General features: G+C 59.9%; 58 protein-coding genes, 4 tRNA genes and 2 rRNA genes (1 of these 64 cut by a window edge). 62 read left to right on the forward strand and 2 right to left on the reverse strand.

The genetic code is table 11. From position 1 onward, the window contains the following. From JYG34_RS02165 to bfr, 52 genes are all read left to right on the forward strand, one after another. Window positions 1–1319 (forward strand): 23S ribosomal RNA (locus JYG34_RS02165); it begins 1574 nt to the left of the window's first position. A 137-nt stretch (window positions 1320–1456) separates the two neighbouring features. Beyond that, window positions 1457–1572, forward strand: a 5S ribosomal RNA gene (rrf, locus tag JYG34_RS02170). Between the two features lie 157 nt (window positions 1573–1729). Further along, window positions 1730–2689, forward strand: a complete 960-nt coding sequence (birA, locus tag JYG34_RS02175) for a bifunctional biotin--[acetyl-CoA-carboxylase] ligase/biotin operon repressor BirA (RefSeq protein ID WP_213659327.1) — start codon at window positions 1730–1732, stop codon at window positions 2687–2689. Then, window positions 2679–3428: a pantothenate kinase gene (locus tag JYG34_RS02180; protein WP_213659328.1), complete on the forward strand. Its 750-nt coding sequence runs from the start codon at window positions 2679–2681 to the stop codon at window positions 3426–3428. Before birA ends, JYG34_RS02180 begins: the two co-directional genes overlap by 11 nt. Window positions 3429–3435: 7 nt before the next feature. Then, window positions 3436–3861 (forward strand): hypothetical protein, encoded by a 426-nt coding sequence (locus tag JYG34_RS02185; RefSeq protein WP_213659329.1) that lies wholly within the window; start codon window positions 3436–3438, stop codon window positions 3859–3861. 153 nt (window positions 3862–4014) lie between these two features. Continuing rightward, window positions 4015–4098: transfer RNA gene (locus JYG34_RS02190), tRNA-Tyr, on the forward strand. A 24-nt stretch (window positions 4099–4122) separates the two neighbouring features. Beyond that, window positions 4123–4196, forward strand: a tRNA-Gly gene (locus JYG34_RS02195). 28 nt (window positions 4197–4224) lie between these two features. Further along, window positions 4225–4300, forward strand: a tRNA-Thr gene (locus tag JYG34_RS02200). A 79-nt stretch (window positions 4301–4379) separates the two neighbouring features. Further along, entirely contained in the window at window positions 4380–5573 is a 1194-nt protein-coding gene (gene tuf, locus JYG34_RS02205) for an elongation factor Tu (protein WP_010951775.1), read from the forward strand. Window positions 5574–5627: 54 nt separating this feature from the next. Continuing rightward, window positions 5628–5703, forward strand: a tRNA-Trp gene (locus tag JYG34_RS02210). A gap of 44 nt (window positions 5704–5747) precedes the next feature. Further along, window positions 5748–6116 (forward strand): preprotein translocase subunit SecE, encoded by a 369-nt coding sequence (gene secE, locus JYG34_RS02215; RefSeq protein ID WP_011531879.1) that lies wholly within the window; start codon window positions 5748–5750, stop codon window positions 6114–6116. 9 nt (window positions 6117–6125) lie between these two features. Next, on the forward strand, window positions 6126–6659 hold the full coding sequence (gene nusG, locus JYG34_RS02220; protein WP_011531880.1) for a transcription termination/antitermination protein NusG: 534 nt from the start codon (window positions 6126–6128) through the stop codon (window positions 6657–6659). Between the two features lie 119 nt (window positions 6660–6778). Next, window positions 6779–7210, forward strand: a complete 432-nt coding sequence (gene rplK, locus JYG34_RS02225) for a 50S ribosomal protein L11 (protein WP_011531881.1) — start codon at window positions 6779–6781, stop codon at window positions 7208–7210. Then, window positions 7210–7905 carry a 50S ribosomal protein L1 gene (gene rplA / locus JYG34_RS02230; RefSeq protein ID WP_011531882.1) on the forward strand — a complete coding sequence of 232 codons (696 nt, stop codon included), beginning with the start codon at window positions 7210–7212 and terminating at the stop codon, window positions 7903–7905. The genes rplK and rplA overlap by 1 nt, the downstream gene beginning before the upstream one ends. A gap of 199 nt (window positions 7906–8104) precedes the next feature. Further along, a complete protein-coding gene (gene rplJ, locus JYG34_RS02235) occupies window positions 8105–8605 on the forward strand; it encodes a 50S ribosomal protein L10 (protein WP_003257082.1) in 501 nt (166 codons plus the stop codon). A gap of 78 nt (window positions 8606–8683) precedes the next feature. Continuing rightward, window positions 8684–9052 carry a 50S ribosomal protein L7/L12 gene (gene rplL / locus JYG34_RS02240; RefSeq protein ID WP_011531883.1) on the forward strand — a complete coding sequence of 123 codons (369 nt, stop codon included), beginning with the start codon at window positions 8684–8686 and terminating at the stop codon, window positions 9050–9052. 218 nt (window positions 9053–9270) lie between these two features. Further along, window positions 9271–13344, forward strand: coding sequence for a DNA-directed RNA polymerase subunit beta (rpoB, locus tag JYG34_RS02245; RefSeq protein ID WP_213659330.1), 4074 nt, complete (start codon window positions 9271–9273; stop codon window positions 13342–13344). A 64-nt stretch (window positions 13345–13408) separates the two neighbouring features. Beyond that, window positions 13409–17608 carry a DNA-directed RNA polymerase subunit beta' gene (gene rpoC, locus JYG34_RS02250; protein WP_011531885.1) on the forward strand — a complete coding sequence of 1400 codons (4200 nt, stop codon included), beginning with the start codon at window positions 13409–13411 and terminating at the stop codon, window positions 17606–17608. 211 nt (window positions 17609–17819) lie between these two features. Next, on the forward strand, window positions 17820–18191 hold the full coding sequence (gene rpsL, locus JYG34_RS02255) for a 30S ribosomal protein S12 (protein WP_003255492.1): 372 nt from the start codon (window positions 17820–17822) through the stop codon (window positions 18189–18191). A 106-nt stretch (window positions 18192–18297) separates the two neighbouring features. Continuing rightward, complete coding sequence (rpsG, locus tag JYG34_RS02260; RefSeq protein WP_003246741.1) at window positions 18298–18768, forward strand: 30S ribosomal protein S7; 471 nt, start codon at window positions 18298–18300, stop codon at window positions 18766–18768. A gap of 30 nt (window positions 18769–18798) precedes the next feature. Beyond that, a complete protein-coding gene (gene fusA / locus JYG34_RS02265; protein WP_213659331.1) occupies window positions 18799–20946 on the forward strand; it encodes an elongation factor G in 2148 nt (715 codons plus the stop codon). Between the two features lie 27 nt (window positions 20947–20973). Next, window positions 20974–22167: an elongation factor Tu gene (gene tuf / locus JYG34_RS02270; protein ID WP_010951775.1), complete on the forward strand. Its 1194-nt coding sequence runs from the start codon at window positions 20974–20976 to the stop codon at window positions 22165–22167. Between the two features lie 141 nt (window positions 22168–22308). Beyond that, window positions 22309–22620, forward strand: a complete 312-nt coding sequence (gene rpsJ / locus JYG34_RS02275; RefSeq protein WP_003103876.1) for a 30S ribosomal protein S10 — start codon at window positions 22309–22311, stop codon at window positions 22618–22620. Window positions 22621–22700: 80 nt separating this feature from the next. Beyond that, window positions 22701–23336, forward strand: coding sequence for a 50S ribosomal protein L3 (gene rplC / locus JYG34_RS02280; protein ID WP_011531887.1), 636 nt, complete (start codon window positions 22701–22703; stop codon window positions 23334–23336). Window positions 23337–23348: 12 nt separating this feature from the next. Continuing rightward, window positions 23349–23951: a 50S ribosomal protein L4 gene (rplD, locus tag JYG34_RS02285; protein ID WP_008089819.1), complete on the forward strand. Its 603-nt coding sequence runs from the start codon at window positions 23349–23351 to the stop codon at window positions 23949–23951. Continuing rightward, window positions 23948–24247: a 50S ribosomal protein L23 gene (gene rplW / locus JYG34_RS02290; protein WP_003255484.1), complete on the forward strand. Its 300-nt coding sequence runs from the start codon at window positions 23948–23950 to the stop codon at window positions 24245–24247. Before rplD ends, rplW begins: the two co-directional genes overlap by 4 nt. Before the next feature lie 14 nt (window positions 24248–24261). Then, entirely contained in the window at window positions 24262–25086 is an 825-nt protein-coding gene (rplB, locus tag JYG34_RS02295; protein WP_011531888.1) for a 50S ribosomal protein L2, read from the forward strand. Window positions 25087–25102: 16 nt separating this feature from the next. Beyond that, window positions 25103–25378 (forward strand): 30S ribosomal protein S19, encoded by a 276-nt coding sequence (gene rpsS / locus JYG34_RS02300; protein WP_003255482.1) that lies wholly within the window; start codon window positions 25103–25105, stop codon window positions 25376–25378. A gap of 11 nt (window positions 25379–25389) precedes the next feature. Continuing rightward, on the forward strand, window positions 25390–25722 hold the full coding sequence (gene rplV / locus JYG34_RS02305) for a 50S ribosomal protein L22 (RefSeq protein ID WP_003103908.1): 333 nt from the start codon (window positions 25390–25392) through the stop codon (window positions 25720–25722). Window positions 25723–25735: 13 nt separating this feature from the next. After that, window positions 25736–26422, forward strand: coding sequence for a 30S ribosomal protein S3 (gene rpsC / locus JYG34_RS02310; protein WP_003255481.1), 687 nt, complete (start codon window positions 25736–25738; stop codon window positions 26420–26422). Between the two features lie 12 nt (window positions 26423–26434). Next, window positions 26435–26848: a 50S ribosomal protein L16 gene (rplP, locus tag JYG34_RS02315; RefSeq protein WP_009397508.1), complete on the forward strand. Its 414-nt coding sequence runs from the start codon at window positions 26435–26437 to the stop codon at window positions 26846–26848. Beyond that, on the forward strand, window positions 26848–27039 hold the full coding sequence (gene rpmC, locus JYG34_RS02320; RefSeq protein ID WP_002555481.1) for a 50S ribosomal protein L29: 192 nt from the start codon (window positions 26848–26850) through the stop codon (window positions 27037–27039). Before rplP ends, rpmC begins: the two co-directional genes overlap by 1 nt. A gap of 2 nt (window positions 27040–27041) precedes the next feature. Beyond that, window positions 27042–27308, forward strand: a complete 267-nt coding sequence (rpsQ, locus tag JYG34_RS02325) for a 30S ribosomal protein S17 (protein ID WP_008089812.1) — start codon at window positions 27042–27044, stop codon at window positions 27306–27308. 23 nt (window positions 27309–27331) lie between these two features. Then, window positions 27332–27700 (forward strand): 50S ribosomal protein L14, encoded by a 369-nt coding sequence (gene rplN / locus JYG34_RS02330; protein ID WP_008089810.1) that lies wholly within the window; start codon window positions 27332–27334, stop codon window positions 27698–27700. 11 nt (window positions 27701–27711) lie between these two features. Beyond that, entirely contained in the window at window positions 27712–28026 is a 315-nt protein-coding gene (rplX, locus tag JYG34_RS02335; RefSeq protein ID WP_003255476.1) for a 50S ribosomal protein L24, read from the forward strand. 20 nt (window positions 28027–28046) lie between these two features. After that, window positions 28047–28586, forward strand: coding sequence for a 50S ribosomal protein L5 (rplE, locus tag JYG34_RS02340; RefSeq protein WP_003257095.1), 540 nt, complete (start codon window positions 28047–28049; stop codon window positions 28584–28586). Between the two features lie 13 nt (window positions 28587–28599). After that, entirely contained in the window at window positions 28600–28905 is a 306-nt protein-coding gene (rpsN, locus tag JYG34_RS02345; protein ID WP_011531890.1) for a 30S ribosomal protein S14, read from the forward strand. Between the two features lie 210 nt (window positions 28906–29115). Then, the gene (gene rpsH / locus JYG34_RS02350; RefSeq protein ID WP_011531891.1) at window positions 29116–29508 is read left to right on the forward strand and encodes a 30S ribosomal protein S8; all 393 of its coding nucleotides are present in this window, start codon (window positions 29116–29118) and stop codon (window positions 29506–29508) included. Window positions 29509–29520: 12 nt separating this feature from the next. Continuing rightward, window positions 29521–30054, forward strand: a complete 534-nt coding sequence (gene rplF, locus JYG34_RS02355) for a 50S ribosomal protein L6 (RefSeq protein ID WP_011531892.1) — start codon at window positions 29521–29523, stop codon at window positions 30052–30054. A 10-nt stretch (window positions 30055–30064) separates the two neighbouring features. Then, window positions 30065–30415, forward strand: a complete 351-nt coding sequence (gene rplR, locus JYG34_RS02360; protein WP_011531893.1) for a 50S ribosomal protein L18 — start codon at window positions 30065–30067, stop codon at window positions 30413–30415. 3 nt (window positions 30416–30418) lie between these two features. Next, window positions 30419–30919, forward strand: coding sequence for a 30S ribosomal protein S5 (gene rpsE, locus JYG34_RS02365; RefSeq protein WP_011531894.1), 501 nt, complete (start codon window positions 30419–30421; stop codon window positions 30917–30919). 2 nt (window positions 30920–30921) lie between these two features. Continuing rightward, a complete protein-coding gene (gene rpmD / locus JYG34_RS02370; protein ID WP_011531895.1) occupies window positions 30922–31098 on the forward strand; it encodes a 50S ribosomal protein L30 in 177 nt (58 codons plus the stop codon). Between the two features lie 3 nt (window positions 31099–31101). Beyond that, on the forward strand, window positions 31102–31536 hold the full coding sequence (rplO, locus tag JYG34_RS02375) for a 50S ribosomal protein L15 (protein WP_011531896.1): 435 nt from the start codon (window positions 31102–31104) through the stop codon (window positions 31534–31536). After that, window positions 31537–32868: a preprotein translocase subunit SecY gene (gene secY / locus JYG34_RS02380; protein WP_003255459.1), complete on the forward strand. Its 1332-nt coding sequence runs from the start codon at window positions 31537–31539 to the stop codon at window positions 32866–32868. 30 nt (window positions 32869–32898) lie between these two features. Beyond that, entirely contained in the window at window positions 32899–33015 is a 117-nt protein-coding gene (gene rpmJ, locus JYG34_RS02385; RefSeq protein ID WP_011531897.1) for a 50S ribosomal protein L36, read from the forward strand. 131 nt (window positions 33016–33146) lie between these two features. Beyond that, window positions 33147–33503, forward strand: a complete 357-nt coding sequence (rpsM, locus tag JYG34_RS02390) for a 30S ribosomal protein S13 (protein ID WP_003255457.1) — start codon at window positions 33147–33149, stop codon at window positions 33501–33503. A gap of 18 nt (window positions 33504–33521) precedes the next feature. Then, a complete protein-coding gene (gene rpsK, locus JYG34_RS02395) occupies window positions 33522–33911 on the forward strand; it encodes a 30S ribosomal protein S11 (protein ID WP_003255454.1) in 390 nt (129 codons plus the stop codon). Between the two features lie 15 nt (window positions 33912–33926). Next, window positions 33927–34547 (forward strand): 30S ribosomal protein S4, encoded by a 621-nt coding sequence (gene rpsD / locus JYG34_RS02400; RefSeq protein ID WP_011531898.1) that lies wholly within the window; start codon window positions 33927–33929, stop codon window positions 34545–34547. A 22-nt stretch (window positions 34548–34569) separates the two neighbouring features. After that, window positions 34570–35571: a DNA-directed RNA polymerase subunit alpha gene (locus tag JYG34_RS02405; RefSeq protein ID WP_003255452.1), complete on the forward strand. Its 1002-nt coding sequence runs from the start codon at window positions 34570–34572 to the stop codon at window positions 35569–35571. A 42-nt stretch (window positions 35572–35613) separates the two neighbouring features. Then, the gene (gene rplQ, locus JYG34_RS02410; protein WP_003255451.1) at window positions 35614–36000 is read left to right on the forward strand and encodes a 50S ribosomal protein L17; all 387 of its coding nucleotides are present in this window, start codon (window positions 35614–35616) and stop codon (window positions 35998–36000) included. Between the two features lie 172 nt (window positions 36001–36172). Next, a complete protein-coding gene (locus JYG34_RS02415; protein WP_213659332.1) occupies window positions 36173–37612 on the forward strand; it encodes a catalase in 1440 nt (479 codons plus the stop codon). A 162-nt stretch (window positions 37613–37774) separates the two neighbouring features. Continuing rightward, window positions 37775–38239, forward strand: a complete 465-nt coding sequence (gene bfr / locus JYG34_RS02420) for a bacterioferritin (protein ID WP_166891780.1) — start codon at window positions 37775–37777, stop codon at window positions 38237–38239. A 125-nt stretch (window positions 38240–38364) separates the two neighbouring features. On the opposite strand, the gene uvrA is transcribed toward bfr, so the two are convergent. Next, window positions 38365–41199 (reverse strand): excinuclease ABC subunit UvrA, encoded by a 2835-nt coding sequence (gene uvrA, locus JYG34_RS02425; RefSeq protein WP_213659333.1) that lies wholly within the window; start codon window positions 41197–41199, stop codon window positions 38365–38367. Between the two features lie 129 nt (window positions 41200–41328). On the opposite strand from uvrA, the gene JYG34_RS02430 reads away from it, so the two are divergent. After that, window positions 41329–42723: an MFS transporter gene (locus JYG34_RS02430; RefSeq protein WP_213659334.1), complete on the forward strand. Its 1395-nt coding sequence runs from the start codon at window positions 41329–41331 to the stop codon at window positions 42721–42723. Between the two features lie 9 nt (window positions 42724–42732). After that, entirely contained in the window at window positions 42733–43275 is a 543-nt protein-coding gene (locus JYG34_RS02435) for a single-stranded DNA-binding protein (protein WP_011531903.1), read from the forward strand. A 200-nt stretch (window positions 43276–43475) separates the two neighbouring features. Here JYG34_RS02435 and JYG34_RS26415 read toward each other — a convergent pair whose 3' ends face one another. Beyond that, window positions 43476–43610, reverse strand: coding sequence for a hypothetical protein (locus JYG34_RS26415; RefSeq protein ID WP_283811796.1), 135 nt, complete (start codon window positions 43608–43610; stop codon window positions 43476–43478). A 204-nt stretch (window positions 43611–43814) separates the two neighbouring features. Between JYG34_RS26415 and tssA the strand changes: the two genes are divergently transcribed. From tssA to JYG34_RS02475, 8 genes are all read left to right on the forward strand, one after another. Next, the gene (gene tssA, locus JYG34_RS02440; RefSeq protein WP_213659335.1) at window positions 43815–45371 is read left to right on the forward strand and encodes a type VI secretion system protein TssA; all 1557 of its coding nucleotides are present in this window, start codon (window positions 43815–43817) and stop codon (window positions 45369–45371) included. A 33-nt stretch (window positions 45372–45404) separates the two neighbouring features. Next, the gene (tssB, locus tag JYG34_RS02445) at window positions 45405–45905 is read left to right on the forward strand and encodes a type VI secretion system contractile sheath small subunit (RefSeq protein ID WP_213659336.1); all 501 of its coding nucleotides are present in this window, start codon (window positions 45405–45407) and stop codon (window positions 45903–45905) included. 27 nt (window positions 45906–45932) lie between these two features. After that, window positions 45933–47405: a type VI secretion system contractile sheath large subunit gene (tssC, locus tag JYG34_RS02450; RefSeq protein WP_011531906.1), complete on the forward strand. Its 1473-nt coding sequence runs from the start codon at window positions 45933–45935 to the stop codon at window positions 47403–47405. Between the two features lie 9 nt (window positions 47406–47414). After that, window positions 47415–47831, forward strand: coding sequence for a type VI secretion system baseplate subunit TssE (gene tssE / locus JYG34_RS02455; RefSeq protein WP_011531907.1), 417 nt, complete (start codon window positions 47415–47417; stop codon window positions 47829–47831). An 85-nt stretch (window positions 47832–47916) separates the two neighbouring features. Then, window positions 47917–49704, forward strand: coding sequence for a type VI secretion system baseplate subunit TssF (gene tssF, locus JYG34_RS02460; RefSeq protein WP_213659337.1), 1788 nt, complete (start codon window positions 47917–47919; stop codon window positions 49702–49704). Beyond that, entirely contained in the window at window positions 49668–50675 is a 1008-nt protein-coding gene (gene tssG / locus JYG34_RS02465; RefSeq protein WP_011531909.1) for a type VI secretion system baseplate subunit TssG, read from the forward strand. Before tssF ends, tssG begins: the two co-directional genes overlap by 37 nt. A gap of 6 nt (window positions 50676–50681) precedes the next feature. After that, a complete protein-coding gene (gene tssH / locus JYG34_RS02470; RefSeq protein WP_213659338.1) occupies window positions 50682–53306 on the forward strand; it encodes a type VI secretion system ATPase TssH in 2625 nt (874 codons plus the stop codon). Between the two features lie 10 nt (window positions 53307–53316). After that, entirely contained in the window at window positions 53317–54837 is a 1521-nt protein-coding gene (locus JYG34_RS02475) for a sigma 54-interacting transcriptional regulator (protein ID WP_213659339.1), read from the forward strand. Window positions 54838–54888: the final 51 nt, after the last annotated feature.

Genomic DNA, 54888 nt, shown 5'->3' on the forward strand with positions numbered 1-54888 from the left:
TTCAGATAACTGGGAACCGTACCCCAAACCGACACAGGTGGTTAGGTAGAGAATACCAAGGCGCTTGAGAGAACTCGGGTGAAGGAACTAGGCAAAATGGCACCGTAACTTCGGGAGAAGGTGCGCCGGTGAGGGTGAAGCACTTGCTGCGTAAGCCCACGCCGGTCGAAGATACCAGGCCGCTGCGACTGTTTATTAAAAACACAGCACTCTGCAAACACGAAAGTGGACGTATAGGGTGTGACGCCTGCCCGGTGCCGGAAGGTTAATTGATGGGGTTAGCGCAAGCGAAGCTCTTGATCGAAGCCCCGGTAAACGGCGGCCGTAACTATAACGGTCCTAAGGTAGCGAAATTCCTTGTCGGGTAAGTTCCGACCTGCACGAATGGCGTAACGATGGCGGCGCTGTCTCCACCCGAGACTCAGTGAAATTGAAATCGCTGTGAAGATGCAGTGTATCCGCGGCTAGACGGAAAGACCCCGTGAACCTTTACTATAGCTTTGCACTGGACTTTGAGCTTGCTTGTGTAGGATAGGTGGGAGGCTTTGAAGTGGGGACGCCAGTTCTCATGGAGCCATCCTTGAAATACCACCCTGGCAACCTTGAGGTTCTAACTCAGGTCCGTTATCCGGATCGAGGACAGTGTATGGTGGGTAGTTTGACTGGGGCGGTCTCCTCCCAAAGAGTAACGGAGGAGTACGAAGGTGCGCTCAGACCGGTCGGAAATCGGTCGTAGAGTATAAAGGCAAAAGCGCGCTTGACTGCGAGACAAACACGTCGAGCAGGTACGAAAGTAGGTCTTAGTGATCCGGTGGTTCTGTATGGAAGGGCCATCGCTCAACGGATAAAAGGTACTCCGGGGATAACAGGCTGATACCGCCCAAGAGTTCATATCGACGGCGGTGTTTGGCACCTCGATGTCGGCTCATCACATCCTGGGGCTGAAGCCGGTCCCAAGGGTATGGCTGTTCGCCATTTAAAGTGGTACGCGAGCTGGGTTTAGAACGTCGTGAGACAGTTCGGTCCCTATCTGCCGTGGACGTTTGAGATTTGAGAGGGGCTGCTCCTAGTACGAGAGGACCGGAGTGGACGAACCTCTGGTGTTCCGGTTGTCACGCCAGTGGCATTGCCGGGTAGCTATGTTCGGAAGAGATAACCGCTGAAAGCATCTAAGCGGGAAACTTGCCTCAAGATGAGATCTCACTGGGATCTTGAATCCCCTGAAGGGCCGTCGAAGACTACGACGTTGATAGGTTGGGTGTGTAAGCGCTGTGAGGCGTTGAGCTAACCAATACTAATTGCCCGTGAGGCTTGACCATATAACACCCAAGCAATCTGCACACGAAGCAGATTGTGGTGGTGAAGACGATACGAACCGAAAGTTCGCAACGAATCACAAAGATCACATATCCGAATTCGCTGGAGTATCCATCTGGATCTTCTGGCAACAGAATTTCTTGACGACCATAGAGCATTGGAACCACCTGATCCCATCCCGAACTCAGCAGTGAAACGATGCATCGCCGATGGTAGTGTGGGGTTTCCCCATGTGAGAGTAGGTCATCGTCAAGATTCATTTCGCAAAACCCCTATCTGCGCAGGCAGGTAGGGGTTTTGTCTTTGCGCCTCCGAAACAGCTTCCCCTTGTAGGAGCCCGATGGGCCCCTTTTCCTATGCAAGCCTACTACCCATAGCTATCATGCCAGCCTTATTCAAAATCGAGACTGGCATGCTGAAGTTGTTGAATCTCCTCAAGGATGGCCGGTTCCATTCTGGCGAGGCTCTGGGGGCTGCCCTCGGAGTGAGTCGTAGTGCCGTGTGGAAGCAGCTGCAGCACCTCGAGAGCGATCTGAACCTGACCGTTCACAAGGTTCGTGGGCGTGGCTATCAACTGGCTTCTCCGCTGAACTTGCTGGAAGAGCAGGCAATTGCCGACTTTTCGCAAGGGGAGCAGTGGCCGCTGTTCATACATCAGGATATCGACTCGACCAATGCAGAAGGGCTGCGGCTTGCCGCTGCCGGGCAAAGCGCCCCGTTCATGGTGCTGGCCGAGCGTCAGCGTGCCGGGCGCGGCCGTCGTGGTCGGCAGTGGGTCAGTCCATTCGCAGAGAACCTCTATTACAGCGTGGTGCTGCGCGTTGAAGGTGGTATGCGCCAACTGGAAGGGTTGAGTCTGGTCGTAGGGTTGGCCGTCATGCGCACACTGCAGGCCTTTGGGCTTCAGGATGTGGGGCTCAAGTGGCCCAATGATGTGTTGGCAGATGGCAGGAAAATCACTGGAATTCTGCTCGAGCTGGTGGGTGATCCTGCGGATGTCTGTCATGTCGTGCTGGGGATCGGTATCAATGTGAACATGCAGAGCAATGACCTGGTCGATCAGGCCTGGGCCTCGATGCGCACGCAGACGGGTAAAGTGATTGATCGTAATCATCTGGTCGCTTTGCTCACTCAGCAGCTGCAGCACGAGCTGGCTCGTCATCGTCGGTATGGTTTTGCTGCATTCCAGGAAGAGTGGGAGCAGGCGCACTTATGGCAGGGGCGGAAAGTTTCGCTCGTGGCGGGTAGTACCCGGATCGACGGGGTGGTGCTCGGAGTGGACGGTCAGGGCGGATTGCGCCTTGATGTCGATGGTGTGGAAAAGAGCTACAGCGGTGGTGAGCTCAGCCTGAGGTTGCGTGATGATTCTTGAGCTCGACTGTGGAAACAGCTTCATAAAGTGGCGTGTCATCCATGCTGCGGATGCCGCTATTGCCGGAGGCGGCGTCGTCGACTCCGATCAGGCGCTACTGGCAGCTGTTGCTGCGTTGCCGGCGTTGCGTCTTGCCGGTTGCCGAATGGTCAGTGTCCGCAGTGAGGAGGAGACATCTTCCTTGCGCGGATTGCTCCAGGGGGCTTTCGCAGTAGAGGTGTGCGTGGCGCAGCCGGCAAAGGAAATGGCCGGCGTCCGTAACGGCTATGAGGATTACCAGCGTCTGGGGATGGACCGTTGGCTTGGTGCTTTGGGGGCCTATCATCTGGCGAAAGGTGCTTGCCTGGTCATCGACTTCGGAACTGCGGCCAAGGCCGACTTCGTTGCTGCTGATGGTGAGCACTTGGGAGGATACATCTGCCCTGGCATGCCATTGATGCGCAGCCAGTTGCGTACTCACACCCGCCGTATTCGCTATGACGATGCTTCCGCCGAGCGCGCGCTGAACAGCCTTGAGCCAGGCCGCTCGACGGTCGAGGCGGTAGAGCGTGGTTGTGTGTTGATGCTCCAGGGCTTTGCCCGTACACAGATGGAGCAAGCAGGTGCGCTTCTGGGGGAGGGCTTCACTGTCTTCCTGACGGGAGGTGATGCGCCTTTGGTGCGCGAGGCTGTGCCCGAGGCGCGAATTGTCCCGGACCTGGTATTTGTCGGCTTGGCCATCGCCTGCCCGTTGAGTTGAGGTGACTATGCGCTGGTTGTTTCTGCTGTTGGTCGTGTTGAACGTCTTTTATTACGTCTGGCATCAGCAGGAAGCTCCTTTGAAGGCCAAGGAGGTCGCCCCACTGTCTTTGTACAAGGGTTCCCAGCAGGAGATACGCCTGCTGCGTGAGACCGGTGCCGCGGCGCCGGCCCGACGTCGCGATGAGTGCCTGGTCGTGGGGGGGGTGTCGGCCCGTGAGCAACTGGATATGCTGCGCCAACGTTTGTTGAGCCTGGATATTTCCGCGCAGCCGCTTGCTGGCCAGCTGCCGGGTGCCGAAGGTTTCTGGCTCAAAGTAGCGCCGGAGAGCGAGCGTTTGCTGGACCAGGCTGTACTGGCGACTCTTTCCAAGGATTTCAAAGACTTAAAACACAAAATTATTTTGTGCGAGGGTATTGCAACTGCTGAATAGCTTGATAGAATGGCGCCCGCTTCACAGGGAACACCACTGAGGTGGTAGAGCTGGAAGCGGTGTCAAAGTAGCTAAGCTTCAGATTTGATTGAAAAAATTTGAAAAAAAAGCTTGACACTGAGGCGGCAGACAAATAGAATGCCGGCCACATCTGGAGGGATTCCCGAGCGGTCAAAGGGGACGGACTGTAAATCCGTTGCGAGAGCTTCGAAGGTTCGAATCCTTCTCCCTCCACCAGTTTTAGCGAGAGCCGCAAGCTCCGCGGGTATAGTTTAGTGGTAGAACCTCAGCCTTCCAAGCTGATGATGCGGGTTCGATTCCCGCTACCCGCTCCAAGTTTGCAGTTATTGCGCAAGGTGTTTCGCTCTTGTAGCTCAGTTGGTAGAGCACACCCTTGGTAAGGGTGAGGTCAGCGGTTCAAGTCCGCTCAAGAGCTCCATATAAACAAGGCAGATATGAAAATATCTGCCTTTGTTTTATCAGCGGTATACCTATTTCTTCTGCGGAGGATTGTATCGATGGCTAAGGAAAAGTTTGATCGTTCCCTACCACACGTCAACGTCGGCACCATCGGCCACGTCGACCACGGTAAGACCACTCTGACTGCAGCGCTGACTCGCGTCTGCTCCGAAGTTTTCGGTTCGGCCGTCGTTGAGTTCGACAAGATCGACTCGGCTCCAGAAGAAAAAGCGCGCGGTATCACCATCAACACCGCTCACGTCGAGTACAACTCGAATATTCGTCACTACGCTCACGTTGACTGCCCAGGTCACGCTGACTACGTGAAGAACATGATCACCGGTGCTGCCCAGATGGACGGCGCGATCCTGGTTTGCTCGGCCGCCGATGGTCCGATGCCACAAACCCGTGAGCACATCCTGCTGTCCCGTCAGGTTGGTGTTCCGTACATCGTGGTCTTCCTGAACAAGGCTGACCTGGTAGACGACGCTGAGCTGCTGGAACTGGTCGAGATGGAAGTTCGCGACCTGCTGTCCACCTACGACTTCCCAGGCGACGACACTCCGATCATCATCGGTTCGGCTCGTATGGCCCTGGAAGGCAAAGACGACAACGAAATGGGCACTACCGCTGTCAAGAAGCTGGTAGAAACTCTGGATGCCTACATTCCTGAGCCAGTTCGTGCCATCGACCAGCCGTTCCTGATGCCGATCGAAGACGTATTCTCGATCTCGGGTCGTGGTACCGTTGTTACCGGCCGTATCGAGCGTGGTATCGTCCGCGTTCAAGATCCGCTGGAAATCGTTGGTCTGCGTGACACCACCACCACCACCTGCACCGGCGTTGAGATGTTCCGCAAGCTGCTGGACGAAGGTCGTGCTGGCGAGAACTGCGGCGTCCTGCTGCGTGGTACCAAGCGTGACGACGTTGAGCGTGGCCAGGTTCTGGTCAAGCCAGGTTCGGTCAAGCCGCACACCAAGTTCACCGCAGAAGTCTACGTCCTGTCGAAGGAAGAAGGCGGCCGTCACACTCCGTTCTTCAAAGGCTACCGTCCTCAGTTCTACTTCCGTACCACTGACGTGACCGGTAACTGCGAACTGCCGGAAGGCGTTGAGATGGTAATGCCAGGTGACAACATTCAGATGACTGTCACCCTGATCAAGACCATCGCAATGGAAGACGGTCTGCGCTTCGCCATCCGTGAAGGCGGTCGTACCGTCGGCGCCGGCGTCGTAGCAAAAATTATTGAATAAGTAGTTGATTTAAATGATCAGGCCGGTATAATGGCCGGCCTGATACAGCGTTATAGGTCAGTAGCTCAATTGGCAGAGCGACGGTCTCCAAAACCGTAGGTTGGGGGTTCGATTCCCTCCTGACCTGCCATTCACCTCGGTGTGATTGGCTTTCTTCTCACAGGATCCTCCTCGATGACTCCCAAAACTGAAGCCCAAGAATCGCGTTTTGATCTGTTCAAGTGGCTCGCTGTTGTTGCATTGGTAGTCGTAGGCGTTGTGGGTAATCAGTATTACTCCGCCTCTCCGATCCTGTATCGCGTACTCGTCCTGCTCGCCCTGGCTGCAGTCGCTGGCTTCGTTGCCTTGCAGACCGCCAAAGGCAAGTCGTTCTTTGCGCTGGCGAAGGAAGCTCGTACCGAGATCCGTAAAGTCGTGTGGCCAACTCGCCAAGAAACCACTCAGACCACGCTGATTGTCGTGGCTGTAGTCCTGGTTATGGCGCTGCTGCTGTGGGGGCTCGATTCCCTGCTCGGCTGGTTGGTCTCCTTGATCGTTGGCTAAGGGTGTCTCGTGGCTAAGCGTTGGTATGTTGTTCATGCTTACTCGGGTTACGAGAAGCATGTCATGCGCTCCCTGATCGAGCGTGTCAAGCTGGCTGGCATGGAAGACGAGTTCGGCGAGATCCTGGTCCCGACCGAAGAAGTCGTCGAAATGCGCAATGGCCAGAAGCGCAAGAGCGAGCGTAAATTCTTCCCTGGCTATGTATTGGTCCAGATGGAAATGAACGAAGGGACTTGGCACCTTGTCAAGGATACCCCTCGGGTCATGGGTTTCATTGGTGGTACCGCAGACAAGCCTGCGCCTATCACCGATAAAGAAGCTGAGGCCATCCTGCGTCGCGTAGCCGACGGCAGTGACAAGCCGAAGCCGAAGACGCTGTTCGAGCCGGGTGAAGTGGTTCGCGTCATTGACGGTCCCTTCGCTGACTTCAACGGTAGCGTCGAAGAAGTTAACTACGAAAAGAGCCGCCTGCAGGTCGCAGTGCTCATTTTCGGTCGCTCTACTCCGGTGGAGCTCGAGTTCAGCCAGGTCGAGAAGGTCTAGCGGAACGCAGCATCCCATACCCCGCAGCCCTATGTGCTGCGGGGTTTTGTCGTCACTGGGATAAAACGCAAGTCATCCGGGGAGCCATCTGGCGTTCGTACCCGATTTTGGAGTAGCTCATGGCTAAGAAGATTCAGGCTTACATCAAGCTGCAAGTAAAGGCCGGCCAGGCCAACCCAAGCCCACCCGTTGGTCCAGCACTGGGTCAACACGGTGTGAACATCATGGAATTCTGCAAGGCCTTCAACGCCCGTACTCAGGGTCAAGAGCCAGGTCTGCCGACTCCAGTGATCATCACTGTCTACAGTGACCGTAGCTTCACCTTCGAAACCAAGAGCACCCCTGCCTCGGTTCTGCTGAAGAAAGCTGCTGGTCTGACCAGCGGTTCGGCTCGCCCGAACACCGTCAAGGTCGGTACCGTTACCCGTGCTCAGCTGGAAGATATCGCCAAGGCTAAGCAGGCTGACCTGACCGCCGCTGACCTGGACGCAGCTGTACGCACCATCGCTGGCTCTGCCCGCAGCATGGGCCTGAACGTGGAGGGTGTGTAATGGCTAAGCTGACCAAGCGTCAAAAGGCAATCGCCGAGAAAATCGAAGCAGGCAAGGCCTACAACTTCGAAGAAGCTGCAACCCTGCTGGCTTCGCTGCCGACTGCCAAGTTCGTAGAATCCTACGACATCGCCGTTAACCTCGGTGTTGACCCGCGTAAATCCGACCAGGTCGTTCGTAGCGCTACCGTGCTGCCACACGGCACTGGCAAGACCGTACGTGTTGCCGTCTTCACCCAGGGTCCAGCTGCTGAGGCCGCTCTGGCTGCCGGCGCTGACCGTGTAGGTATGGACGATCTGGCTGCCGAAATGAAAGGCGGCGACCTGAACTATGACGTCGTCATCGCATCGCCTGATGCCATGCGCGTTGTAGGTCAGCTGGGTCAGGTTCTGGGTCCTCGCGGCCTGATGCCTAACCCGAAAGTCGGTACCGTTACTCCAGACGTAGCCACTGCCGTGAAGAACGCCAAGGCTGGTCAGGTTCGCTACCGTACCGACAAGAACGGTATCATCCACACCTCCGTTGGCAAGGTTGGCTTCGAAGCCGGCAAGCTGAAGGAAAACGTTGAAGCCCTGATCGCTGATCTGAAGCGTATCAAGCCAGCTTCCTCGAAAGGTATCTACGTCAAGCGCGTTACCCTGAGCACCACCATGGGCCCAGGTCTGATCATCGATCAGAGCTCGCTGAACGTGTAATGCTCGGCCGGTGCGACCTGGTCGCACCGGCTGCTGAAAATTGGGGTCCCTGCCTGGCGGGGGCTATCCAAGACCGTAGGCGGCGCAAGCCTTAAACCTCAAGCCTACGCAGATGGTGCTCCCGATTCGTTCGCGAATCAGACACCAAAACGACATCCGGCTCCGGCCAGATGAAACGGTAGAAACCAGGAGTAAACCCGTGGCAATTAAACTCGAAGACAAGAAGGCCATCGTCGCTGAAGTCAACGAGGCTGCCAAAGTCGCTCTGTCCGCTGTCGTGGCCGATGCCCGTGGTGTGACTGTAGGCGCAATGACCGGACTCCGTAAAGAGGCCCGCGAAGCTGGCGTTTACGTACGTGTCGTACGTAACACCCTGCTCAAGCGCGCTGTTGAAGGCACCGAATTCTCGATCCTCAACGACGCGTTCAAAGGCCCGACCCTGATTGCTTTCTCCAACGAACACCCGGGCGCTGCTGCTCGTCTGTTCAAAGAGTTCGCCAAGGGTCAGGACAAGTTCGAGATCAAGGCAGCTGCGTTTGACGGCAAGTTCCTTGCCGCTAACCAGATCGACGTGCTGGCAACCCTGCCAACTCGCGACGAGGCTATCGCACAGCTGATGAGCGTAATCCAAGGTGCAACCAGCAAGCTGGCTCGCACTCTGGCAGCTCTGCGCGACCAGAAAGAAGCTGCTGCTGCCTAAGGCACGCGCAACCCTTTCAAAATCATATGTTTAATTTGATGGCTGCGTAGGCTGTCACCCCAATACAGGATTTAAGTCATGTCTCTGACTAACGAGCAAATCATCGAAGCAATCGGCCAGAAAACCGTTCTGGAAATTGTTGAGCTGATCAAAGCGATGGAAGAAACCTTCGGCGTTACCGCTGCTGCCGCTGTTGCCGCTGGCCCAGCTGTTGCCGCTGCTGCTGCTGAAGAGCAAACCGAGTTCAACGTCGTTCTGACCGAAGCTGGCGACAAGAAGGTCAACGTGATCAAGGCAGTTCGTGAACTGACCGGTCTGGGCCTGAAAGAAGCCAAAGAGAAAGTCGACGGCGCTCCTCAGGTTATCGCTGAAGGCGTTTCGAAAGAAGCCGCTGAAGACGCGAAGAAGAAGCTGGAAGAAGCAGGCGCTAAAGTCGAGCTGAAGTAATTTCGACTTTGCGACTCCAGTCCGAGCGTTAAGCGAAGGGCTGATGGCTGGTGGCTTATGCCACCGGCCTTTTTCCGTTATTGGTGGCCGATCAGGTCGGCCCCGATAACGAGCGGCAACCACCAAGACGGTGGCGCAAACCAAGGGGTTTGCACGATTTTCTGGCTGCTCCCGCCGGGAGATGCCAAACAAGCAGGTGACCAAGCTGGGGAATGCTGATGGCTTACTCATACACTGAGAAAAAACGTATCCGCAAGGACTTTAGCAAGTTGCCGGACGTCATGGATGTGCCTTACCTCCTGGCCATCCAGCTGGATTCGTATCGCGAATTCCTGCAGGCGGGAGCATCCAAGGATCAGTTCCGCGACGTCGGTCTGCATGCGGCCTTCAAATCGGTATTCCCGATCATCAGCTACTCCGGCAATGCTGCCCTGGAGTACGTCGGCTATCGCCTGGGCGAGCCGGCCTTCGATGTGAAGGAATGTGTCCTGCGCGGTGTGACCTTCGCGGTCCCGCTGCGGGTGAAGGTGCGCCTGATCATCTTCGACAAGGAATCGTCGAACAAAGCGATCAAGGACATCAAAGAGCAAGAAGTCTACATGGGTGAAATCCCCCTGATGACTGAAAACGGTACCTTCGTTATCAACGGTACCGAGCGTGTAATCGTATCTCAGCTGCACCGTTCGCCGGGTGTGTTCTTCGACCACGACCGTGGCAAGACCCACAGCTCCGGCAAGCTGCTGTACTCCGCGCGCATCATCCCTTACCGCGGTTCCTGGCTGGACTTCGAGTTCGACCCGAAGGACTGCGTGTTCGTGCGTATCGACCGTCGCCGCAAGCTGCCGGCCTCGGTACTGCTGCGTGCCCTGGGTTACAGCACCGAAGAAGTACTCAACACCTTCTACACCACCAACGTGTTCCACCTGTCCGGCGAGAAACTCAGCCTGGAACTGGTACCACAGCGCCTGCGTGGTGAAGTCGCGGTCATGGACATCCATGACGGCAGCGGCAAGGTCATCGTCGAGCAGGGCCGCCGTATCACCGCGCGCCACATCAACCAGCTGGAAAAGGCTGGCGTGAAAGAGCTGGACGTTCCGCTGGAGTACGTACTGGGCCGCACCACCGCCAAGGCGATCGTGCACCCGGCTACCGGCGAGATCCTGGCCGAATGCAACACTGAGCTGACCACCGATCTGCTGGTCAAGATCGCCAAGGCCCAGGTTGTTCGCATCGAGACGCTGTACACCAACGACATCGATTGCGGTCCGTTCATTTCGGACACCCTGAAGATCGACACCACCAGCAACCAACTGGAAGCGCTGGTCGAGATCTATCGCATGATGCGTCCTGGCGAGCCGCCAACCAAGGACGCCGCCGAAACCCTGTTCAACAACCTGTTCTTCAGTGCCGAACGTTACGACCTGTCTGCCGTCGGCCGCATGAAGTTCAACCGTCGTATCGGTCGTACCGAGATCGAAGGTTCGGGCGTGCTGAGCAAGGAAGACATCGTCGAGGTCCTCAAGACCCTGGTCGATATCCGTAACGGCAAAGGCATCGTCGACGACATCGACCACCTCGGTAACCGTCGCGTCCGTTGTGTCGGCGAGATGGCCGAGAACCAGTTCCGCGTTGGCCTGGTGCGTGTAGAGCGCGCGGTCAAAGAGCGCCTGTCGATGGCCGAAAGCGAAGGCCTGATGCCTCAGGACCTGATCAACGCCAAGCCGGTAGCGGCGGCGGTGAAAGAGTTCTTCGGCTCCAGCCAGCTCTCGCAGTTCATGGACCAGAACAACCCGCTCTCCGAGATCACCCACAAGCGCCGTGTCTCTGCACTCGGCCCTGGCGGTCTGACCCGTGAGCGCGCAGGCTTCGAAGTCCGTGACGTACACCCGACCCACTACGGCCGCGTGTGCCCGATCGAAACGCCGGAAGGTCCGAACATCGGTCTGATCAACTCCCTGGCTGCTTATGCCCGCACCAACCAGTACGGCTTCCTGGAAAGCCCGTACCGCGTGGTGAAAGAGGGTGTGGTCAGCGACGACATCGTGTTCCTGTCGGCGATCGAAGAAGCGGATCACGTCATTGCACAGGCTTCGGCCGCAATGAACGAGAAGAAGCAACTGATCGACGAGCTGGTAGCCGTTCGTCACCTGAACGAATTCACCGTCAAGGCGCCGGAAGACGTCACCCTGATGGACGTTTCGCCGAAGCAGGTAGTTTCGGTCGCAGCGTCGCTGATTCCGTTCCTCGAGCACGACGACGCCAACCGTGCGTTGATGGGTTCGAACATGCAGCGTCAGGCTGTACCAACCCTGCGCGCTGACAAGCCGCTGGTGGGTACCGGCATGGAGCGCAACGTTGCCCGTGACTCCGGTGTCTGCGTGGTTGCTCGCCGCGGTGGCGTGATCGACTCGGTCGACGCCAGCCGTATCGTCGTTCGCGTGGCTGACGACGAAGTCGAGACTGGTGAAGCCGGTGTGGATATCTACAACCTCACCAAGTACACCCGTTCGAACCAGAACACCTGCATCAACCAGCGTCCGCTGGTGAGCAAAGGTGATGTGGTCGCGCGTGGCGACATCATGGCTGACGGTCCGTCCACCGACATGGGTGAGCTGGCACTGGGCCAGAACATGCGCATCGCGTTCATGGCGTGGAACGGCTTCAACTTCGAAGACTCCATCTGCCTGTCCGAGCGTGTGGTCCAGGAAGACCGTTTCACCACGATCCACATCCAGGAACTGACCTGTGTGGCCCGTGACACCAAGCTTGGCCCAGAAGAAATCACCGCGGACATCCCGAACGTGGGTGAGGCTGCGCTGAACAAGCTGGACGAAGCCGGTATCGTCTACGTGGGTGCCGAAGTCGGCGCTGGCGACATCCTGGTCGGTAAGGTCACTCCGAAAGGCGAGACCCAGCTGACTCCGGAAGAAAAACTGCTGCGCGCGATCTTCGGTGAGAAGGCCAGCGACGTCAAAGACACCTCCCTGCGCGTACCGACCGGTACCAAGGGCACTGTCATCGACGTACAGGTCTTCACCCGTGATGGCGTGGAGCGCGACAGCCGCGCCCTGGCCATCGAGAAGATGCAGCTGGACGAGATCCGCAAGGACCTCAACGAAGAGTTCCGCATCGTCGAAGGCGCAACCTTCGAGCGTCTGCGTTCCGCCCTGAACGGCCAGGTGGTCGACGGTGGCGCGGGCCTGAAGAAAGGCACCGTGATCACTGACGACGTGCTGAACGGTCTGGAGCACGGCCAGTGGTTCAAACTGCGCATGGCCGAAGATGCACTGAACGAGCAGCTGGAAAAGGCTCAGCAGTACATCGTCGATCGCCGTCGCCTGCTGGACGACAAGTTCGAAGACAAGAAGCGCAAGCTGCAGCAGGGCGATGACCTGGCACCGGGCGTACTGAAGATCGTCAAGGTCTACCTGGCAATCCGCCGTCGCATCCAGCCGGGTGACAAGATGGCCGGTCGTCACGGTAACAAGGGTGTCGTCTCGGTGATCATGCCGGTCGAAGACATGCCGCACGACGCCAACGGTACTCCGGTCGACGTCGTACTGAACCCGCTGGGCGTACCTTCGCGTATGAACGTTGGTCAGATCCTCGAAACCCACCTGGGCCTCGCGGCCAAGGGCCTGGGCGAGAAGATCGACCGCATGATCGAAGAGCAGCGCAAGGCCGCTGAACTGCGTACCTTCCTCACCGAGATCTACAACGAGATCGGTGGTCGTCAGGAGAACCTGGAAGAGTTCACCGACGAAGAGATCATGGCCCTGGCAAACAACCTGAAGAAAGGCGTGCCTATGGCCACTCCAGTCTTCGACGGTGCCAAGGAGCGTGAGATCAAGGCCATGCTGAAGCTGGCAGACCTGCCGGAAAGCGGCCAGATGCAGCTGTTCGACGGCCGTACCGGCAACAAGTTCGAGCGTTCTGTGACCGTTGGTTACATGTACATGCTCAAGCTGAACCACTTGGTGGACGACAAGATGCACGCGCGTTCCACTGGTTCCTACAGCCTGGTTACTCAGCAGCCGCTGGGTGGTAAGGCGCAGTTCGGTGGTCAGCGTTTCGGGGAGATGGAAGTGTGGGCGCTGGAAGCATACGGCGCGGCATACACCCTGCAAGAAATGCTCACAGTGAAGTCGGACGACGTGAACGGCCGTACCAAGATGTACAAGAACATCGTGGATGGCGATCACCGTATGGAGCCGGGCATGCCCGAGTCCTTCAACGTGTTGATCAAAGAGATCCGTTCGCTCGGTATCGATATCGATCTGGAAACCGAATAACACGTGACGCGAAGGGGAGTGGGGCAGGTAATGCCCGCTCCCTGCTCCGCCAGGAGGAAAGGCCTTGAAAGACCTACTGAATTTGCTGAAAAACCAGGGTCAAGTCGAAGAGTTCGACGCCATCCGCATCGGTCTGGCGTCGCCTGAAATGATCCGTTCGTGGTCGTTCGGTGAAGTCAAAAAGCCGGAAACCATCAACTACCGTACGTTCAAGCCTGAGCGTGACGGCCTGTTCTGCGCCAAGATCTTTGGCCCAGTCAAGGACTACGAGTGCCTGTGCGGTAAGTACAAGCGCCTGAAGCACCGTGGTGTGATCTGTGAGAAGTGCGGCGTTGAAGTCGCCCTGGCCAAGGTTCGTCGTGAGCGCATGGCCCACATCGAGCTGGCCTCGCCGGTTGCCCACATCTGGTTCCTGAAGTCGCTGCCGTCCCGTATCGGCCTGCTGATGGACATGACCCTGCGTGACATCGAGCGCGTGCTCTACTTCGAGAGCTACGTCGTTATCGACCCGGGCATGACCACCCTGGAAAAGGGCCAGCTGCTGAACGACGAGCAGTACTTCGAAGCACTGGAAGAGTTCGGTGACGACTTCGACGCCCGCATGGGTGCCGAGGCTGTCCGCGAGCTGCTGCACGCTATCGACCTGGAGCACGAGATCGGCCGCCTGCGCGAAGAAATTCCGCAGACCAACTCCGAAACCAAGATCAAGAAGCTGTCCAAGCGCCTGAAGCTGATGGAAGCTTTCCAGGGTTCGGGCAACCTGCCTGAGTGGATGGTCCTGACCGTCCTGCCAGTACTGCCGCCGGACCTGCGTCCGCTGGTACCGCTGGATGGTGGCCGCTTCGCGACCTCCGACCTGAACGACCTGTATCGTCGGGTGATCAACCGTAACAACCGTCTGAAGCGCCTGCTCGATCTGTCGGCGCCGGACATCATCGTGCGCAACGAAAAGCGCATGCTGCAGGAAGCGGTCGACGCCCTGCTCGACAACGGCCGTCGCGGTCGCGCCATCACTGGCTCGAACAAGCGTCCGCTGAAGTCCCTGGCCGACATGATCAAAGGTAAGCAAGGTCGCTTCCGTCAGAACTTGCTCGGTAAGCGCGTGGACTACTCCGGCCGTTCGGTAATTACCGTTGGTCCGACCCTGCGTCTGCACCAGTGCGGTCTGCCAAAGAAAATGGCCCTCGAGCTGTTCAAGCCGTTCATTTTCGGCAAGCTGGAAATGCGTGGTCTGGCGACCACCATCAAGGCTGCCAAGAAGATGGTCGAGCGTGAGCTGCCAGAGGTGTGGGACGTTCTCGCCGAAGTGATTCGCGAACACCCCGTACTGCTCAACCGTGCACCTACCCTGCACCGTCTGGGTATCCAGGCATTCGAGCCGGTTCTGATCGAAGGCAAGGCCATCCAGCTGCACCCGCTGGTCTGCGCCGCGTACAACGCCGACTTCGACGGTGACCAGATGGCCGTTCACGTGCCGCTGACGCTGGAAGCCCAGCTGGAAGCGCGCGCGCTGATGATGTCGACCAACAACATCCTGTCGCCAGCCAACGGTGAGCCAATCATCGTTCCGTCGCAGGACGTTGTACTGGGTCTGTACTACATGACCCGTGAAGCCATCAACGCCAAGGGCGAAGGTCGCGTGTTCGCCGACCTGCAGGAAGTCGACCGCGTATTCCGCGCCGGCGAAGCTGCCCTGCACGCGAAAATCAAGGTCCGTATCAACGAGACCGTGAAAGACCGTGACGGCAGCATCACCAAGAACACCCGCATCGTCGACACCACTGTCGGCCGCGCGCTGCTGTTCCAGGTTGTACCGGCAGGCCTGCCGTACGATGTGGTCAACCAGCCGATGAAGAAAAAGGCGATCTCCAAGCTGATCAACCAGTGCTACCGCGTGGTTGGTCTGAAAGAGACCGTGATCTTCGCCGACCAGTTGATGTACACCGGTTTCGCCTACTCGACCATTTCCGGCGTTTCGATCGGTGTTAACGACTTCGTTATCCCGGACGAGAAAGCCCGCATCATCGGTACCGCTACCGACGAAGTGAAGGAAATCGAGAGCCAGTACGCCTCCGGCCTGGTAACCCAGGGCGAGAAGTACAACAAGGTCATCGACTTGTGGTCCAAGGCGAACGACGAAGTATCGAAGGCGATGATGGCCAACCTCTCGAAAGAGAAGGTCATCGACCGCAATGGCGACGAAGTCGAGCAAGAGTCCTTCAACTCGATGTACATGATGGCCGACTCCGGTGCTCGTGGTTCCGCGGCTCAGATCCGTCAGCTGGCCGGTATGCGTGGCCTGATGGCCAAGCCGGACGGCTCGATCATCGAGACGCCGATCACCGCGAACTTCCGTGAAGGTCTGAGCGTACTGCAGTACTTCATCTCGACCCACGGTGCTCGTAAGGGTCTGGCGGATACCGCATTGAAGACCGCGAACTCCGGTTACCTGACTCGCCGTCTGGTGGACGTTGCCCAGGATCTGGTCGTGACCGAGATCGACTGCGGCACCGAACAGGGCCTGCTGATGACCCCGCACATCGAAGGCGGCGACGTTGTCGAGCCACTGGGTGAGCGTGTACTGGGTCGTGTCATCGCCCGTGACGTGTTCAAGCCAGGCACCGAGGACGTCATCGTTCCGGCCGGTACCCTGGTCGACGAGCAGTGGGTCGAGTTCATCGAGCTGAACAGCATCGACGAAGTGATCGTGCGTTCGCCGATCAACTGCGAAACCCGCTACGGCATCTGCGCCAAGTGCTACGGTCGCGACCTGGCTCGCGGTCACCAGGTGAACATCGGTGAAGCTGTCGGCGTTATCGCTGCACAGTCGATCGGTGAGCCGGGTACCCAGCTGACCATGCGTACGTTCCACATCGGTGGTGCTGCAAGCCGTACCTCGGCTGCCGACAGCGTCCAGGTGAAGAACGGCGGTATGGTGCGCCTGCACAACCTGAAGCAGGTCGTGCGCGCCGATGGCAACCTGGTTGCCGTATCGCGTTCCGGCGAGCTGGCCATTGCCGACGAATTCGGCCGTGAGCGTGAGCGCTACAAGCTGCCTTACGGTGCGGTGATTTCGGTCAAGGAAGGTGAGAAGGTCGAAGCTGGCGCCATCGTCGCCAAGTGGGACCCGCACACCCACCCGATCGTTACCGAACTGAAAGGTACCGTGACCTTCGTGGGCATGGAAGAAAACATCACCATCAAGCGCCAGACCGACGAACTGACCGGTCTGACCAACATTGAGGTGATGGACGTCAAGGATCGCCCTGCCGCAGGCAAGGAAATCCGTCCGGCGATCAAGATGGTCGACGCCAATGGCAAGGACCTGTACCTGCCGGGTACCGACGTACCGGCCCAGTACTTCCTGCCGGCCAACGCCCTCGTCGGTGTGGCTGACGGTGCCCAGATCGGCGTCGGTGACGTTATCGCGCGTATCCCGCAAGAAACGTCGAAGACCCGTGACATCACCGGTGGTCTGCCACGCGTTGCCGACCTGTTCGAAGCGCGTCGCCCGAAAGAAGCCTCGATCCTGGCTGAAGTCAGCGGCACCATCGCGTTCGGTAAGGAGACCAAGGGCAAGCGTCGTCTGGTCATTACCCCAACCGACGGTAGCGATCCGTACGAAGAGCTGATTCCGAAGTGGCGCCACCTGAACGTCTTCGAAGGCGAACAGGTAAACCGCGGCGAAGTTATCTCCGACGGCCCGAGCGATCCGCACGACATCCTGCGCCTGCTGGGTGTGAGCGCGCTGGCGAAGTACATCGTCAACGAGATCCAGGACGTTTACCGCCTGCAAGGCGTTAAGATCAACGACAAGCACATCGAGACCATCCTGCGTCAGATGCTGCGCAAGGTCGAGATCGCCGAGTCGGGTGACTCCAGCTTCATCAAGGGCGACCAGATGGAACTGACTCAGGTGCTGGTCGAGAACGAGCGTCTCGCCGCCGAAGACAAGTTCATCTCCAAGTACACCCGTGTGCTGCTGGGTATCACCAAGGCCTCGCTGTCCACCGAATCGTTCATCTCGGCGGCTTCCTTCCAGGAAACCACCCGCGTACTGACCGAGGCGGCGGTAACCGGCAAGCGCGATTACCTGCGCGGCCTGAAAGAGAACGTGGTCGTGGGTCGTCTGATCCCGGCCGGTACTGGTCTGGCCTACCACAGCGAGCGCAAGCGTCGCCGTGATGCCGACAAGCCGCTGCGTGTGAGCGCCAGTGAGGTGGAAGCCGCACTGACCGAAGCGCTGAACTCCAGCGGTAACTAAGTGCAGGGCAGGGCCCCGGCACCCCTCGCAAGAGCATCGGCGGCATGAATTGTTGCCGATGATCGGGCGGGGAGGGCCGGGGCCTCGTCTTGACTGGGTGCAAGATCCTCTTTAGACTTTTGTACCCTTAAATTTGGTGAGGCTCCGTCTCGCCAATTTTTGGCTTTCTTGCAAGACAATAGAGTCGCAAGACAATCAGTGGAGCTAGTAGATGGCAACTATCAACCAGCTGGTACGTCAGCCGCGTAAGCGTTCGGTCGAGAAGTCCGACGTTCCTGCGCTGCAGAACTGCCCGCAGCGTCGTGGCGTGTGCACCCGCGTGTACACCACCACGCCGAAAAAACCTAACTCGGCACTGCGTAAAGTATGCCGTGTGCGTCTGACCAACGGTTTCGAGGTTTCCTCGTACATCGGTGGTGAAGGCCACAACCTGCAAGAGCACAGCGTCGTTCTGATCCGTGGCGGCCGTGTAAAAGACTTGCCAGGTGTTCGTTACCACACCGTTCGCGGCTCTCTGGATACTTCGGGCGTCAAAGGCCGTAACCAGGGTCGTTCGAAGTACGGTACCAAGCGTCCGAAGTAATCGGTCGTTTGCAGACATCCATTTTTTTGAGTCGATAAGAGTAAGGTCGGGCGTAGGTCGAATGACCTGGTCCCGGGCTAACCTGAAGACCGTTTGAGGGCTTATCATGCCAAGACGTCGTGTAGCAGCAAAACGTGAGATCCTTGACGATCCGAAGTACGGATCCCAGATCCTCGCCAAGTTCATGAACCACGTGATGGAAAGCGGCAAGAAGGCCGTAGCCGAGCGCATCGTTTACGGTGCCCTGGATACCGTCAAAGCACGCAAGAACAGCGACCCCCTGGAAATCTTCGAGAAAGCTCTCGACGCCATCGCTCCGCTGGTCGAAGTAAAGTCCCGCCGTGTCGGCGGTGCCACTTACCAGGTCCCGGTTGAAGTTCGCCCATCCCGTCGTAACGCTCTGGCAATGCGCTGGCTCGTAGACTACGCCCGCAAGCGCGGCGAGAAGTCGATGGCTCTGCGCCTGGCTGGCGAGCTGCTGGATGCTGCTGAAGGCAAGGGTGCTGCAGTCAAGAAGCGTGAAGACGTTCACCGTATGGCTGAAGCCAACAAAGCGTTCTCGCACTACCGCTTCTAATTCAAGCATCAATCATTTTGCGAGGGCTTTATGGCTCGTACTACAGCAATTAACCGCTACCGTAACATCGGTATCTGCGCGCACGTTGACGCGGGCAAGACTACCACTACCGAGCGGATCCTGTTCTACACAGGTCTGAGCCACAAGATGGGCGAGGTGCACGACGGCGCCGCGACCACCGACTGGATGGTGCAGGAGCAGGAGCGCGGTATCACCATTACCTCCGCTGCCGTTACCACCTTCTGGAAAGGTTCCCGTGGTCAGTACGACAACTACCGCGTAAACGTCATCGATACCCCCGGCCACGTTGACTTCACCATTGAAGTAGAGCGTTCGCTGCGCGTACTCGACGGCGCGGTCGTTGTGTTCTGCGGTACCTCCGGCGTTGAGCCGCAGTCTGAAACCGTATGGCGTCAGGCCAACAAGTACGGCGTTCCACGTGTTGTCTACGTGAACAAGATGGACCGTGCCGGTGCCAACTTCCTGCGCGTTGTCGGTCAGATCAAGAATCGCCTGGGTCACACCCCGGTCCCGGTTCAGCTGGCTATCGGTGCAGAAGATGACTTCCAGGGTCAGGTTGACCTGATCAAGATGAAGGCCATCTACTGGAACGAAGACGACAAGGGCACCACCTACCGCGAGGAAGAAATTCCTGCCGAGCTGGTAGACCTGGCCAACGAATGGCGCAACAACATGGTCGAGGCTGCTGCCGAAGCCAGCGAAGAGCTGATGAACAAGTACCTTGAAGAAGGTGACCTGTCCGTCGAAGACATCAAGGCTGGTCTGCGCGCCCGTACCCTGGCGAGCGAGATCGTTCCTGCTGTCTGCGGTTCCTCGTTCAAGAACAAGGGCGTTCCCCTGGTTCTCGACGCCGTCATCGACTTCCTGCCAGCTCCGACCGAGATCCCGGCGATCAAGGGTATCCACCCTGACCTGATCGACGTGCCGAAGGACGAAGTCAAGCCTGAGCAGTTCGACGAGCGTCACGCTGACGACGACGAGCCGTTCTCGGCCCTGGCCTTCAAGATTGCCACCGACCCGTTCGTTGGTACTCTGACCTTTGTTCGCGTTTACTCGGGCTTCCTGACCTCCGGTGACTCCGTCATCAACTCGGTCAAGGGCAAGAAAGAGCGCGTTGGTCGTATGGTGCAGATGCACGCCAACCAGCGTGAAGAGATCAAAGAAGTACGCGCTGGCGACATCGCTGCTCTGATCGGCATGAAGGACGTCACCACCGGTGACACCCTGTGCAACGCCGACAAGCCGATCATCCTCGAGCGTATGGACTTCCCGGAGCCTGTGATTTCGCTCTCCGTAGAGCCGAAAACCAAGCAGGACCAGGAAAAGATGGGTATCGCACTGGGCAAGCTGGCCCAGGAAGACCCGTCGTTCCGCGTCAAGACCGACGAAGAAACCGGCCAGACCATCATCTCCGGTATGGGTGAGCTGCACCTGGACATCCTCGTTGACCGCATGAAGCGTGAATTCAACGTCGAAGCCAACATCGGTAAGCCTCAGGTTTCGTACCGCGAGAAGATCACCAAGTCCGGCGTCGAGATCGAAGGCAAGTTCGTTCGTCAGTCGGGTGGTCGTGGTCAGTTCGGTCACTGCTGGATCCGCTTCTCGGAGCCAGATCAGGACGACAAGGGCAACATCACCGAAGGTCTGGTGTTCAGTAACGCAGTCGTTGGCGGTGTGATTCCGAAGGAATACATCCCTGCCATCCAGAAAGGCATCGAAGAGCAGATGAAGAACGGCGTTGTTGCCGGCTATCCGCTTATCGGCCTGAAGGCTGAAGTATTCGACGGTTCGTACCACGACGTCGACTCCAACGAAATGGCGTTCAAGATCGCTGCTTCGATGGCAACCAAGCAACTGGCCCAGAAGGGCGGTGGCGTGGTCCTCGAGCCGATCATGAAGGTCGAAGTTGTAACCCCGGAAGACTACCTGGGTGACGTGATGGGTGACCTGAACCGTCGTCGTGGTCTGGTACAAGGTATGGATGAGTCGGTCTCCGGCCGCGTCGTCCGCGCTGAAGTTCCGCTCGGAGAAATGTTCGGTTACGCAACCGACGTTCGTTCCATGTCTCAGGGTCGCGCAAGCTACTCCATGGAATTCTCCAAATACGCCGAAGCTCCGTCGAACATCGTCGAAGCACTCGTTAAAAAACAAGGCTAATCCCCTTTAGGCAAGAGGTTCACTGTCGTGGCTAAAGAAAAATTTGATCGTTCCCTTCCCCACGTTAACGTCGGCACCATCGGCCACGTTGACCACGGTAAGACCACTCTGACCGCAGCTCTGACTCGCGTCTGCTCCGAAGTTTTCGGTTCGGCCGTCGTTGAGTTCGACAAGATCGACTCGGCTCCAGAAGAAAAAGCGCGCGGTATCACCATCAACACCGCTCACGTCGAGTACAACTCGAACATTCGTCACTACGCTCACGTTGACTGCCCAGGTCACGCTGACTACGTGAAGAACATGATCACCGGTGCTGCCCAGATGGACGGCGCGATCCTGGTTTGCTCGGCCGCCGATGGTCCGATGCCACAAACCCGTGAGCACATCCTGCTGTCCCGTCAGGTTGGCGTTCCGTACATCGTGGTCTTCCTGAACAAGGCTGACCTGGTAGACGACGCTGAGCTGCTGGAACTGGTCGAGATGGAAGTTCGCGACCTGCTGTCCACCTACGACTTCCCAGGCGACGACACTCCGATCATCATCGGTTCGGCTCGTATGGCCCTGGAAGGCAAAGACGACAACGAAATGGGCACTACCGCTGTCAAGAAGCTGGTAGAAACTCTGGATGCCTACATCCCTGAGCCAGTTCGTGCCATCGACCAGCCGTTCCTGATGCCGATCGAAGACGTATTCTCGATCTCGGGTCGTGGTACCGTTGTTACCGGCCGTATCGAGCGTGGTATCGTCCGCGTTCAGGATCCGCTGGAAATCGTTGGTCTGCGTGACACCACCACCACCACCTGCACCGGCGTTGAGATGTTCCGCAAGCTGCTGGACGAAGGTCGTGCTGGCGAGAACTGCGGCGTCCTGCTGCGTGGTACCAAGCGTGACGACGTTGAGCGTGGCCAGGTTCTGGTCAAGCCAGGTTCGGTCAAGCCGCACACCAAGTTCACCGCAGAAGTCTACGTCCTGTCGAAGGAAGAAGGCGGCCGTCACACTCCGTTCTTCAAAGGCTACCGTCCTCAGTTCTACTTCCGTACCACTGACGTGACCGGTAACTGCGAACTGCCGGAAGGCGTTGAGATGGTAATGCCAGGTGACAACATTCAGATGACTGTCACCCTGATCAAGACCATCGCAATGGAAGACGGTCTGCGCTTCGCCATCCGTGAAGGCGGTCGTACCGTCGGCGCCGGCGTCGTAGCCAAAATCATCGAGTAATCACTCGATCGGTTGAAAAAACCCCCGCTCAGCGGGGGTTTTTTTTATTGGGTTGACACTAAATTGGGGCGTCTATAGAATCACGCCTCCTTTTAACGGGCGTAGTGCGCCCGATGGGAACAGCCTGGAGTCTGAAATCCAATGCAAAATCAGCAAATCCGTATCAGGTTGAAGGCTTTCGACCATCGCCTGATCGACCAATCCACCCAGGAAATCGTGGAAACCGCGAAACGTACTGGTGCACAAGTGCGTGGTCCAATTCCACTGCCAACCCGCAAAGAGCGTTTCACCGTTCTGATCTCCCCGCACGTCAACAAAGACGCGCGTGATCAGTACGAGATTCGCACTCATAAGCGTGTTCTGGACATCGTCCAGCCAACGGATAAAACCGTTGATGCGCTGATGAAGCTTGATCTCGCGGCAGGCGTGGAAGTGCAGATCAGCCTCGGCTAAGACTCCGGTCTGGTCGTGTAACGCTCTGAAATGGGCGGCCATAGCGGGTGAAAGCCCCGTACACTCATGAGGTTTACAACATGACTATTGGTGTAGTCGGTCGAAAAGCGGGCATGACCCGTATTTTCACCGAAGAAGGTGTCTCCATTCCGGTCACGGTCATCGAGATCGAGCCGAATCGCGTCACCCAGTTCAAAACTGAAGAAACCGATGGCTACCGTGCAGTGCAAGTCACTGTCGGCGAGCGTCGTGCTTCGCGTGTGACTGCCGCTCAGGCAGGCCACTTCGCCAAGGCTAACGTTGCCGCTGGTCGCGGTGTCTGGGAGTTCCGTCTTGAAGAAGGCGATTTCCAGGCTGGCGATCTGATCAAAGCTGAACTCTTCACTGCAGGCCAGCTGGTAGACGTAACCGGTCAGTCCAAAGGTAAAGGCTTCGCCGGTACCATCAAGCGTTGGAACTTCCGTGGTCAGGATAACACCCACGGTAACTCCGTATCGCACCGTGTCCCTGGCTCCATCGGCCAGTGCCAGACTCCTGGTCGTGTATTCAAGGGCAAGAAAATGTCCGGTCACATGGGCGCCGAGCGCGTGACTGTTCAGTCCCTGGAAGTAGTACGCGTAGACGCTGAGCGCAACCTGCTGCTGATCAAGGGTGCCGTCCCAGGCGCTACTGGCGGCGACGTGGTCGTGCGTCCGGCTGTCAAGGCTCGCGGTTAAGGGGAAACTGACATGCAACTTAATGTAAATGACGCTCAGGCGATCGAAGTTTCCGAACTGACCTTCGGTGGCGAATTCAACGAGACGCTGGTACACCAAGCAGTCGTGGCCTACATGGCCGGCGGCCGTCAGGGCACCAAGCAGCAGAAGACCCGTTCTGACGTAGCCGGTGGCGGTAAGCGCCCATGGCGTCAGAAAGGTACTGGCCGCGCTCGTGCCGGTACTACCCGTGGTCCGATCTGGCGTGGCGGTGGTGTAACCTTCGCAGCTCGTCCTCAAGATCACTCGCAGAAGCTCAACAAGAAGATGTACCGCGCAGCCCTGCGCTCCATCCTCGCCGAGCTGGTGCGTAGCGACCGTCTGGTCGTGGTTCAGGACTTCGCTGTTGAAGCGCCGAAAACCAAAGATCTGCTGAACAAGCTGAACGGCATGGGTCTGAACGACGTTCTGATCGTTTCCGACGCTGTTGATCAGAACCTGTACCTGGCTGCTCGCAACCTGCCGCACGTCGATGTACGTGACGTTCAAGGTTCCGACCCGGTCAGTCTGATCGCATACGAGAAAGTGTTGATCACTGTCTCGGCCGTGAAGAAATTCGAGGAGCTGCTGGGATGAACCAGGAACGCGTATTCAAAGTCCTCCTTGGCCCGCACGTTTCCGAGAAGGCTACCGTTCTGGCTGAGAAAAAAGGCCAGTTCGTATTCAAGGTTGCTACCGATGCAACCAAGCTGGAAATCAAGAAAGCTGTCGAAGGCCTGTTCAACGTAAAAGTTGAAAACGTGTCGACTGTTAACGTTCTGGGTAAAACCAAGCGTACCGCACGTGGTCTGGGCAAGCGTAATGACTGGAAGAAGGCGATCGTCTCCCTTCAGCCAGGCCAAGATCTCGATTTCAGCAGCAGTGCTGAGTAAGGAAGGGGTGCATCATGGCAATCGTTAAATGCAAACCGACTTCCCCTGGCCGCCGTTTTGTGGTCAAGGTGGTCAACAAGGAGCTGCACAAAGGCGCTCCTCACGCACCGCTGATCGAGAAAAAATCGAAGTCTGGTGGTCGTAACAACAATGGCCGCATCACCACTCGTCACGTTGGTGGTGGTCATAAGCAGCATTACCGTCTGGTCGACTTCCGTCGCAACGACAAAGATGGCATTCCAGCCACTGTCGAGCGTATCGAATACGACCCGAACCGTACTGCTCACATCGCCCTGCTGTGCTACGCAGACGGTGAGCGTCGCTACATCATCGCCCCTAAAGGCGTGAGCGCTGGCGACCAGCTGATCGCAGGTGCACTGGCCCCAATCAAGGCCGGTAACTCCCTGCAGCTGCGCAACATCCCAGTAGGTAGCACCGTTCACGGCATCGAACTGAAGCCGGGTAAAGGTGCTCAGATCGCTCGTTCCGCTGGTGCTTCCGCTCAGCTGATCGCGCGTGAAGGCGTCTACGTGACTCTGCGTCTTCGCTCTGGCGAAATGCGTAAAGTACTGGCTGAGTGCCGTGCGACCCTGGGCGAAGTCTCGAACTCCGAGCACAGCCTGCGTTCGCTGGGTAAAGCGGGTGCCAAACGCTGGCGCGGCGTTCGCCCAACCGTTCGTGGCGTTGCCATGAACCCGGTTGACCACCCGCATGGTGGTGGTGAAGGTCGTACCTCCGGTGGTCGTCATCCGGTATCGCCATGGGGCTTCCCAACCAAGGGTGCTAAAACCCGCGGTAATAAGCGTACCGACAACATGATCGTCCGTCGTCGCAAGTAACTAGAGGGATACGACAGTGCCACGTTCTCTGAAAAAAGGTCCTTTTATCGATCTTCACCTGCTGAAGAAGGTCGAAGTGGCGGTGGAGAAGAACGATCGCAAGCCAGTTAAAACCTGGTCGCGCCGTTCGATGATCCTGCCACAAATGGTCGGTCTGACCATCGCGGTACACAACGGTCGCCAACACGTCCCAGTTCTCGTGAACGAAGACATGGTCGGCCACAAACTGGGCGAGTTCGCCGGTACCCGCACCTACCGCGGGCACGTGGCTGACAAGAAAGCCAAGCGTTAAGGGGTAAGGAAATGGAAGTAGCCGCTAAGTTGTCGGGCGCTCGCATCTCCGCCCAGAAAGCCCGCTTGGTCGCCGACCAGATCCGCGGGAAGAAGGTGGGCGAAGCGCTCAACCTGTTGGCCTTCAGCAGCAAAAAAGCCGCTGAAATCATGAAGAAAGTCCTCGAGTCGGCCGTTGCCAACGCCGAACACAACGAAGGCGCTGACGTTGATGACCTGAAGGTCTCCACCGTCTTCGTCAACGAAGGGCGTTCGCTGAAGCGCATCATGCCACGTGCCAAAGGCCGTGCTGATCGCATCGTCAAGCGGTCTTGCCATATCACTGTCAAGGTTGCGGACAAGTAACGGAGTCGATCAGATGGGTCAGAAAGTACATCCCACTGGCATTCGCCTGGGAATCGTCAAGGAGCACACCTCCGTCTGGTATGCAGACGGCGCTACTTACGCAGATTACCTGTTGAAGGATCTGAAAACGCGTGAGTACCTCCAAGACAAACTAAAAAGCGCGTCCGTAAGCCGTATCGATATTCATCGTCCGGCTCAAACTGCACGCATCACCATCCACACCGCTCGTCCCGGTATCGTTATCGGCAAGAAAGGTGAAGATGTTGAGAAACTGCGTCAGGACCTGACCAAGCAGATGGGTGTGCCTGTGCACATCAACATCGAAGAGATCCGCAAGCCGGAACTCGACGCCATGCTGGTTGCTCAGAGCGTTGCCCAGCAGCTGGAGCGCCGCGTTATGTTCCGTCGCGCCATGAAGCGCGCCGTACAGAACGCCATGCGTATTGGTGCCAAAGGCATCAAGATCCAAGTGAGCGGTCGTCTCGGCGGTGCCGAGATCGCACGTACCGAGTGGTATCGCGAAGGTCGTGTGCCTCTGCACACCCTGCGTGCCGATATCGACTACAACACCTACGAAGCTCACACCACCTACGGTGTGATCGGTGTGAAGGTTTGGATCTTCAAAGGCGAAGTGATTGGTGGTCGCCAGGAAGAGCTGAAGCCTCAAGCACCAGCGCCTCGTAAAAAAGCTGCTAAGTAAGGGGTACGCCAAATGTTGCAACCAAAGCGTACAAAATTCCGCAAGCAGATGACTGGCCACAACCGTGGTCTGGCACTGCGCGGTAGCAAGGTCAGCTTCGGCGAATTCGCTCTGAAAGCTGTCGCTCGCGGTCGTCTCACCGCTCGCCAGATCGAGTCGGCACGTCGTGCCCTGACCCGTCACGTAAAACGTGGCGGCAAGATCTGGATCCGTGTGTTCCCGGACAAGCCGGTTACCAAGAAGCCTCTCGAAGTGCGGATGGGTAAAGGTAAGGGTTCCGTGGAATACTGGGTTGCCCAGATCCAGCCAGGCAAAGTCCTGTACGAGATCGAGGGTGTTTCTGAAGAGCTGGCGCGCGAAGCTTTCGCCCTGGCTGCTGCAAAGCTGCCTCTCGCCACCTCCTTTGTTAAGCGGACGGTGATGTGATGAAAGCGAATGAACTTCGTGAAAAATCGGCACAGCAACTGAATGAGCAACTGCTCGGCTTGCTGCGCGACCAGTTCAATCTGCGCATGCAGAAAGCAACTGGCCAGTTGGGGCAGTCGCACCTGCTCTCGCAAGTTAAGCGTGACATCGCTCGCGTGAAAACTGTGCTCAACCAGCAGGCAGGTAAGTGATCATGGCTGAAGCTGAAAAAACCGTCCGTACGCTGACTGGCCGTGTCGTCAGCGACAAAATGGACAAGACCATCACCGTTCTGATCGAGCGTCGCGTCAAGCACCCGATCTACGGTAAATACGTTAAGCGTTCGACTAAGCTGCACGCGCACGACGAATCCAACCAGTGCAAGATCGGCGACAAGGTTTCCATCCGTGAAACCCGTCCGCTGGCCAAGACCAAGTCCTGGGCACTGGTTGAAGTCCTCGAACGCGCTGTTGAAGTCTAAGGGCTAGGGGTCGGAGAAATTTTATGATTCAGACTCAATCCATGCTCGATGTGGCCGATAACAGCGGCGCTCGTCGCGTCATGTGCATCAAGGTGCTCGGCGGTTCCCACCGCCGTTACGCCGGCATCGGTGACATCATCAAGGTTACCGTCAAGGAAGCAATTCCGCGCGGTAAGGTCAAAAAAGGCCAAGTGATGACTGCTGTTGTCGTCCGTACCCGTCACGGTGTACGTCGCGCTGACGGTTCCATCATTCGTTTCGACGGCAACGCTGCTGTTCTGCTGAACACCAAGCAAGAGCCGATCGGCACTCGCATCTTCGGGCCAGTGACCCGTGAACTTCGTACCGAGAAGTTCATGAAGATCGTCTCGCTCGCCCCTGAAGTGCTCTAAGGAGATCCGACATGCAAAAGATTCGTCGTGACGACGAGATCATCGTGATCGCCGGCAAAGACAAAGGTAAGCGCGGTAAGGTGCTGAAGGTTCTGGCTGATGACCGTCTGGTCATCGGTGGTGTGAACCTGGTCAAGCGTCATACCAAGCCTAACCCGATGGCGGGCGTCCAGGGCGGTATCGTCGAGAAAGAAGCGCCTCTGCACGCTTCCAACGTTGCCATCTTCAACGGTGAAACCAACAAGGCTGACCGCGTTGGTTTCAAAGTAGAAGACGGTAAGAAAATTCGTGTCTTCAAGTCGACCCAAAAAGCGGTTGATGCTTGAACACTGCTAGGTAGAAGACCATGGCACGACTGAAAGAGATTTACCGGAACGAAATCGCTCCTAAGCTTAAGGAAGAACTTAAGCTGTCGAACGTGATGGAAGTTCCGCGCGTTACCAAGATCACCCTGAACATGGGTCTGGGCGAAGCGATCGGCGACAAAAAAGTCATCGAGCACGCTGTTGCTGACCTGGAAAAGATCACCGGTCAAAAGCCGGTCGTGACTTTCGCTCGTAAATCCATCGCGGGCTTCAAAGTCCGTGAAGGCTGGCCGATCGGCGTCAAGGTGACCCTGCGTCGCGACAAGATGTACGAATTCCTGGACCGCCTGCTGGCGATCTCCCTGCCTCGGGTTCGCGACTTCCGCGGCCTGAATGCCAAGTCCTTCGATGGCCGTGGCAACTACAGCATGGGCGTGAAAGAGCAGATCATCTTCCCGGAAATCGACTACGACAAGATCGATGCTCTGCGCGGTTTGGACATCACCCTGACCACCACTGCTCGTTCGGACGACGAAGGCCGCGCTCTGCTGCGTGCATTCAAGTTCCCGTTCCGCAACTGATTGGAGTAGGAAAATGGCCAAGAAGAGCATGAAGAACCGCGAGCTGAAGCGTCAGCTCACGGTAGCCAAGTTCGCTAAGAAGCGTGCTGAGCTGAAAGCGACCATCGTCAACCTGAACGCCTCTCCAGAAGAGCGTTTCGCTGCCGTTGTCGCCCTGCAGAAGCAACCTCGTGACGCCAGCGCCTCGCGCCTGCGTAACCGTTGCCGCCTGACCGGTCGTCCGCACGGCGTGTACCGCAAGTTCGGCCTCGGCCGTAACAAGCTGCGCGAAGCCGCCATGCGTGGTGACGTGCCAGGTCTGGTCAAGGCCAGCTGGTAACACCAGTTGGCGTGACCACCGGCGGAAGGGGAGTGATCTTCCGACCGCCGGTGACCTCGCAATGAAACAAGCCCCTATATGGGGCTTGTTTCGTTTCTGCCTTGTGTCTAGAATGACCGGCTCACCCGAGCCTGGGTTTTTTGCCCTGCGCGCTCGGGTGGTTGTGATAGCCGCAAGGCTAATAATTCTTGTATCAGGAGCATCTAGCCCATGAGTATGCAGGACCCGTTAGCGGACATGCTAACTCGCATCCGTAATGCCCAGATGGCTGAAAAGTCTGTCGTAAGCATGCCTTCCTCCACCCTGAAGGTCGCGGTTGCCAAAGTACTGAAAGACGAAGGTTACATCGCCGGCTACGAAGTCACTGGCGAAGCCAAGCCTTCTCTGTCGATCGAACTGAAGTACTTCGAAGGCCGTCCGGTCATCGAGGAACTGAAGCGTTCCAGCCGTCCTGGTCTGCGCCAGTACAAGGCCGTCTCCGAGCTGCCGAAAGTACGTGGCGGCCTGGGCGTGTCTATCGTCTCCACCAACAAAGGTGTGATGACTGACCGCGCTGCGCGCGCTGCCGGTGTCGGCGGCGAAGTTCTGTGCACAGTGTTCTAAGGGGAGATAGGCATGTCTCGCGTCGCTAAGAACCCCGTTAAGCTGCCAGCAGGCGTCGAAGTCAAATTCGCCGGTCAGCAGCTTTCGGTGAAGGGTGCCAAGGGCACTCTCGAACTGAACGTTCACTCGTCTGTTGAAGTTACCGAAGAAGCTGGTGAGCTGCGTTTCTCCGCTCGCAACGGTGACCAGCAAGCTCGCGCCATGGCCGGTACCACCCGCGCCCTGGTGAACAACATGGTCCAGGGCGTAAGCCAAGGCTTCGAGCGCAAGCTCCAGCTGGTCGGTGTTGGTTACAAGGCACAGGCCAAAGGCACCGTCCTGAACCTGGCTCTGGGCTTCTCGCATCCAGTGGATTACGAACTGCCAGCCGGTATCACCGCTGAAACCCCAAGCCAGACCGACATCCTGATCAAGGGTATCGACAAGCAGCTGGTAGGTCAGGTGGCCGCTGAAGTCCGCGGTTTCCGTCCGCCAGAGCCTTACAAGGGCAAGGGTGTGCGTTACGCGGACGAAGTAGTCCGTCGTAAAGAAGCCAAGAAGAAGTAGGGCCTAGCAAATGACCGACAAAAAAGTTACTCGACTGCGTCGCGCTCGCAAAGCACGCCTGAAAATGCACGAGCTCGAAGCCGTGCGTCTGTGCGTGTTCCGCTCCTCGCAGCACATCTACGCCCAGGTCATTTCGGCCGACGGCAGCAAGGTTCTGGCAAGCGCCTCGACCTTGGACAAAGAACTGCGTGATGGCGCCACCGGCAACATCGACGCGGCCACTAAGGTTGGCAAGCTGGTAGCTGAGCGTGCGAAAGCCGCCGGTGTATCTCAAGTTGCCTTTGACCGTTCCGGCTTCAAGTACCATGGCCGCGTCAAAGCGCTGGCTGATGCTGCTCGTGAAGGCGGGCTGGAGTTCTAAGTTATGGCAAATAACGATCAAAAGCGCGACGAAGGCTACATCGAGAAGCTGGTTCAAGTTAACCGCGTAGCCAAAACCGTAAAAGGCGGCCGTATCTTCACCTTCACCGCGCTGACCGTGGTAGGTGATGGCAAGGGCCGTGTTGGCTTCGGCCGTGGCAAATCGCGCGAAGTACCAGCCGCGATCCAGAAAGCCATGGAAGCTGCCCGTCGCAACATGATTCAGGTAGACCTGAAAGGCACCACCCTGCAGTACGCCACCAAGGCCGCCCACGGCGCCTCGAAGGTCTACATGCAGCCTGCCTCGGAAGGTACCGGTATCATCGCCGGTGGCGCAATGCGTGCCGTCCTGGAAGTTGCTGGTGTTCAGAACGTCCTGGCCAAGTGCTACGGTTCGACCAACCCGGTGAACGTGGTTCACGCCACCTTCAAGGGTCTGAAAGCCATGCAATCCCCTGAGTCCATTGCTGCCAAGCGCGGCAAGACTGTCGAGGAGATCTTCTGATCATGGCAACCGTAAAAGTAACGCTGATCAAGAGCGTCTCGGGCCGTATCCCTAACCACAAGCTGTGCGTTAAGGGTCTGGGTCTGCGTCGCATCGGTCACACTGTAGAAGTCCAGGATACTCCCGAGAACCGCGGGATGATCAACAAGGCCTACTACATGCTGAAGGTCGAGGGCTAATCAATGAAACTCAATGATCTGAGTCCAGCGCCGGGTTCCCGTCGCGAGAAGCACCGTCCGGGCCGTGGTATCGGTAGCGGTCTGGGTAAGACTGGTGGCCGTGGCCACAAAGGTCAGACCTCCCGTTCCGGTGGTTCCATTGCTCCAGGCTTCGAAGGCGGTCAACAGCCGCTGCACCGTCGCCTGCCGAAGTTCGGCTTCGTCTCTCTCAAAGCCATGGATCGCGCTGAAGTGCGTCTGTCCGAGCTGGCCAAGGTGGAAGGCGATCTGATCACCGTTCAGTCCCTCAAGGACGCCAACGTGATCGGCCAGCACGTACAGCGCGTGAAAATCATGCTGTCGGGCGAAGTCACTCGCGCAGTCACCCTCAAGGGTATCGCCGTCACCAAAGGTGCACGTGCGGCTATCGAAGCAGCTGGCGGCAAGTTCGAGGAATAAATGGCTAAGCAAGGTGCTCTCTCTTCGCTCGGTAAGGGCGGGATGTCGGAACTCTGGGCTCGTCTGCGTTTTCTGTTCATGGCGATCATCGTCTATCGAATCGGCGCGCACATCCCGGTGCCAGGCATTAACCCGGACCGTCTCGCGGATCTGTTCCGGCAGAATGAGGGGACCATTCTTAGCTTGTTCAACATGTTTTCCGGCGGCGCGCTGGAGCGCATGAGCATTTTTGCACTGGGGATCATGCCGTACATCTCGGCGTCGATCATCATGCAGCTCATGACCGCTGTCAGCCCGCAGCTGGAGCAGTTGAAGAAGGAAGGTGAAGCTGGCCGTCGCAAGATCAGCCAGTACACCCGCTACGGCACCGTTATCCTGGCGCTGGTTCAAGCCATTGGCATGTCCATTGGCCTGGCCAACCAGGGCGTGGCGTTTTCTGCAGGCCTCGGCTTCCATGTCGTCGCCGTCTCCACCTTCGTGGCGGGCGCGATGTTCATGATGTGGCTGGGCGAGCAGATCACCGAGCGCGGTGTGGGCAACGGTATCTCGATGTTGATCTTCGCAGGTATCGTTGCCGGTCTTCCGAGAGCAATCGGGCAGTCTTTCGAGTCTGCGCGTACAGGCGATATCAACATCTTCGCCCTGGTCGCAATCGGTTTGCTGGCAGTAGCGATTATCGGTTTCGTGGTGTTCATCGAGCGTGGTCAGCGTCGTATCGCCGTTCACTACGCCAAGCGTCAGCAGGGCCGCAAGGTCTTCGCTGCGCAGACCAGCCACCTGCCGTTGAAGGTGAACATGGCGGGCGTAATCCCGGCCATTTTCGCGAGCAGCATTCTGCTGTTCCCGGCTTCGCTGGGTGCCTGGTTCGGTCAGTCCGAGGGTATGGGCTGGCTGCAGGACATCTCGCAGTCGATCGCTCCTGGTCAGCCGTTGAACATTCTGCTGTTTAGTGCAGGGATCATTTTCTTCTGCTTCTTCTACACAGCGTTGATGTTCAACCCGAAAGACGTAGCGGAAAACCTGAAGAAGTCCGGTGCCTTTATTCCGGGTATCCGTCCTGGTGAGCAGTCGGCACGCTACATTGATGGCGTCCTGACCCGTTTGACCATGTTCGGTGCTCTTTACATGATGGCCGTCTGCCTTCTGCCCCAGTTCCTGGTGGTGGCAGCAAACGTGCCGTTCTACCTTGGCGGGACCTCGTTGCTGATTGTGGTAGTGGTTGTGATGGACTTCATGTCCCAAGTACAATCGCACCTCGTTTCGCACCAGTACGAATCCCTGATGAAGAAAGCCAACCTGAAAGGCTACGGCGGCAGCGGTCTGCTGCGCTGATTTAGCCCCTTAAGGTTCGAGGAGTCGGTAATGAAAGTTCGTGCATCGGTGAAAAAGCTGTGCCGTAACTGCAAGATCATTCGTCGCGAAGGTATCGTGCGCGTGATCTGCAGCGCGGAACCGCGTCACAAGCAGCGCCAAGGCTGAGTGTGATCTGCGCTTCAAACCCAGCAGCTAGTGTGCTGCTGGGTTGATTATTCGTTTCTACAGCGATATTATCTCGCGCCCTATTTCTTGGCTTCCGGGGCGTAGGTAGCTGTCAATTGGAGTCCCACTGAATGGCCCGTATTGCAGGCGTCAACATTCCAGATAACAAGCATACTGTTATCTCGCTGACCTACATCTATGGTGTCGGTCGCACAACTGCACAGAAGATCTGTGCAGACGCTGGTGTCAACCCAGCCGCTAAGATCAAGGATCTGAGCGACGAGCAAATCGAAACCCTGCGTGGCGAAGTCGCGAAGTTCACCACCGAAGGTGACCTGCGTCGTGACATCAACATGAAGATCAAGCGCTTGATGGACCTGGGTTGCTACCGCGGCCTGCGTCATCGTAAAGGTCTGCCGGTTCGCGGTCAGCGCACCAAGACCAACGCACGCACCCGTAAGGGCCCGCGTAAGCCGATCCGCAAGTAATCGCCCAGGAATATAGACATGGCAAAACCTGCTGCTCGTCCTCGTAAGAAAGTCAAAAAGACAGTGGTTGATGGCATCGCCCACATCCATGCGTCTTTCAACAACACCATCGTGACCATCACCGACCGTCAGGGCAACGCACTGTCCTGGGCTACTTCCGGTGGTTCGGGTTTCCGTGGTTCGCGCAAATCCACCCCGTTCGCAGCTCAGATCGCTGCTGAGCGTGCTGGTCAAGCTGCGCTGGAATATGGTCTGAAGAACCTCGACGTCAACGTCAAGGGTCCAGGTCCAGGTCGTGAATCCGCCGTTCGTGCACTGAACAGCTGCGGCTACAAGATCGCCAGCATCACCGACGTGACGCCAATCCCGCATAACGGGTGCCGTCCGCCGAAGAAGCGTCGCGTGTAATCAGGAGACAGATAAATGGCACGTTACATTGGTCCAAAATGCAAACTGTCTCGCCGTGAAGGCACTGACCTGTTCCTGAAGAGCGGCGTTCGCGCTCTGGAATCGAAGTGCAACATCGAAGCAGCCCCAGGTATCCACGGCCAGCGCCGTGGCCGTCAGTCCGACTACGGTACCCAGCTGCGCGAGAAACAAAAAGTCCGTCGTATCTACGGCGTGCTGGAGCGTCAATTCCGCGGTTACTACCAAGCGGCTGCCTCGAAGAAAGGCGCCACCGGTGAGAACCTGCTGCAGATGCTCGAGTGCCGTCTGGATAACGTCGTCTACCGTATGGGCTTCGGCTCGACTCGTTCCGAGTCCCGTCAGCTGGTTTCGCACAAAGCGATCAGCGTCAACGGTAAGACTGTGAACATTCCATCCTACCAAGTTCGTCCGGGTGACGTGGTCTCGGTTCGCGAGAAGTCGCTGAACCAGCTGCGCATTGTTCAAGCCCTTGAACTGTGCGCCCAGCGTGGCCGCGTTGAGTGGGTAGACGTGGATGCTGCTAAAAAGTCGGGCGTTTTCAAGAACGTTCCTGCTCGCAGCGACCTGTCCGCCGACATCAACGAAAACCTGATTGTCGAGCTCTACTCCAAGTAAGGGCTAGAAAATAGGTGCATCCATGCAGATTTCGGTAAATGAGTTTCTGACACCCCGCCACATCGATGTGCAGGTTGTCAGTCCAACCCGCGCCAAGATCACGCTCGAGCCTCTCGAGCGTGGCTTCGGCCATACCCTGGGCAACGCGCTGCGCCGCATCCTGTTGTCCTCCATGCCTGGCTGTGCAGTAGTCGAGGCCGAGATCGACGGCGTACTCCATGAGTACTCCGCGATCGAAGGTGTACAGGAAGACGTCATTGAAATCCTGTTGAACCTGAAAGGCCTGGCTATCAAGCTGCACGGTCGTGACGAAGTTACGCTGACCTTGTCGAAAAAGGGTTCGGGGGTGGTTACCGCTGCCGATATTCAGCTGGATCACGATGTCGAGATCGTCAACCCCGATCACGTAATCGCGAACCTGGCGTCCAACGGCGCCCTGAACATGAAGCTCACTGTAGCTCGTGGTCGCGGTTACGAGCCGGCCGACTCCCGTCAGACCGACGAAGACGAAAGCCGCAGCATTGGTCGCCTTCAGCTGGACGCTTCGTTCAGCCCGGTGCGTCGTATCGCCTATGTGGTCGAGAACGCCCGTGTTGAGCAGCGTACCAACCTGGACAAGCTGGTCATCGATCTGGAAACCAACGGTACCCTGGATCCTGAAGAGGCCATCCGTCGTGCCGCGACCATCCTGCAGCAGCAGCTGGCCGCGTTCGTCGACCTCAAAGGTGACAGCGAGCCGGTTGTGGTCGAGCAGGAAGACGAGATCGATCCGATCCTGCTGCGCCCGGTTGACGACCTGGAACTGACCGTACGTTCGGCCAACTGCCTCAAGGCGGAGAACATCTACTACATCGGCGACCTGATTCAGCGTACCGAAGTAGAGCTGTTGAAGACTCCTAACCTGGGCAAGAAGTCCCTGACTGAAATCAAGGACGTCCTGGCCTCCCGTGGTCTGTCTCTCGGCATGCGCCTCGACAACTGGCCGCCTGCAAGTCTTAAGAAGGACGACAAGGCGACTGCCTGATCGTCGTAATCACCGAACGTAGTGTTTGGTAAGGAATGAATCATGCGTCATCGTAAAAGTGGACGTCACCTGAGCCGTACCAGCTCTCACCGCAAGGCTATGTTCCAGAACATGGCAGTGTCGCTGATCGAGCACGAGCTGATCAAAACCACCCTGCCGAAAGCCAAGGAACTGCGCCGCGTTGCCGAGCCGCTGATCACCCTGGCCAAGGAAGACAGCGTAGCCAACCGTCGTCTGGCCTTCGACCGTACCCGTTCGAAGTCCGCCGTTGGCAAACTGTTCAACGATCTGGGCAAGCGCTACGCCACCCGTCAAGGCGGCTACCTGCGCATCCTGAAGTGCGGTTTCCGCGCTGGCGACAACGCGCCTATGGCGTACGTCGAGCTGGTTGATCGTCCAGTCGGTGGTGCTGTAGAAGCTGCCGAGTAAGACGTTCTGTCTGCTACAAGAAACCGGGCCTAGTGCCCGGTTTTTTGTGTCTGTATGAATTGTAGTTTTCTATCGAAACTACAGAATCAATGAATTAGTTAATGGAATCATGCTCGCGGATACTCCTCTACATACCGCCTAGCCGGCGATTAGAGACCGATAAGGAGAGCCCATGAGCAAGATTCTGACCACCGCCAGCGGTGCACCTGTAGCCGACAACCAGAATTCCCGTTCCGCAGGCCCCCGCGGCCCTTTGCTGCTCGACGATTTCCACCTCATCGAGAAGCTCGCCCACTTCAACCGCGAGAACATCCCCGAGCGCCGCGTGCACGCCAAGGGCTCGGGCGCCTATGGCACCTTCACCGTTACCCGCGATATCACCGATCTGACCTGCGCCAAACTGTTCAATGCGGTGGGTAAGCGCACCGAGACGTTCCTGCGCTTCTCCACCGTGGGTGGTGAGCGGGGTTCGGCCGACACCGAGCGCGATCCTCGTGGCTTTGCGGTCAAGTTCTACACCGAGGAAGGCAACTGGGATATCGTCGGCAACAACACGCCGGTGTTCTTCATCCGTGATCCGCTGAAATTTCCGGACTTCATCCACACCCAGAAGCGTCACCCCCAAACCAACCTGAAGAATGCCCAAATGATGTGGGACTTCTGGTCGCATTCGCCTGAAGCGCTGCACCAGGTCACCATCCTGTTCTCCGATCGTGGAATTCCGGACGGCTACCGCCACATGCACGGTTTTGGCAGCCACACCTACAGCTTGGTCAACGACAAGGGCGTACGCACTTGGGTGAAGTGGCACTTCAAGACCCAGCAGGGCATCAAGAACCTGGCGCCGGCGGATGCTGCGCGCCTGGCGGGCACTGATCCTGACTACGCACAGCGCGACTTGTTCGAGGCCATCGAGCGTGGTGATTTCCCACGTTGGAGCGTGTGTATCCAGGTGATGAGCGAAGATGAGGCCGCGAGCCGTCAGGAGAACCCGTTCGATGTGACCAAGACCTGGTCGCAGAAGGACTATCCGCTGATTGAAGTGGGCGTTTTGGAGCTCAATCGCAACCCACTCAACTACTTCGCCGAAGTGGAGCAGGCAGCCTTCGGTCCGAGCAACATGGTCCCGGGTGTCGGCCTGTCGCCTGACCGTATGCTGCAAGGCCGCGTGTTCGCCTACGCCGACGCCCACCGCTACCGGGTGGGTACCAACCACCAGCAGCTGCCGGTCAATGCGCCGCGTAGCCCGGTGCACAGCTACCAGCGTGATGGTGCCATGGCCACGGGCAGCTACGGTGGTGCGCCGAACTATGAGCCGAACAGTTATGGCGATGCGCCCAAGCAGTCACCACGTCACGCCGAGCCGGCATTGGCGTTGAGCGGTGCGGCCGATCGCTACGATCACCGCGAAGACAGTGATTACTACAGCCATGCCGGCGCGTTGTTCCGCCTGATGAGCGATGAGCAGCGGTCGCTGTTGATCAGTAACATTGCCGGGACAATGGCAGGTGTCAGCGAAGACGTTGTTCAGCGTCAGTTGCAGCACTTCTTCAAGGCCGACCCGGCATATGGAGAAGGTATCGCCAAGGTCTTGGGCGTGAATCTCGCCTAAGTCGAAGTGATAAGAAGAACCGCCCTCATTAGGGCGGTTTTTCAATGAAAATCACTACCGTTCAACCGTTTTTTTGCATCTTATTGCGCATTTCTCAGTGACCGCGAGCAGAAGCTGGTTCAAACTATGTTCATTGACGCATTCACAGGGAGAAGCAGGGCGATGCAAGGTCACCCGGACGTAATCAATTACCTCGTCACATTGCTCAAAGGCGAGCTGGCCGCGCGCGACCAGTACTTCATTCACTCGCGGATGTACGAAGACTGGGGCCTGGGCAAGCTCTACGAGCGTATCAACCACGAGATGGAGGAAGAGACCCAGCACGCCGATGCGCTGATGCGCCGTATCCTGATGCTCGAAGGCACGCCCGACATGCGCGCAGACGACCTGGAAGTGGGCAGCACCGTGCCGGAGATGATCGAGGCCGACTTGAAGCTCGAGTACAAGGTTCGTGCCGCGCTGTGCAAGGGTATCGAGCTGTGCGAACTGCACAAGGACTATATCAGCCGCGACATCCTGCGCGCGCAACTGGCGGATACCGAAGAAGATCACACCTACTGGCTGGAGAAGCAGCAAGGGTTGATCAAGGCCATTGGCCTGGAGAACTATCTGCAGTCGCAGATGTGATCGGTCGGCCCTGTTCGCCGGCAAGCCGGCTTCTACGAGATCTCAGTTGCACCCCTCGCTTGTAGAGCAGGGCAAATAAAAAAGCCCCTGGCATTCAACGATGCCAGGGGCTTTTTCACATCAGGTCAGGCCCGATCTCGCTCAAGCAGCGGCTTGAGGTAATGCCCGGTATACGACTGCTTCTGCTCGGCCAGCTCTTCCGGTGTACCGCAGGCGATGATCTGGCCGCCCTTGGAGCCACCCTCAGGCCCCAGGTCCACCAGCCAGTCGGCGGTCTTGATCACATCCAGGTTGTGCTCGATCACTACCACGGTGTTGCCGTGGTCGCGCAGGCGGTGGAGCACATCGAGCAGTTGCTGGATGTCAGCGAAGTGCAGGCCAGTAGTGGGCTCGTCGAGGATGTACAAGGTCTTGCCGGTATCGCGCTTGGACAGCTCGCGCGACAGCTTGACCCGCTGCGCCTCGCCGCCGGACAGCGTCGTCGCCGACTGCCCCAGCTTGATGTAGGAAAGCCCGACGTCCATCAGTGTCTGCAGCTTGCGCGCCAGTGCCGGGACCGCGTCGAAGAACTCGCGGGCATCCTCGATGGTCATTTCCAGCACCTCGTGGATGTTCTTGCCCTTGTACTTGATCTCCAGGGTTTCGCGGTTGTAGCGCTTGCTCTTGCACACGTCGCAGGGCACGTAGATGTCCGGCAGGAAGTGCATCTCCACCTTGATCAGGCCGTCGCCCTGGCAGGCCTCACAGCGGCCGCCCTTGACGTTGAACGAGAAGCGCCCTGGCCCGTAGCCGCGTGAGCGGGCCTCCGGCACGCCGGAGAACAGCTCGCGGATTGGCGTGAAGATGCCGGTGTAGGTGGCTGGATTGGAGCGTGGGGTGCGGCCGATCGGGCTCTGGTCGATATCGACCACCTTGTCCAGGTGCTGCAGGCCGTCGACGCTGGCGTGCGGCGCCGCCTCCAGGCTGCTCGCGCCATTGAGGGCGGTGGCGGCCAGGGGGAACAGGGTGTTGTTGATCAGCGTCGACTTGCCCGAGCCGGACACGCCGGTCACGCAGGTCAGCAGGCCGATCGGCACTTCCAGGTCGACGTTCTGCAAGTTGTTGCCGCGCGCGCCCTTGAGCTTGAGCGAGAGCTTCTTGTTGCGCGGGGTGCGCTTGGCGGGCACGACGATCTTCTTGCGCCCGGACAGGTATTTGCCGGTCAGCGAATCAGGGTGCGCCATGACTTCTTCCGGCGAACCCTCGGCGACGATCTGCCCGCCGTGCACGCCGGCGCCCGGGCCGATGTCCACCACGTAGTCGGCCAGGCGGATGGCGTCCTCGTCATGCTCCACCACGATCACCGTGTTGCCCAGGTCGCGCAGGTGGTTGAGGGTGGCCAGCAGGCGGTCGTTGTCACGCTGGTGCAGGCCGATGGACGGCTCGTCGAGAATGTACATCACGCCCACCAGGCCGGCGCCGATCTGGCTGGCCAGGCGGATGCGCTGGGCTTCGCCGCCGGACAAGGTGTCGGCGCTGCGGTCGAGCGTCAGGTAGTCGAGGCCGACGTTGACCAGGAACTGCAGGCGCTCGCAGATCTCCTTGAGGATCTTCGCGGCAATCTCACCGCGGCGGCCGGTCAGGGTCAGGTCACCGAAGTACGCGCTTGCTTCGCCGATCGGCAGGTTGGTGACCGCCGGCAGGGTTTTCTCGCCCACCCACACATGCCGCGCTTCACGGCGCAGGCGTGTGCCGCGGCAGTCGGGGCAGGGCTGGGTGCCGAGGAACTTGGCCAGCTCCTCGCGCACGGTGGCCGACTCGGTCTCGCGGTAGCGGCGCTCGAGGTTGGGCACGATACCCTCGAACGGGTGCGAGCGCTTGACGATGTCGCCGCGGTCGTTGAGGTACTTGAAGTCGACGCTCTGCTTGCCGCTGCCGTGCAGGATCACTTTCTGGTGGTCGGCCGAGAGCTCACCGAAGGGTTCTTCAAGGCTGAAGCCGTAATGCGCGGCCAGTGAGCCGAGCATCTGGAAGTAATAGACGTTGCGCCGGTCCCAGCCCCGTATCGCGCCCTCGGCGAGGGTGAGCTCGGCGTTGACCAGGCGCTTGGTGTCGAAGAACTGCTTGACCCCCAGGCCATCGCAGGTCGGGCAGGCGCCGGCCGGGTTGTTGAAGGAGAACAGCTTGGGTTCCAGCTCGCTGATGGCATGGCCACAGATCGGGCAGGCGAAGCGGGCGGAGAAGATCGTCTCCTCGCCTTCCTCGTCATCCATCGGCGCCACCAGGGCGATGCCGTCGGCCAGCTTGAGCGCGGTCTCGAACGATTCGGCCAGGCGCTGCTGCAGGTCGGCGCGGACCTTGAAGCGGTCCACCACCACATCGATGCTGTGCTTCTTCTGCTTATCCAGCTTGGGCAGTTCATCGAGCTCGTAGAGCTTGCCGTTGACCCGGGCGCGCACGAAGCCCTGGGCGCGCAGCTCGTCGAACACCGCCAGGTGCTCGCCCTTGCGCTCGCGGATCACCGGAGCCAGCAGCATCAGCTTGCTGCCTTCGGGTTTTTCCAGCACCAGGTCGACCATCTGGCTGATCGTTTGCGCTTCCAGCGGGATGTCGTGGTCCGGGCAACGTGGCGTGCCGACCCGGGCATAGAGCAGGCGCAGGTAGTCGTAGATCTCGGTGATGGTGCCGACGGTCGAACGCGGGTTGTGCGAGGTCGACTTCTGCTCGATGGAGATGGCCGGCGACAGGCCTTCGATGGTGTCGACGTCGGGCTTTTCCATCATCGACAGGAACTGTCGGGCGTACGCCGACAGCGATTCCACGTAACGGCGTTGGCCTTCGGCGTACAGGGTGTCGAATGCCAGGGACGACTTGCCGGAACCGGACAGGCCGGTGATCACGATCAGCTTGTCCCGCGGTAGCGTGAGGTCGATGTTCTTCAGGTTGTGGGTGCGTGCCCCACGGATCAGGATCTTGTCCACTGCGGCCTCGCTCGGCGGGCATAAACACAGGAGTATACGGCGCGCTGCCAGTACGCGGCAAAGCGTCACGTATATGCCGTCAACGCGTCGGACTGATAGAATCGCCGCCGGTTCACACGAGGTTATTCCATGCACGACACCCACAACGAACGCATGAGTGGCAGCGAAACCCGCGCCGCTAGCGGCCTGGCCCTGGTCTTTGCCTTTCGTATGCTGGGCATGTTCATGGTACTGCCGGTGCTGGCCACCTACGGCATGGACCTGGCTGGCGCCACCCCCGCGCTGATCGGCCTGGCCATCGGCGCCTATGGCCTGACCCAAGCGGTGCTGCAGATTCCGTTCGGGGTGATTTCCGACCGCATCGGCCGTCGCCCGGTGATCTACCTGGGGCTGGTGATCTTCGCCCTGGGCAGCGTGCTGGCGGCCCAGGCCGATTCGATCTGGGGCGTGATCGCCGGGCGTATCCTGCAAGGCGCAGGCGCTATTTCAGCGGCGGTGATGGCGCTGCTTTCCGACCTCACCCGCGAGCAGCACCGGACCAAGGCGATGGCGATGATCGGCATGAGCATCGGCCTGTCGTTCGCCGTGGCGATGGTGATCGGGCCGTTGTTGACTCGCGCCTTTGGCTTGTCAGGATTGTTTCTCGCCACCGCAGGACTTGCCCTGGTCGGTATCGCCCTGATCGCTTTTGTCGTGCCTAACACCCACAGCACCTTGCAGCATCGCGAATCCGGCGTGGCCCGCCAGGCCCTCGGCCCGACCCTGCGTCATCCGGACCTCCTGCGCCTGGATGTGGGCATCTTCATCCTCCACGCCATCCTCATGGCCAGCTTCGTGGCGCTGCCGCTGGCGTTCGTCGAGCGCGGCGGGCTGCCCAAGGAGCAGCACTGGTGGGTGTACCTGACCGCGCTGCTCGTCTCATTTTTTGCAATGGTCCCGTTCATCATCTACGGCGAGAAGAAGCGCAAGATGAAACGCGTGCTGCTTGGCGCGGTCAGTGTGTTGCTGCTGGTGGAGGTGTTCTTCTGGCAGTGGGCTGACAACTTGCGCGGACTGGTGATCGGCACCGTGGTATTCTTTACTGCCTTCAACCTGCTGGAGGCATCTCTGCCTTCGCTGGTCAGCAAGGTGTCGCCCGCTGGCGGCAAGGGGACTGCGATGGGGGTGTACTCCACCAGCCAGTTCCTGGGTGCCGCGCTGGGAGGAATCATCGGTGGCTGGTTGTTCCAGCACGGTGGCCTGAGCATGGTGTTTCTCGGTTGCGCGGGCCTGTGTGCCCTGTGGCTGCTCACTGCGTTGCGCATGAACGAGCCGCCCTACGTGACCAGCCTGCGCATGCCGCTGACGCCGGAGGCGGTCCGGGAAGCCGGGCTGACCGAGCGCTTGATGGCCGTGCCGGGTGTGACCGACGCCGTGGTGGTGGCAGAAGAAGCCGCCATCTATATCAAACTGGATACGAAAATTTTGGACCGTACGACCCTCGAGTGTCTGGTGAACCCAGCCTCTTCGGCGTGCGAAGCCTAGGAGAACGTTATGGCCCGTGGGGTTAACAAAGTCATTCTGGTCGGTACCTGCGGTCAGGATCCCGAAGTCCGCTACCTGCCCAACGGTAACGCCGTGACCAACCTGAGCCTGGCCACCAGCGAGCAGTGGACCGACAAGCAGTCCGGGCAGAAGGTCGAGCGTACTGAATGGCACCGCGTGTCGCTGTTCGGCAAGGTCGCCGAGATCGCCGGCGAGTACCTGCGCAAGGGTTCGCAGGTGTACATCGAAGGCAAGCTGCAGACCCGCGAGTGGGAAAAGGACGGCATCAAGCGCTACACCACCGAGATCATCGTCGACATGCAGGGCACCATGCAGCTGCTCGGCGGTCGTCCGCAGAACCAGCAGCAAGGTGGCGACCCGTACAACCAGGGTGGCGGCAATTACAACCAGGGCGGGCAGCAGCAGTACAACCAGGCGCCGCGTCAGCAGGCACCGCGCCCGCAGCAGGCTCCTCAGCGTCCGGCGCCACAGCAGCCGGCCCCGCAGCCGGCCGCCGACTTCGACAGCTTCGACGACGATATTCCGTTCTAAGCCTGAAGTGTGACCGTTGGTTGCGAGCCCCCGGGACGAAAGTTTTGGGGGCTTTTTGTTGCCGAGTACGGTTGCGCGGTACTCAGTTCGAAACTACGGCACACTTGAGAATAACTTGATGGCACTATGCCATAGTTGAGGCGTTTCGTCGGTTTTAACAATGCGCTTTCGTTCTGGTCGTAACTTTTCCGACACGGTTTTCAAAAAAAACGCAGCACGAAAACACTGCGCTTTTTTTTAACGGCTGTTAAATTTTTCAAAGAGTTATCCGCGATACCTGATTGAGTTTCGTCAATAACTTTTGCAGTTGCCTCAGGGATAATATTAGCCGGCATCAGGGAAACCCTGAGGTGGTGTTTTCGTTTCGCTTTTGCCTATCCTTTTGAGTGGTTGCAATGTGGCTTTGATGGCATTAGGCTATTCATCCGCTTGACCACCTGTTCACTGGATTGTGAACTGAATCGATAGAACTTCCCGACAGCAAAGTTCTGGAACTCAGGTTCCGGAATCGATGTGCGAGTTCTAAATGCGAGAAATGGATGTCTTACTCTTCTAAATTGGCTGCGCGCTATCTGGAACTCGGCAAGAATGCCGTCTCGCCGGGCTCTTTCGGTGGTGACGACGTGCGCTTCTCCACCGAGTTCGAAGCCCTCGAAGGCGAGCTGACCCGGGCGCAGTCGATCCATGCCAGCGGCCAGGTGGACTGGCTGAAGATCCTCGAGAACAGTGAAGCGCTGCTACGCGACCAGTCCAAGGATCTGCGCGTGGCCTCCTGGCTGACCTGGGCCTTGTTCCAGCGCGAATCCTACGCCGGCTTGCTGGCGGGCATCAGCCTGCTGCGCGAGCTGTGCGAGCACCATTGGGACGACGTCCACCCCGCCAAGCCTCGTACCCGTTCCGCCGCCATCGGTTGGCTGGTGCCGCGCCTCGAGCAGGCGCTGGGCGCCGACATCGCGATCAAGGAGCAGCTGCCGCTGTTCCAGCAGATGGTCGAGCAACTGGGTGGCCTGGAGGCGGCGTTGTCCGCTCGTCTGGGCGACGATGCGCCGCTGTTGCTACCTATCTGCCGTGCACTCAAGGGCCAGGTCCAGCGTTCGGCCGACAACGAGCCGCAGCCTGGCGCTGTCGGCGCCATCGTCGCCCAGGTCAAGCAGGCGGCTACCCAACTGTTCACTCCGGGCGAGCCGGTGGAGAACGAGAAGGATGCGAATAAAGCCCTGCGTGCCCAGCAAGAGCAGGGCCGGCAGTTATGCGTGTGGTGGCAGCGGCAGAAAGCCACCGACCTGCGCGCCCTGCGCCTGAACCGCACGCTGCTGTGGCTGCCCATCGAGGCGATGCCCGAGCGCAACGCCGAAAACGTCACCGCACTGCGCGGCCTGCCCGCCGACAAGCTCAAGAGCTACCGGGAGCGCTTCGAACAGGGAAATTACGCCGACCTGCTGGTGGAACTGGAGAACAGTGTGGCCAAGGCGCCGTTCTGGTTCGATGGCCAGCGCCTGGTGTGGGAGTGCTGCCAGGCCCTGAACGTCGAGGCCGGCATGCGCGAGGTGGAGATGAACTTCGCTTCGCTGTTGCAGCGTCTGCCCAGCGTGATCGAGCTGAAGTTCCACGACGGCACCCCGTTTGCCGACCCCGAGACCCGCGCCTGGATTGCCGCCCAGGTCACCCCCCACCTGCAGGCCGAGGTGGCCCAGCCGGTCACCGAGCCTGGCGTGCGCCAGGCACCCTGGGAGGAAGCCCTGGAGGCGGTGCAGCCGATCCTGCGCAAGGATGGCCTGAAGAGCGCGGTACAGCACCTCAAGCAGCAGATGCAAGGCGCCCACGGCGGGCGCGAGCGCTTTTTCTGGCAGTTGAGCCAGGCACGCCTCTGCTATACGGCCAAGAAATACGAACTGGCCAAGACCCAGCTGGAAGCCCTGGACGAGCAGTTGCGTCAGTCTGGCGTGGATGCCTGGGAGCCCGATCTGTCGCTGCAGGTGCTGCACCTGCTGCATACCTGTTGCGAGCTGCTGCCGCAGAACCATGTGGTGCGCGAACGCAAGGACGAGATCTACCGCCGACTGTGCCATCTCGATCTCGAAGTCGTACTCGAATAGGCCCAAGGGCCATAACCCTCAAGGAGAAAACCAATGGCCAAAGAAGGCTCGGTAGCCCCCAAGGAACGCATCAACGTCACGTTCAAACCCGCCACCGGTGGGGCTCAGGAAGAGATCGAACTGCCGTTGAAACTACTGGCGATCGGTGACTACACCCTGCGTGCCGACGATCGCAAGATCGAAGACCGCAAGCCGATCAGCATCGACAAGATGAACTTCGACGAGGTGCTGGCCAAGCAGGAACTGAGCATGACCCTGGCCGTGCCCAACCGTCTGCAGGAAGGCGCCGAAGGCGACGAGCTGGCGGTCAGCCTGCGCGTCAACACCATGAAGGACTTCAACCCGGCCAGCCTGGTCGAGCAAGTGCCGGAGCTGAAGAAGCTGATGGAACTGCGTGAAGCCCTGGTCGCCCTGAAAGGCCCGCTGGGCAACGCCCCGGCGTTCCGCAAGGCCATCGAAGGCGTGCTGGCCGACGGTGAGTCCCGCGAGCGCGTGCTCGGTGAGCTGGGCCTGAACGCCACGCCTGACGCCTGATCCCCTTAGTCAAGGAAGCTAATTGCCATGAGCACCGCCGCACAACAACAGAGCGCCGAGAACAGCGAATTCAGCATTCTCGACAGCATCATCGCCGAAACCCGCCTGACTCCGGACGATGAAGCCTACGACATCGCCAAGCGTGGCGTGTCGGCCTTCATCGAAGAACTGCTCAAGCCGCAGAACGACGGTGAGCCGGTCAAGAAGGCGCTGGTCGACCGCATGATCGCCGAGATCGATGCCAAGCTCAGCCGCCAGATGGACGAGATCCTCCACCACCCGGACTTCCAGGCCATGGAATCGGCCTGGCGCGGGCTGCAGCTGCTGGTCGACCGCACCAACTTCCGTGAAAACATCAAGATCGAGATCCTCAACGTCTCCAAGCAGGATCTGCTGGACGACTTCGAAGACTCGCCGGAAGTGATGCAGGCCGGTCTGTACAAGCACATCTACACCGCCGAGTACGGTCAGTTCGGTGGCCAGCCGGTGGGCGCGGTCATCGCCAACTACTACCTGTCGCCGAGCTCGCCGGACGTCAAGCTGATGCAGTACGTCTCCAGCGTGTCCTGCATGTCCCACGCGCCGTTCATCGCCGCCGCTGGCCCGAAATTCTTCGGCCTGGAGAGCTTCACCGGCCTGCCGGACCTGAAGGACCTGAAGGATCACTTCGAAGGCCCGCAGTTCACCAAGTGGCAGAGCTTCCGTGAGTCCGAGGACGCGCGCTACATCGGCCTGACCGTGCCGCGCTTCCTGCTGCGCAACCCGTACGACCCGGAAGAGAACCCGGTCAAGTCGTTCGTCTACAAGGAAACCGTGGCCAACAGCCACGAGCACTACCTGTGGGGCAACACTGCGTACGCCTTCGGTACCAAGCTCACCGACAGCTTCGCCAAGTTCCGCTGGTGCCCGAACATCATCGGCCCGCAGAGCGGTGGCGCGGTGGAAGACCTGCCGCTGCACCACTTCGAGAGCATGGGCGAGATCGAGACCAAGATCCCGACCGAAGTGCTGGTGTCCGACCGTCGCGAGTACGAGCTGGCCGAAGAGGGCTTCATTGCCCTGACCATGCGCAAGGGCAGCGACAACGCGGCGTTCTTCTCGGCCAACTCGGCGCAGAAACCGAAGTTCTTCGGTATCAGCGCGGAAGGCAAGACTGCCGAGCTGAACTACAAGCTGGGCACCCAGCTGCCGTACATGATGATCGTCAACCGCCTGGCCCACTACATCAAGGTCCTGCAGCGCGAGCAGCTGGGCTCCTGGAAGGAACGTACCGACCTGGAGCTGGAACTGAACAAGTGGATCCGCCAGTACGTGGCCGACCAGGAGAACCCGAGCGCCGAAGTGCGTGGCCGTCGTCCGCTGCGCGCCGCCCAGGTGATCGTCAGCGACGTGGAAGGTGAGCCGGGCTGGTACCGCGTCAGCCTGAACGTGCGTCCGCACTTCAAGTACATGGGCGCCGACTTCACCCTGTCGCTGGTCGGCAAGCTGGACAAGGAGTAAGCGTCGATGATGAATGGCTACGGAAGCCTGTTCGAACGCCTGAGCGGCGAGTCCGACCAGCGTGCCAACTGGCGGCGTGAAGACGCCGCCATGGCTTCCGTGGCCGCTCATCTGGCGAAGATGCTCAGCACCCGGGCCGGCAGCGTGCAGACGCTCGCCGACTACGGGCTGCCGGACCTCAACGACATGCGTTTGAGCCTGCACGATGCGCTCAGCCAGGCCCGTCGGGCCATCGAGCATTTCATCGAGGCCTACGAGCCGCGCCTGTCCGATGTCCGGGTGATTTCCCGACCGCGTGATCACGATCAGCTCAAGCTGGCTTTCAGTATCGAAGGCCAGCTTGAGGTGGACGGCATCAAGCGCTCTGTCAGTTTTGCCGCGCGCCTGGATGGCAGCGGGCAAGTCAGTGTCAGTCAAGGAGACTAACGATGTCGCGCCTCCCATAGCCCTGGATTTCACGAACCCTGCGCCACTGGCGGTACTCGAGATCTGAATTCAGGCGGAACGACGGATGTCCTTCAATTACTACTACCAAAGCGAGCTGACGGCACTGCGCCAGCTGGGGCGGCGCTTTGCCGAGCGCAGCCCGGCGCTGGCGCCGTTTCTCGGCCAGGCCGGGCGCGACCCGGACGTCGAGCGCCTGCTCGAGGGCTTCGCCTTCCTCACCGGCCGCCTGCGGCAGAAGCTCGACGACGAGCTGCCTGAGCTCACCCACTCGCTGATGCACCTGCTGTGGCCGAACTACATGCGCCCGCTGCCGGCGTTCAGCATCTTGCAGTTCGACCCCCTGCGCCAGGCCGGCCCGGCCCTGCGAGTCGAGCGCGACACGCCGGTGGAAGGCAAGCCGATCGATGGTGTCAGCTGCCGCTTTCGCACCTGCTACCCGACCGAGGTGCTGCCGCTGCGCCTGAGCGCCTTGAACTACTCGCTCAACGGCCAGGGCGCGCTGCTGAGCCTGCGCCTGGAGATGAACTGCGATGGCAACCTGGGCGATGTGAAATTCAGCAAGCTGCGCCTGCACCTGGCAGGTGAGCGCTACATCAGCCAGATGCTCTACCTGAGCCTGCTGCGCAGCCTGGCCGGTATCGAGCTGATGCCGCTGGACAGCCACGGCAAGCCAATGCTCAACACGAAAGGCGAGCCGCTGCTGCTGCGCGCGCCGGCGGCCAAGGTGCACCCGGTGGGCTTCGCCGAGGAAGAGGCGCTGATCCCTTACCCGCTTAATACCTTCCGTGGCTACCGATTCCTGCAGGAGTACTTCGCCTTCCAGGACAAGTTCCTGTTCGTCGACGTGACCGGGCTGGAGGTGCTGCAGAGCCTGCCGGAGGAAACCCTCAAGCAGGTGCATGGCGTCGAGCTGCGCTTCGACATCCGCCGTGGCGAGGCCCAGCGCCTGCGCCCGACCCTGGACAACGTCAAGCTGTACTGCACGCCCATCGCCAACCTGTTCAAGCACGACGCCCTGCCCATCCGCCTGGATGGCAAGCAGGACGAGTACCTGCTGCTGCCGGCCGAGCTCGACCTGGAGCATTGCGGGGTGTTCTCGGTCGATAGCGTGACCGGCTGGAGCCCCGGTGGCCTGGGCTACCAGAACTACGTGCCGTTCGAGTCGTTCGAGCACGATGCCAGCTTCGACGTGCCGCAGAACCGCCCGCACTACAGCATCCGCCAGCGCTCCTCGCTGCTGCACGACGGCCTGGATACCTACCTGAGCTTCGGCGTGCACCAGGCCGAGTCCCACGAGACGCTGTCGATCGAGCTGACCTGCACCAACCAGAACCTGCCGCGCCGGCTCAAGCTGGGCGACATCTGCATGCTCAGCGAAGAGACCCCCGAGTTCCTCACCTTCCGCAACATCACGCCGGTCACCGCCAGCTACGCGCCGCCGCTGAACCGCGACTTCCTGTGGAAGCTGATCAGCAACATGTCGCTGAACTACCTGTCGCTGGCCGACGTCGACGCGCTCAAGGTGATCCTCGAGACCTACGACCTGCCGCGCTACTACGACCAGCACGCCGAGAAAGTCAGCCGGCGCCTGCTCGGCGGGCTCAAGTCGATCCGCCACCAGCACGTCGACCGCCTGCACCGTGGCCTGCCGCTGCGCGGCCTGCGCACCGAGCTGACCATCGACCCGGAAGGCTACATCGGCGAGGGCGACCTGTTCGTCTTCGCCTCGGTGCTCAATGAATTCTTCGCGCTCTACGCCAGCCTCAACTCGTACCACGAGTTGCGGGTGAAAAGCACACAAGGGGAGGTGTACCAATGGACACCACGCATGGGCCTGCAACCGCTGCTGTAAGCCGGCTGAGCCGGAGCATCCGCGAGTACTCGCTGTTCCAGGCGGTGCTGCTGGTGATGGAGCAGTTGCGCGAGGCCTACCCGTACCTGGAGGACGAGGAACTCTACGACCTGGTGGAGTTCCAGGCCAACCCCAGCCTGGGTTTCCCCGGCAGCGACGTCGACCGTATCGAGTTCTTCCACGAGCACGGCCAACTGCGTGCGCGCATGCGTTTCAACCTGATCGGCCTGGTCGGCTCCAGCTCGCCGCTGCCGGCGTTCTATGGCGAGCAGGCGCTGGGCGACAACGAGGACGGCAACCCGACGCGGACGTTCCTCGACCTGTTCCACCACCGCCTGCAGCGCCTGCTGCTGCCGATCTGGCGCAAGTACCGCTACCGCGCCAGCTTCGAGAGCGGTGCGCTGGACGGGTTCTCGTCGCACCTGTTCGCCCTGATCGGGCTGGGGGGCGAGGAGATCCGCCGGGCCAAGGAGCTGAACTGGAAACGCCTGCTGCCATACCTCGGCGTGCTCAGCCTGCGCGCCCACTCGGCGGCGCTGATCGAGGCGGTGCTGCGTTACTACTTCAAGCACGCCGACCTGGTGATCGAGCAGTGCCTGGAGCGGCGCGTGGACATCCTCGAAGAGCAGTGCAACCGCCTGGGCCTGGCCAACAGCCTGCTGGGCGAAGACGCCGTGCTGGGCGAGCGCGTGCGCGACCGCAGCGGCAAGTTCCGCATCCATATCACCCAGCTGGACTGGCAGCGCTTCCACGAGTTCCTGCCGATCGGTTTCGGTTACCAGCCGCTGTGCGCGCTGACGCGCTTCACCCTGCGCGACCCGCTGGACTACGACATCCGCCTGGAGCTGCGCCGCGAAGAGATCCGCGAGCTGCGCATCGGCGAACAGAACGTCTGCCACCTGGGCTGGACCAGTTGGCTGGGTCGCGAGCGCGCCGATGGCGTGGTGACCCTGGGAAGCAAAATTCATTAAGGACCAATGGCCATGATCAACGTAGACCTGCAACAACTCGTCCAGGCCCTGGACGCCGACAGCCGCCGCGACCTGGAGCGCTCCGCCGAGCGCTGCGTGGCCCGTGGCGGCAGCAAGATCCTGGTGGAGGACCTGCTGCTGGGGCTGCTCGAACGCAGCGACAGCCTGCTGCAGCGCGCGCTGCAGGATGCCGCGGTCGACGTCGGCGAGTTCAGCGCCGCACTGCAGCCGAATGTCGAGCACAGCGCCACCCGCAACCCGGTGTTCGCGCCGGAGCTGGTGCAGTGGCTGCAGGATGCGTTGTTGGTTTCCAACCTCGAGCTGGGCCAGAGCCAGGTCGACCAGGCCGCGTTGATCCTTGGTCTGCTGCGCAACCCGCTGCGCTATGCCGGCAGCCGCTACCACAAGCTGTTGTCGGGCCTGGATATCGAGCGCCTCAAGGGCTATGCACTGTCGCAACAGCCAGCCGCGCCGAAGGCCGCTGGCGCCCCCCAGGGCGAGTCGATGCTGCAGCGCTTCACCCACAACCTCACCCAGCAGGCCCGTGACGGCAAGCTCGACCCGGTGCTGTGCCGCGACGCGTCGATCCGCCAGATGATCGACATTCTCGCCCGCCGCCGCAAGAACAACCCGATCGTGGTCGGCGAGGCCGGCGTGGGCAAGACCGCCGTGGTCGAGGGCCTGGCCGCGCGCATCGTCGCCGGTGAAGTGCCGCCGGCGCTGCAAGGTGTCGACCTGCTGGCGCTGGACATGGGCCTGCTGCAGGCCGGGGCCAGCGTCAAGGGCGAGTTCGAACGTCGCCTGAAAGGCGTGATCGACGAGGTCAAGGCCGCGCCGCGCCCGGTGATCCTGTTCATTGACGAAGCCCACACGCTGATCGGCGCGGGCGGCAATGCCGGTGGTTCCGACGCCGCCAACCTGCTCAAGCCGGCGCTGGCGCGTGGCGAGTTGCGCACCATCGCCGCCACCACCTGGGCCGAGTACAAGAAGTACTTCGAGAAGGACCCGGCCCTGGCCCGTCGCTTCCAGCCGGTACAACTGCACGAGCCGACCGTGGGCGAGGCAGTGACCATCCTGCGCGGCCTGGCCCAGCTGTACGAGAAGAGCCATGGCATCTACCTGCGCGATGACGCCGTGGTCGCCGCGGCCGAGCTGTCGGCGCGCTACCTGACTGGCCGCCAGTTGCCCGACAAGGCCGTCGATGTGCTCGACACCGCCTGCGCCCGTGTGCGCATCAGCCTGGCTGCGGCACCGGACAGCCTCGAGCGCCTGCGTGCCGAGCTGGCCGAGGGCGAGCGCCAGCGCAACGCCTTGCGCCGCGATGCCGAGGCGGGGCTTGAGATCGACCAGGAAGCCTTCGAGCGTCTGGAGCAGCGTCTGGCCGAAGCCCATGACCAGGAGATCGAACTGGACGCCCGCTGGGCCCGTCAGCGTGAGCTGGCCGAGCAGGTGTTGGAGCTGCGTCAGCAGGTCGCCAACGCCCCCGTCGAAGCGCCAGCGCCAAGCGAAGGCGAGGAGGGCGAGGAAGCCGTTGTCGGTGAAAGCCGCGAACAGCTCCAGCAGCGCCTGGCCGAGACGCATCAAGCCCTGCTCGACGCCCAGGCCGAGGAACGCCTGGTCAGCGCCGAGGTGTGCCCGCGCCTGGTGGCCGAAGTGATCAGCGCCTGGACCGGTGTGCCCCTGAGCCAGCTGGCCCGCGAGCACAATGCCAAGGTGATCAGCTTCGCCGACGACCTGCGTGCGCGCATCCGTGGCCAGGAGCAGGCCGTGCACGCGCTCAACCGCGCCATGCGCGCCACCGCCGCCGGCCTGAACAAGCCTGACGCGCCGGTGGGCGTGTTCCTGCTGGTCGGCCCCAGCGGCGTCGGCAAGACCGAGACCGCGCTGGCGCTGGCCGACCTGCTGTACGGCGGCGACCGCTTCATCACCACCATCAACATGTCCGAGTTCCAGGAGAAGCACACTGTCTCGCGCCTGATCGGCGCACCGCCCGGCTACGTCGGTTACGGCGAGGGCGGCATGCTCACCGAGGCGGTGCGCCAGAAGCCGTACTCGGTGGTGCTGCTGGACGAGGTGGAGAAGGCCGACCCGGACGTGCTCAACCTGTTCTACCAGATCTTCGACAAGGGCGTGGCCAACGACGGCGAAGGGCGCCAGATCGACTTCCGCAACACCCTGATCCTGATGACCTCGAACCTGGCCAGCGACCAGATCAGCGCCCTGTGCGAGAACGGTGAGCGCCCGGACGCCGAGCTGCTCGAACAGCATATCCGCCCGGTGCTCAGCCGCCACTTCAAGCCGGCCCTGCTGGCGCGCATGCGCGTGGTGCCGTACTACCCGGTGGGCGGCCCGGTGCTGCGCGAGCTGATCGAGATCAAGCTGGGCCGCCTGGGCGAGCGCCTGCAGCGCCGGCAACTGGCATTCAGCCACTGCCAGGCACTGGTCGACCACCTGGCCGAGCGTTGCAGCCAGAGCGAAAGCGGCGCGCGCCTGATCGACCACTTGATCGACACCCATGTGCTGCCCAAGGTGGCCGACCGCCTGCTCGACGCCATGGCCAGCGGCGAGGCGATCAGCCGCGTGCACGCCACCCTCGACGCGGATGCCGGCGTGATCTGCGAGTTCGCCTGAGGTGGGTGTGATGTTCGCGCACGTGCCGCACCCGCTGGCCTATGCCGAGTCGCTGCTGGGTACCTTCACCGACCTTGCCCGGGCGGCGGACGACCAGTGCCTGTTGCAGGCGCTGGTGCAGGCCGTGGCCGGGCTCAGCGGCTGCCCGCTGGTGCAGGTATACCTGCTCGACCCGACCCATACCCGGCTCGGGCTCGAAGCCGCCTGGCTCGACGGCAAGCTGCTGGCGCGTGACTGTTCCAGCCTGCCGGCCGACTACAACGGCGAGCAGCTGTTGCAGTTCGCCCTGTGCCAGAACCGTGTGGTGAACATCGCCGAACTGTCCGCCAGCCTGTTTGACACCAGCTTCCTGCCTTGCCAGAACACACCCTGGCAGGCGCTGCTGGCGGTGCCATTGGTGACCGCGCAGCAGCGTGTCGCCGGGGTGTTGTTGTGCGTGAACCGCGAGCGCGGCGCGCTGGAAGGGTTCGCCGACTCACTCGGCCGCCTGGGTGGTTTCGCCATGGGCCAGTTGCAGCTGTTGCGCCGCCTGCGCCAGCCCGGGCCACAACCCCAGGCAACCAGCACCGCGCCGATCGCTGCCAGCAGCTACGGCCTGATCGGGCAGAGCCAGGCCATGCGCCAGACCTGCCAGATGATCAGCAAGGTCCTGCACAGCCCCTACACCGTGTTGCTGCGCGGCGAGACCGGCACCGGCAAGGAGCTGGTGGCCCGCGCCATCCACGACTACGGCCCGCGTCGCTCGGGCGCGTTCGTGGTGCAGAACTGCGCGGCCTTCCCCGAGAGCCTGCTGGAAAGCGAGCTGTTCGGTTATCGCAAGGGCGCCTTCACCGGCGCCGAGCGTGACCGCCCGGGGTTGTTCGACGCCGCCGACGGCGGCACCCTGCTGCTCGACGAGATCGGCGACATGCCCCTGGCCCTGCAGGCCAAGCTGCTGCGTGTGCTGCAGGAAGGCGAGATCCGCCCGCTGGGCTCCAACGTCACCCACAAGATCGACGTGCGCATCATCGCCGCCACCCACCGCGACCTGGCGCAGATGGTCAGCGACGGCCTGTTCCGCGAAGACCTGTACTACCGCCTGGCGCAGTTCCCCATCGAGCTGCCGCCGCTGCGCCAACGCAACGGCGATGTCATCACCCTGGCCCGGCACTTCTGCGACAAGGCCTGCGACTTCCTTCAACGCATCCCGGTGGGCTGGTCCCAGGCCGCCCTGGATCACCTCGACGGTTACGCCTTCCCCGGCAACGTGCGCGAGCTCAAGGGCCTGGTGGAGCGCGCGGTGCTGCTGTGCGAGGGCGATGAGCTGGAAGTCGGCCATTTCGCCTTGAGCCTGGCCGAGCCACCGCTGGAAGACAGCGAGCTGAACCTGCGCGAGCGCCTGGAAAAGGTCGAGCGCCGCCTGCTGCTCGACTGCCTGCGCAAGCACGACGGCAACCAGACCCTGGCAGCCCGCGAACTCGGCCTGCCGCGGCGCACCCTGCTGTACCGGCTGGGGCGCCTGAACATCCAGATCGGCGATTGCGAGGGCTGACCGGCATGACCCCGACACCTACCTATTCCCACCCAGGCGCGCCCGTGGCGG

The sequence above is a fragment of the Pseudomonas entomophila genome, from assembly GCF_018417595.1.
In the GTDB taxonomy this organism is placed as follows: domain Bacteria; phylum Pseudomonadota; class Gammaproteobacteria; order Pseudomonadales; family Pseudomonadaceae; genus Aquipseudomonas; species Aquipseudomonas entomophila_C.

What these genes read in the sequence shown, in the direction of transcription:
- rplN (WP_008089810.1), top strand. Translation starts at nt 27,332, where the DNA reads ATGATTCAGACTCAATCCATGCTCGATGTGGCCGATAACAGCGGCGCT.
- bfr (WP_166891780.1), top strand. Translation starts at nt 37,775, where the DNA reads ATGCAAGGTCACCCGGACGTAATCAATTACCTCGTCACATTGCTCAAA.
- rplE (WP_003257095.1), top strand. Translation starts at nt 28,047, where the DNA reads ATGGCACGACTGAAAGAGATTTACCGGAACGAAATCGCTCCTAAGCTT.
- rpsM (WP_003255457.1), top strand. Translation starts at nt 33,147, where the DNA reads ATGGCCCGTATTGCAGGCGTCAACATTCCAGATAACAAGCATACTGTT.
- JYG34_RS02405 (WP_003255452.1), top strand. Translation starts at nt 34,570, where the DNA reads ATGCAGATTTCGGTAAATGAGTTTCTGACACCCCGCCACATCGATGTG.
- fusA (WP_213659331.1), top strand. Translation starts at nt 18,799, where the DNA reads ATGGCTCGTACTACAGCAATTAACCGCTACCGTAACATCGGTATCTGC.
- rplW (WP_003255484.1), top strand. Translation starts at nt 23,948, where the DNA reads ATGAACCAGGAACGCGTATTCAAAGTCCTCCTTGGCCCGCACGTTTCC.
- tuf (WP_010951775.1), top strand. Translation starts at nt 4,380, where the DNA reads ATGGCTAAGGAAAAGTTTGATCGTTCCCTACCACACGTCAACGTCGGC.
- rplQ (WP_003255451.1), top strand. Translation starts at nt 35,614, where the DNA reads ATGCGTCATCGTAAAAGTGGACGTCACCTGAGCCGTACCAGCTCTCAC.
- rpsG (WP_003246741.1), top strand. Translation starts at nt 18,298, where the DNA reads ATGCCAAGACGTCGTGTAGCAGCAAAACGTGAGATCCTTGACGATCCG.
- rpsC (WP_003255481.1), top strand. Translation starts at nt 25,736, where the DNA reads ATGGGTCAGAAAGTACATCCCACTGGCATTCGCCTGGGAATCGTCAAG.
- rpoB (WP_213659330.1), top strand. Translation starts at nt 9,271, where the DNA reads ATGGCTTACTCATACACTGAGAAAAAACGTATCCGCAAGGACTTTAGC.
- rplF (WP_011531892.1), top strand. Translation starts at nt 29,521, where the DNA reads ATGTCTCGCGTCGCTAAGAACCCCGTTAAGCTGCCAGCAGGCGTCGAA.
- JYG34_RS02430 (WP_213659334.1), top strand. Translation starts at nt 41,329, where the DNA reads ATGCACGACACCCACAACGAACGCATGAGTGGCAGCGAAACCCGCGCC.
- rplX (WP_003255476.1), top strand. Translation starts at nt 27,712, where the DNA reads ATGCAAAAGATTCGTCGTGACGACGAGATCATCGTGATCGCCGGCAAA.
- tssG (WP_011531909.1), top strand. Translation starts at nt 49,668, where the DNA reads ATGGACACCACGCATGGGCCTGCAACCGCTGCTGTAAGCCGGCTGAGC.
- birA (WP_213659327.1), top strand. Translation starts at nt 1,730, where the DNA reads ATGCTGAAGTTGTTGAATCTCCTCAAGGATGGCCGGTTCCATTCTGGC.
- rpmC (WP_002555481.1), top strand. Translation starts at nt 26,848, where the DNA reads ATGAAAGCGAATGAACTTCGTGAAAAATCGGCACAGCAACTGAATGAG.
- rpsK (WP_003255454.1), top strand. Translation starts at nt 33,522, where the DNA reads ATGGCAAAACCTGCTGCTCGTCCTCGTAAGAAAGTCAAAAAGACAGTG.
- tssE (WP_011531907.1), top strand. Translation starts at nt 47,415, where the DNA reads ATGAATGGCTACGGAAGCCTGTTCGAACGCCTGAGCGGCGAGTCCGAC.
- JYG34_RS02185 (WP_213659329.1), top strand. Translation starts at nt 3,436, where the DNA reads ATGCGCTGGTTGTTTCTGCTGTTGGTCGTGTTGAACGTCTTTTATTAC.
- rplD (WP_008089819.1), top strand. Translation starts at nt 23,349, where the DNA reads ATGCAACTTAATGTAAATGACGCTCAGGCGATCGAAGTTTCCGAACTG.
- tssH (WP_213659338.1), top strand. Translation starts at nt 50,682, where the DNA reads ATGGCCATGATCAACGTAGACCTGCAACAACTCGTCCAGGCCCTGGAC.
- secY (WP_003255459.1), top strand. Translation starts at nt 31,537, where the DNA reads ATGGCTAAGCAAGGTGCTCTCTCTTCGCTCGGTAAGGGCGGGATGTCG.
- rplP (WP_009397508.1), top strand. Translation starts at nt 26,435, where the DNA reads ATGTTGCAACCAAAGCGTACAAAATTCCGCAAGCAGATGACTGGCCAC.
- JYG34_RS02415 (WP_213659332.1), top strand. Translation starts at nt 36,173, where the DNA reads ATGAGCAAGATTCTGACCACCGCCAGCGGTGCACCTGTAGCCGACAAC.
- tssA (WP_213659335.1), top strand. Translation starts at nt 43,815, where the DNA reads ATGTCTTACTCTTCTAAATTGGCTGCGCGCTATCTGGAACTCGGCAAG.
- rpsN (WP_011531890.1), top strand. Translation starts at nt 28,600, where the DNA reads ATGGCCAAGAAGAGCATGAAGAACCGCGAGCTGAAGCGTCAGCTCACG.
- rpsQ (WP_008089812.1), top strand. Translation starts at nt 27,042, where the DNA reads ATGGCTGAAGCTGAAAAAACCGTCCGTACGCTGACTGGCCGTGTCGTC.
- rplR (WP_011531893.1), top strand. Translation starts at nt 30,065, where the DNA reads ATGACCGACAAAAAAGTTACTCGACTGCGTCGCGCTCGCAAAGCACGC.
- JYG34_RS02435 (WP_011531903.1), top strand. Translation starts at nt 42,733, where the DNA reads ATGGCCCGTGGGGTTAACAAAGTCATTCTGGTCGGTACCTGCGGTCAG.
- rplL (WP_011531883.1), top strand. Translation starts at nt 8,684, where the DNA reads ATGTCTCTGACTAACGAGCAAATCATCGAAGCAATCGGCCAGAAAACC.
- rplV (WP_003103908.1), top strand. Translation starts at nt 25,390, where the DNA reads ATGGAAGTAGCCGCTAAGTTGTCGGGCGCTCGCATCTCCGCCCAGAAA.
- rplA (WP_011531882.1), top strand. Translation starts at nt 7,210, where the DNA reads ATGGCTAAGCTGACCAAGCGTCAAAAGGCAATCGCCGAGAAAATCGAA.
- JYG34_RS26415 (WP_283811796.1), bottom strand. Translation starts at nt 43,610, where the DNA reads ATGCCGGCTAATATTATCCCTGAGGCAACTGCAAAAGTTATTGACGAA.
- tssC (WP_011531906.1), top strand. Translation starts at nt 45,933, where the DNA reads ATGAGCACCGCCGCACAACAACAGAGCGCCGAGAACAGCGAATTCAGC.
- tssF (WP_213659337.1), top strand. Translation starts at nt 47,917, where the DNA reads ATGTCCTTCAATTACTACTACCAAAGCGAGCTGACGGCACTGCGCCAG.
- rpsL (WP_003255492.1), top strand. Translation starts at nt 17,820, where the DNA reads ATGGCAACTATCAACCAGCTGGTACGTCAGCCGCGTAAGCGTTCGGTC.
- secE (WP_011531879.1), top strand. Translation starts at nt 5,748, where the DNA reads ATGACTCCCAAAACTGAAGCCCAAGAATCGCGTTTTGATCTGTTCAAG.
- rplO (WP_011531896.1), top strand. Translation starts at nt 31,102, where the DNA reads ATGAAACTCAATGATCTGAGTCCAGCGCCGGGTTCCCGTCGCGAGAAG.
- rplC (WP_011531887.1), top strand. Translation starts at nt 22,701, where the DNA reads ATGACTATTGGTGTAGTCGGTCGAAAAGCGGGCATGACCCGTATTTTC.
- rpsJ (WP_003103876.1), top strand. Translation starts at nt 22,309, where the DNA reads ATGCAAAATCAGCAAATCCGTATCAGGTTGAAGGCTTTCGACCATCGC.
- rpsH (WP_011531891.1), top strand. Translation starts at nt 29,116, where the DNA reads ATGAGTATGCAGGACCCGTTAGCGGACATGCTAACTCGCATCCGTAAT.
- rplB (WP_011531888.1), top strand. Translation starts at nt 24,262, where the DNA reads ATGGCAATCGTTAAATGCAAACCGACTTCCCCTGGCCGCCGTTTTGTG.
- rpsD (WP_011531898.1), top strand. Translation starts at nt 33,927, where the DNA reads ATGGCACGTTACATTGGTCCAAAATGCAAACTGTCTCGCCGTGAAGGC.
- tssB (WP_213659336.1), top strand. Translation starts at nt 45,405, where the DNA reads ATGGCCAAAGAAGGCTCGGTAGCCCCCAAGGAACGCATCAACGTCACG.
- JYG34_RS02180 (WP_213659328.1), top strand. Translation starts at nt 2,679, where the DNA reads ATGATTCTTGAGCTCGACTGTGGAAACAGCTTCATAAAGTGGCGTGTC.
- rplK (WP_011531881.1), top strand. Translation starts at nt 6,779, where the DNA reads ATGGCTAAGAAGATTCAGGCTTACATCAAGCTGCAAGTAAAGGCCGGC.
- JYG34_RS02475 (WP_213659339.1), top strand. Translation starts at nt 53,317, where the DNA reads ATGTTCGCGCACGTGCCGCACCCGCTGGCCTATGCCGAGTCGCTGCTG.
- rpmD (WP_011531895.1), top strand. Translation starts at nt 30,922, where the DNA reads ATGGCAACCGTAAAAGTAACGCTGATCAAGAGCGTCTCGGGCCGTATC.
- rpmJ (WP_011531897.1), top strand. Translation starts at nt 32,899, where the DNA reads ATGAAAGTTCGTGCATCGGTGAAAAAGCTGTGCCGTAACTGCAAGATC.
- rpsE (WP_011531894.1), top strand. Translation starts at nt 30,419, where the DNA reads ATGGCAAATAACGATCAAAAGCGCGACGAAGGCTACATCGAGAAGCTG.